The sequence below is a fragment of the Caproiciproducens sp. MSJ-32 genome (assembly GCF_018918055.1).
Classification (GTDB): Bacteria; Bacillota; Clostridia; order Clostridiales; family Clostridiaceae; genus Clostridium.
On the sequence record NZ_JAHLPS010000007.1, the window covers coordinates 1 to 44853 of the forward strand.

The window sequence follows — 44853 nt, forward strand, 5'->3', positions numbered from 1 at the left end:
CCGCCGACTTCCTTCAGATTCCACCTCGCGGTGGACACCCTTGTCTTAGGCTAACGGTTGGCACTATCAACCCCCGTATCGGACTTTCACCGACAAGATTACGCCCATGCCGGGCGCACATAAAAAAGCAAAGAGGGTTAATCTAACTCTCTTTGCTTTTATTTATTTACATATTAGATTCTAAAATATCAAGTTTTACTCAGATATATAATGTTATTCAACCTTTTATGTAGCTGATTAAATAATTATAGTTTTTATAATAAAACTGCTGAGGAAGGTAATTTAGACAAATTTAATATTAAATTTTATCTATTTTCCCTTATAAAATCAAGTACCTTCACATACTTATTTTAGGCTATTAACCAAAATTCCTCAGCTCTGGTGTATCAAAAATAATACAACAAAGCTTATTGAATAAATAAGCCTTCAATAACAGCTATAAAATCAAATTGCTTTGATTTTTAAAACGACTTTACTATTTAAATTTTCTCTTTCTAGCAGCTTCTGACTTTTTCTTTCTTCTTACGCTTGGTTTTTCATAGTGTTCTCTTTTTCTAACTTCTGAAAGAACTCCAGCTCTTGCGCATTTTCTCTTAAATCTTCTTAATGCACTTTCAAGTGTTTCGTTTTCTCCAACTTTTATTTCTGACATCTATTATCCCTCCCTCCGCTAGCTCAAATTAATCAATTTAACTCAGCTACGGGCTTAATAACACACGCTATATTATACAATAGGTAACTTCTAAAGTCAACTATTAGAATAAAAATCCATTAACCTGGTGGCCACTTTAACTCTCTTTGACCTAAAACATGAAAATGAAGATGATTTACAGTTTGACCACCGTCTTTTCCGCAGTTATTAACTATTCTATAACCACTTTCACTTATACCTAAATCTTTGGTTATTTTGCTAATAACTTCAAATATATGTGCAATAATTTTAGAATTTTCACTATTAATTTCATTTGCATTTTGAATATGTTTTTTAGGTATCACTAAAAAATGAGTTGGAGCAGCTTTATTTATATCATGAAAAGCTAAAACATCTTCATCTTCATAAATTTTACTGCTAGGTATTTCTCCCTTAATTATTTTACAAAAAATACAATCCATAATCTTCCTCCTTTCTTACAAGATTTAAAACACTTTAATAATTATTAATCGTTAATAACCAAATGTCCTACTGCTGCTTCACCAAGAGATTCTTTTATTTCTACATCTACAATTTTACCAATAATTTCTTCAAGTTGGCAAGGTACATGTACCTTTATGTAATTTCTTGTATATCCTTCATAATAGCCTTCTTTTCCTTTAACAGGCCCTTCTATAAGAACATCCATTTTTTGTCCTATAAAACTTTTTATAAATTCATCTTCATTTTTATTACTTAATTCTATAAGTATTTTGCTTCGTTTATCTTTAGTTATTCCATCAATTTGATTTTCCATCTTTTCAGCTCTTGTACCTTTTCTCGGACTGTATTTAAATACATGAGTTTTTGTAAGTTTAATCTTCTTTAAAAACTCATATGTTTCTTTAAATTCTTCCTCTGTTTCTCCTGGGAAACCTACAATAACATCAGTAGTTATTGATACTCCAGGTAGTGTTTTTCTAAGCATTTCAACAGATGCCTTATACTCTTCAGCAGTATATCTTCTATTCATTCTCTTTAAAGTACTATTACATCCGCTTTGAAGAGATAGATGAAAATGAGGACATAACTTTTTAAATTTCTTAATCTTATCTATTACTTCTTCTGTAAAGAAAGCTGGTTCTATTGAACCTATTCTAATTCTTTCTATTCCTTCTACTTTTTCTACTTCTTCAATAATATCTATTAAATTAATTTTTTCTTCTAAATCTAAACCATAAGATGCTGTATGTATACCAGATAATATTACTTCCTTGAATCCATGTTCAGCTAATTTATTAACTTCTTCTATTATTTGTTTTGGATCCTTTGAACAAACTGATCCTCTAGAATAAGGTATTATGCAATAACTGCAAAATCTATTGCATCCATCTTGTATTTTTAAAAAAGCCCTTGTTTTATCTTGATAATCTTCAATATTAAGAGCCTCAAATTTTTTGTTTTTAAGTACACTTTCTACATGAATTTGTGGTTTTCTCTCATCTCTAGCTTTATTAACATAATAAACCACATCACCTTTATTTCTTGTACCTAATACTACGTCTACTCCTGGTATAGAAGAAACTTCCTTTGGTGCCATTTGTGAATAGCATCCCACAACTGCAATAATAGCATTCTCATTTAATCTTCTTACTTTATTTATTATCTGTCTTGATTTTTTATCCCCCATATTTGTAACTGTACAGGTATTAATTACATATACATCAGCTACTTCACTTGAATCAACAACCTCATAACCTTCTCTAATAAACTTTTCCGCCATAGCTTCTGATTCATATACGTTAACCCTACAACCTAATGTAGAAAATGCAACCTTCATTATTATTTTCCTCCTAAATCTCCTAATTCATAATTAACTAATGAAGCACATACAAAACCTGCTGTCTCTGTTCTTAATATTCTTTTACCTAATGTTACTATATAAGCTCCATTATCTTTTAACTCACTTATTTCTTCTGCTTCAAAACCACCTTCTGGACCGATTATTATTCCAACATTCCTTATATCAATAATTTTATCTCCCAATTCATTATTTAACTTTCTAAATAAAGTCTTTATACCAAAATCCTCTGCATTTTCATAGGGTACTATTATCAAATCCATAGTTTTCAATTTATCTATGGCTTCATTAAAACTAAGGGGAGCTGATACCTTAGGTATTATTGTTCTTTTACTTTGCTTAGCAGCCTCTAAAGCTATTCTATTTAATCTATCTAGCTTTTTAAACTCTCCCTTTAATTTTATATCAACTCTTTCTGTTATTATTGGAATAAACTCCATAATACCTAATTCAGTACCTTTTTGAACTATTAAATCCATTTTTTGGGCCTTTGGCAAACCTTGAAATAAGTAAATTTTAATTCTGCTTTCATTATTAACTTCAAGCTTTTTATCTATAGAAACAATAACTTCCTGCTTAGTTATTGTTTCTATTGTTGATAAAAATTCTTCACCTTCACAATTATTTAAGACTATTTTATCCCCTTCATTAAACCTTAATACCTTATATAGATGTTTTACATCATCACCTAAAATTTTCGCCTTGCTATCTATAAAATTCTCTTTAGGAGTAAAAAATTTATGCATTGCTCATTCTCCTTAAAACTATATTAATTTAGCAACTATACAGTTCCATTCTCCATCTTTATTTATTTCTTCAATATCAAAACCTGCTGATTTGAGCTTTGAAACTACCATATCAACTCTATCATGAATTATTCCTGAAGTAATAAAATATCCCTCTTCTTTTAATACTCTTTTAACATCTTCTGTAAGTACACATATTATTTCTGCTATAATATTGGCTACAACTATATCTGCCTTACCATCTATTACTTCTACTAAATTTCCTTCTAAAATTTCTATATTATCTAAATTATTAAATCTTACATTCTGCTTTGCTGAATCTACTGCAACCGGATCTAAATCAACTCCTACTGCTTTTTTTGCTCCAAGTTTTGCAGCAGCTATAGCTAGTATTCCTGAACCACAACCTACATCAAATACAATACTATCTTCTTTTACATACTTCTCAAGAGCTTGCATACACATCTTTGTAGTTTCATGATCCCCAGTTCCAAAAGCCATTCCAGGATCTAATTCAATAACAAGATCATCACCCTTAGCCTCATAACTTTCCCATATTGGCTTTACAACAAGTCTTTCCCCAACCTTTACTGGTTTATAATACTTCTTCCAGTTGTTAGCCCAATCTTCTTCAAACATTTTTTCACTTTCTACTTTTCCTAAACCAACATCTATTCCCATAGCTTTTAATTCTTCAATTTTTTCCTTAACATAAGCTATTACTTCTTCAATATTATCTTCTTCTGCAAAATATGCTTTAACTACTGCGTGTTCTCCCTTATGTTCTAGAATATTTATATCTGCAAAATCCCAAGTTAACGGTCCTTGCTCTCTTCCAAGGATATCTTGCGGATCTTCAATGGCTACCCCTTTACAATCTAATGAATAGAATATTCCTGAAATAGGTTCTAAAGCCTCACTATTTGTTAATACTCTAACTTCTATCCAAGTTCCTTCCATTTATATCAGTCCTTTCAAAGATTCTTTGACTAATTAATTATTTTACACTTATTTTAACTATATGACAATTAATAATTGAAAATGGATAATTTAGGTTAATAATAAAAAAGTGCGAATAATAAGGATATATAAAAGAATATGTTGATTTTCCATATCCCTTTATCTTATCTAAATTATCTTCGCACTTTTAACTTTCAAAATAAATAAGAATTTTTTCTAATTTTTTAAATATTATTTCGCAAACTTTGCAGCTTCTAAAATTTTATCATAACTTGGTTCATTAGTTATTTCTTCTAGATATTCAACAAAGACTACTTTGCCCTGGGAATCAACCACAAAAGAATTTCTTGCTAACAAGCCTAATTCCTTTACATAAGATCCTGTTGCTTCCCCAAAACTTCTATATTTATAATCTGACAAAGTCATCACATTTTTAATACCTTCATTACCACACCATCTGCTTTGTGCAAAAGGTAAATCCATTGAAATTGTATAGCAGCTTACTCCATTTAACTTCTCAACCTCTTCATTAAACTTTTTAACTTCCATATTGCAGACTGGTGTATCTAATGATGGTACAGTCAAAAAGATTCTTACTCCTTTAGTATCTCCTAAGGTAAAATCCTTTAAATCATTTGTTGTTACAGTAAAATCACTAAAATTATCTCCCAGCTTTAAAGTTTTTCCAACTAAAGTCATTGGTGTTCCATTAAATTTTACACTTGCCATTTTATCTACTCCTTAGCATTAATTTTGTTCTATATTATTATTTCAAATTCTAACACTTATATACCTATTAGCAAGCATTAAATATTTTATCATTTCTAATAAATTCTTAAATAACTATACTAAAAACTAATATAAAATAACAGTTAAGCAGTTTAAAATATTATAACTAACTGCTTAACTGTTATTTTATAATTTATTTCATTCATTTAAATAGATTTTTTAATTTTCTCTTAGTACCAGTTTCTTCTGGGGCTATTTCTCCACAAGCCTCCATAAAGGCCTTTAAAGCTTCCTTTTGTTTTTCAGTTAAATTCTTAGGAATATCTACTATGACTTTTACATATTGATCTCCTCTTCCTGAAGAATTTACCCTTGGAACACCTTTGCCTTTTAATCTAAATAAAGTACCTGATTGAGTTCCTGCTGGAATCTTATATTTAACATCTCCATCTACTGTAGGTACAGTAACTTCAACTCCTAAAGCTGCTTGCCCCATAGAAATATGAGTATCTATATAAATATCGCTGCCCTTTCTTGTAAATTTCTTAGATGGAGCTACTTTTATTCTTATATAAAGATCTCCTGCTGGACCACCATTTTTACCATGCTCTCCTTGTCCTCTAAGAGGCATTACATTTCCTGTATCTACACCTGCTGGTATATTAACAGAAATTTTTCTATTTTTTCTTACGCTTCCTTTACCATGACATGTAGAACAAGGTGTATCTATAACTTGACCTGTACCACCACAGTGACTGCAAGTTGAAGTACTTACAAAACTTCCTATACTTGTTTGTCTTTGTACTCTGATTTGTCCTGTTCCATGGCATGTAGGACATGTTTTTGGTGAAGTACCTGCTTTTGCTCCTGTACCATGACATGCTTCACAGGATTCACTTCTATTAATTGATATTTCTTTTTCGCAGCCAAAAACAGCTTCCTCAAAAGTCAAGTTTAATGTATATTCTAAATCATCACCTCTTTGGGGACCATTTCTCCTTCTAGATGAACCCCCTCCTCCAAAGAAGGTGTCAAAAATATCTCCAAAGCCTCCTAAATCACTAAAGTCAAAACCGCCAAAACCTCCAAAGCCTCCAGCCCCGAAGCCGCTTGCATCAAAATCAGCTGTACCAAATTGATCATATCTTGCTTTCTTTTCAGGATCTGAAAGAACTTGATAAGCTTCATTTATTTCTTTAAACTTTGCTTCCGCTTCTTTGTCACCTGGATTCTTATCCGGATGATATTTTACAGCTAACTTTCTAAAAGCCCTTTTTATCTCATCATCTGAAGCACCTTTTTCTAAGCCTAATATTTGATAATAGTCCTTGTTTGCCATCTATTTCACCACCATTTATCTTTATTCCTTAATTATGTCTCTTGCTGTAACCTAACTTCCCTTTTTGTAGACGGCAGTAACAGCCAAATTAATCTAATTCTGATTTTACTTAAGAAAAGGGAAGACGACAACTGCCTTCCCTCATATTATATATATTAGTACATTAAGTTACAACTATTTATCATCTTTCACTTCAAAATCTGCATCGACTACATTATCATCTGCTGGACCTTGATTTTGTTCTCCTGCAGCACCCATATTGGGATCAGTTCCTTGAGCTCCTGCTTGTTGATAAATCTTTGATGATATAGCATAGAATGCTTGATTTAAATCTTCCATAGCTTTCTTAATAGCTTCTATATCTTCTCCATCTTTAACTTTATTTAATTCATCTAATTTACTTTCTATTGAAGCTCTATCTTCAGCAGAAACTTTATCGCCAAGTTCATCTAAAGTTTTCTTAGTTTGATAAGCTACTTGATCTGCATTATTCTTAACTTCTATTTTTTCTTTTCTCTTCTTATCTTCTTCAGCAAATCTTTCTGCTTCTTTTACAGCTCTTTCTATTTCTTCTTCGCTTAAGTTAGTTGAAGCTGTAATTGTAATATTAGCTTCTTTACCTGTACCCTTATCTAAAGCAGATACTTTAACTATACCATTAGCATCAATATCAAAAGTTACTTCAATTTGAGGAATTCCTCTTGGAGCTGGTGCAATTCCTGATAGGGTAAATCTACCTAGAGTCTTGTTATCAGCTGCCATCTTTCTTTCACCTTGAACTACGTGAATTTCAACTGATGTTTGACCATCTGCAGCAGTTGAGAATATTTGACTCTTCTTAGTTGGAATTGTAGTATTTCTTTCAATTAATGGAGTAGCAATTCCTCCTAAAGTTTCAATTCCTAGTGTTAATGGAGTAACATCTAGTAATAATACATCTTTTACTTCTCCAGTTAAAACACCTGCTTGAATAGCTGCACCTACTGCTACGCACTCATCTGGGTTAACTCCTTTTGATGGTTCTTTACCAGTAAAATTCTTAACAGCCTCTTGAACTGCTGGAATTCTTGTAGAACCACCAACTAAAATAACCTTATCTATTTCTCCAATTGAAAGTCCAGCGTCAGTTAATGCTTTCTTCATTGGTTCTATTGATCTTTGAACTAAATCGTGAGTAAGTTCATTAAACTTAGATCTAGTTAAGTTCATATCTATATGTTTTGGACCAGTTGCATCTGCTGTTATAAACGGTAAGTTAATATTAGTTTGCATTGATGATGATAACTCAATTTTAGCCTTTTCAGCAGCTTCCTTTAATCTTTGTACTGCCATCTTATCATTTCTTAAATCAATTCCATGTTCAGCCTTAAAAGTATCTGCAATATAGTCCATAATCTTTTGGTCAAAATCATCTCCACCTAGATGAGTATCTCCATTTGTTGCTAATACTTCAAATACTCCATCACCTAGCTCTAGGATAGATACGTCAAATGTACCTCCACCTAAGTCATAAACTAATATTTTTTGGTTAGTATCCATTTTATCTAATCCATAAGCTAAAGATGCAGCTGTTGGTTCATTTATTATTCTTAAAACTTCAAGTCCTGCTATTCTACCTGCATCTTTTGTTGCTTGTCTTTGAGAGTCATTAAAATATGCAGGAACGGTAATTACAGCTTGAGTAACTTTTTCTCCTAAATAAGCTTCTGCATCTGCTTTAATTTTTTGAAGTATCATTGCAGAAATTTCTTGTGGAGAATATTCTTTTCCATCTATATTAACTTTATGGTTAGTTCCCATATGTCTTTTAATTGATATTATTGTTCTATCTGGATTAGTAATCGCTTGTCTTTTTGCTACTTGACCAACTAACCTTTCTCCATTTGCTTGGAAAGATACAACTGAAGGAGTTGTTCTAGAACCTTCTGAGTTTGTTATTACAACAGGTTCTCCACCTTCCATAACAGCAACACATGAATTTGTTGTTCCTAAATCTATTCCTATAATTTTTCCCATAATTTTTCCTCCTAAAATTTAAGATTTATGTTTAGAAATATTTTTAAATTAATTAGCTACCTTTACTATGGTATATCTAATTATTTTATCGCCTCTTTTGTATCCTTTTTGGAATACTTCTGCAATTTCATTTTCACCAAAGTTTTCATCTTCTATATGCATAACTGCTTGATGGAAATTTGGATCAAACTTTCCATTTGCATCAATTTCTTCTACACCTAATTTTTCAAAAGCATTATTAAATTGTTTAATTGTCATTTCAATGCCTTTTTTAAAATCTTCTAAATTTCCTTCAACAGCCATTGCTCTTTCTAAATTATCTAAAACAGGAAGCATTTCTTTTAATACATCACTACATGCATCATTATAAATACCTTCCTTTTCTTTAGCTGTTCTTTTTCTATAATTGTCATATTCAGCTGAAACCCTGAGCAACCTATCTTTTAATGCTTCTAATTCATTAGTTAATCTTTTGTTTTCATCTTTTAATTTTCTCATAGTATCTAATTCATTATCCTTTTCTTCATTATTTTCTATTTCTTCTTTTTTCTCAGGAGTTTCATTTATTTCTGTTTCTCCATTAGAATTTATTTCTTCTTTAGAATTTATTTCTTCTTTTTCAACTTCTTCAACTAAATCTTCTAATGGCTTATTATTATCTTCCAAAACAACACCTCATCTCTTTTATTCTAATAATTGATTTTTTAAGCTTTCATTTAGTTCATTCATAAACTTATTCATTATTGCAACAACTCTTGAATAATTTATTCTCTTAGGCCCAATTAAAGCAATTGTACCAATAGGCCTTCCATTAAAATAATATTGTGCCGATATAACCGAGCAATCTTTTGCTTCTGGAAAATTATTTTCTTCTCCAATTTTAATGGTTATACCATTTGAAGGTTCAATTAAATCCACTAAATTTTCTTTATCATTAATTAAAGATATTATTTCTTTAGCTTTATCTATATTGTTATATTCAGGATAATTGAATATATTTGTTGCACCTTCTACAATAATTTCTTCTTTTTCTGATTCTTTTAAAGCCTCATATAAAGCTGGTAGAATTGCATTAAATAATTCATCATATCCAGATAGTTCATTTTTTATTTTATTAATTACTTCTAAATTAATTTGTTCAATAGATAAATTTTTTAATCTTAAATTTAATACTTCATTTATCATTTGAATAGTTTCTTTTCCTGGCATCTGGCTTAATCTAATAATTTGATTTTTTATAATGCCATTATCTGCCACTATTACAGAAATTAAATTATGATTGTCAATTGGAAACAACTGAATTGACTTTATATAACTGCTCTTTACTGAGGGAGTCTTAACAACTGTAGTTAAGTTAGTCAATTCTGATAACAAAGAGCAGGCTTCCTTTACTACCTTATCTACTTCATGCATTGCAGATTTGAGAATATATTCCTTTATTCTAAGTTCTTCTTCTCTAGTTAAGCTTCCAGTTTCCATTAATTTATCTACATATAGTCTGTATCCTTTATTGGAAGGTATTCTGCCTGAAGAAGTATGTGGTTGTTCCAACAAGCCCATCTCTTCCAAGTCAGCCATTTCATTTCTAATTGTCGCAGAACCAACACCTAAATTATATTTTTTAGCTATTGTTCTCGATCCTACTGGCTCCCCAGTTAGTATATAGTCATTTATGATAGCCTGAAGTATTTTAATTTTTCTTTCATCAATAATAGTCATTCTACCACCTCAATCTGTTAGCACTCATTACCCCCGAGTGCTAATGACTACAATACAAATATAGTATTTCTTATATATTTTGTCAATTATATTAAAGTTTAGATTTTATATAATTTTTCTCAAAAACTAAATTTATATTTATTTTTCTCTTTATTACTACAATTATCTCATTATATCTCTTCATTTCAAAATAAAATCACTCATTACATAATTAGATAATTCTATTCCCTTTTCTGTAAGTTTTAAATTATTCTCTTTAATTTCTAATAATCCTTTTTCTATATTTTTTTTAATTATCTCCTTATAAACTTCCATAATATTTATATTAAATCTTCTATTAAACTCTTCCATATTAATTCCTTCTATTAATCTAAGCCCCATAAACATAAACTCTTCCATATTATCTTCTTTTGAATTATTATAGATTTCCTCTGCTACATTTTCTTCATTATTTATTTTTTCTATATATTTTTTTACATTTTCAATATTTTTTATTCTTTTACTATCTATAAATGAAGCTGAGGAAGAGCCTAATCCTATGTATTCCTCACTTTTCCAATAAACTTTATTATGATAGCATTCAAATCCTTCTTTTGCATAATTCGATATTTCATACTGTTTATAACCATAAGAATTTAAAATTTCTTTTGTTAATTTATACATCTCTCTTTCTTCTTCTTCAGAGGGAAGTATTAATTTATTTTTTTTATATAATTCATAAAAGGCTGTTCCTTCTTCAACTATTAAACTATAAGCTGATATATGTTCTGGACCTAAAGATGCAATTTTTTCTAGAGACTCCTTACACTCTCCTAAAGTCTGTGAAGGCAAACCAAACATAAGGTCAACATTTATATTATTAAAGCCAAGAGTTCTTGCTAATTTAAAATTTTCTTCAAATATTTTAAATGTATGAATTCTCCCAATATCTTTTAATAATGAATTTTGAACGGCCTGTAACCCCATACTTATTCTATTTATTCCACCCTTTTTCATTATAATAAGTTTTTTATTATCTAAGGTTCCAGGATTAACTTCCATTGTAAATTCAACATTCTTATCTAAATTAAGCTTATTAATAGTTTTTAATAATTTCTCTATTTGCTTACAATCTAAATAAGAAGGAGTTCCACCTCCTATAAATATACTTTTTATATTGTATGTAATTTTTTTACTTTCAATTTCCTTACACAAAGCATCTATATAATCATCTTTTAAATAATCAATGTTTGCATAAGAAGGAAAATCACAATAAAAACACTTTTGTTTACAAAAAGGAATATGTATATATAACGATATATCTTTCATAATTACTATCTCTCTTTCATTATTTTTTATACATTATTTTTTATATTTTCATTTAAAATATTATAACAATTGTCATTTCAAATATAAAGCCGCATATATTCAGTTAGGAGTTTGGAATTTGGAGTTGGGAGTTTTACAAATATAGAAGTAACAAATAATAAGAAAATTGACAAAGCTGCTACAAGTTTTGCAGCAGCTTTGTCAATTATTTTCTATTAATTCTAAAAATATTTATAAAAATATAAAATTTAATCACTCTTCTTAAAAGATTCTTAATTTTAAATGAATTATTTACAGCTCAACCACATCTACATTAATAATATTATGAAGTAATATATCTCTTTGAACCCTATCTATTTTTACCTTAATAGTTTCATTTTCAAAATTTATATCAAATTTAGAGCCTAGACCATACCTTGAAACGTATGTTTCTAACTTATGCATTACCATAGAAATAGGTATAATATCTCCATTTTTTCTTCTAATTGTACCAGTAACTTGTCCTAGTCTTCTTAAAGTCCTTCCTTTTTTTCTTATGTCTCTAAGTTTTGCTTCTAACATAATACCACCCTTTCAATAATCTTTGTTAGTTTATATATATTTTAGGGGGCAGCTTTTAATTACAATTATTTTTTATGTAAATCACATTTTAAGTTTTAACAAGATACTCTTAGAAGAATAAAATAATCATATATCAATAATTCTAGGAGAAACAAATTGAGAACTTTTAAAATTCTAACCTTTGATGGTGGAGGAATAAGAGGAGCTTTAAGCATAGAAATTTTACATAGAATAATGCTTAGATATCCTAATTTATTAGAAAATGTTGATTTACTTTCAGGAACTTCCACCGGATCAATAATAGCTTCCCTTTTAGCAAAAGGAATTTCAGTTGATGAAATAAGAAATTTATATGATGTTCCAACAACTAAAAAAATCTTTTCTCATGGAAGGATTAATTTGTTTAAAGCAAAATATAAAAATGATAATTTTAATCAAATATTATCTAATTATTTTCCAGATAACATTAAATTATCTGATTTGAAGAAAAAAATATTAATTCCTGCTTTTAATATTAACAGTACTGATGATTTTACCTGGGAACCAATATTTTTTAATAATTTCACTAAAGACGGTACTGAAAATATTTCTGTAAAAGACGCTGTATTATCGAGTTCAGCAGCCCCAACCTATTTTCCAAGCTATAATCAATATATTGATGGAGGAGTTATAGCTAATTCACCTACTACAGCCTCTTTGCTATTTGTTTATAAAACTTATAAAAAAATTTTTAACATTAATAATATTAAAATTTTATCTATAGGTACAGGTAATATCCCTGAAAGAATAAATGGTAAGAATAAAAACTGGGGCCTTTTTCAATGGGCTTTTAATCCCTTTAAAAAGATGAAATCGCCAATTTTATCTTTACTTATGGATGGAATGGAGGATCTAAACAATATGTATTGTAAAGAATTATTAAATTATAATTATTTTAGAATAAATCCTAAAATTCCAAAATTTATCGACTTAGATGAATATAAATATACACCTTATTTGAAAGCAATTGCCCATTCTTATGATTTATCAAAAGCCTTTGATTATATAGAAAAATTTTATTTAAAATAAAATCTTTAACATTTTTATATATATTTAATATAATATATTATTACCACCTTACTCTTTCAATATCTAACAAAGGGCTAAGATTATATAATCTTAGCCCTTTGTTAGTTTATTTATCTACTTTTAGAATAGACATAAATGCTTCTTGTGGAACTTCAACAGACCCAACCTGTCTCATTCTCTTCTTTCCTTCTTTTTGCTTTTCTAATAATTTTTTCTTTCTTGTGATATCTCCACCATAACACTTAGCAAGAACATCTTTTCTCATTGCCTTAATAGTTTCTCTTGCAATTATTTTTGATCCAATTGCTGCTTGTATCGGAACTTCAAACAATTGTCTTGGAATTATCTCTTTTAATTTTTCTGCAATAGCTCTACCCTTTCCATATGCCTTTTCCTTTGGAACAATCATAGATAAGGCATCTACTATATCTCCATTTAAAAGAATATCAAGTTTTACTAATTCTGTTCTTGTATATCCCTTTAATTCATAATCTAAGGAAGCATATCCTCTTGTTCTTGATTTTAAAGTATCAAAAAAGTCATATACTATTTCATTTAAAGGAATATCATAATTTATTGAAACTCTCGTTTCTTCTAAATATTGCATGTCAATAAAGGTTCCTCTTCTTTCTTGACACAATTCCATTACTGCTCCAACATAATCTGATGGCGTAATAATGCTTGCTCTTACAACAGGTTCCTCCATATATTCAATTTCTGTAGCTTCTGGAAGATTTGTTGGATTTGTAAGATCAATAATTTCCCCATTAGTTTTCTTTACTTTATAAATAACTGATGGAGCTGTGGTTATAATATCTAAATTAAATTCTCTTTCAATTCTCTCTTGAATTATTTCCATATGTAATAAACCTAGGAAACCACATCTAAATCCAAAACCTAAAGCAACAGATGTTTCAGGTTCAAAACTTAAGGCTGCATCATTTATTTGCAATTTCTCAAGGGCATCCTTTAGCTCTTGATATTTTGCTCCATCAACTGGATAAATTCCTGAATAAACCATAGGTATAGCAGGCTTATATCCAGGTAGGGGTTCCTTTATAGGATTATCCGCATATGTAATTGTATCTCCAACTCTTGCATCTCTAACATTTTTTATTGAAGCTGCAATATACCCAACATCACCAGCTCTTAATTCACTTATTGGCAATGCTTTAGGAGTAAATACTCCAACCTCTGTTACTTCATAAACTTTGTTAGTAGCCATTAATTTTATCTTTGTTCCAGCTTTAACTACTCCATCAAAGATTCTTACATGAGAAACTACACCTTTATAGCTATCATAATAAGAATCAAATATTAAAGCCTTTAATGGAGCATTTTCATCTCCATTTGGAGCTGGAATTTTTTCTACTATTGCTTCTAATACAGCATCAATATTTAAGCCTGTTTTTGCGGAAATCATTGGAGCATCAGAAGCCTCTATTCCAATAATATCTTCTATTTCAGTTTTTACTTCTTCTGGTCTGGCTGACTGCAAATCTATTTTATTAATTACAGGAACTATTTCTAAATCATTATTCAAAGCTAAATAACAATTTGCTAAAGTTTGGGCTTGAACCCCTTGAGTTGCATCAACAATTAATAGAGCACCTTCACATGCCGCCAAACTTCTTGAAACTTCATATGTAAAGTCTACATGTCCAGGAGTATCTATTAAATTTAGAATATACTCCTCTCCATTTTCTTTTCTATAAATAAGTCTAGCTTCTGTAGACTTAATTGTTATACCTCTTTCTCTTTCAATTTCCATATTATCTAAAGTTTGCTCTTCCATTTCCCTCTGGGTAAGAGTTCCAGTTGCTTCTAATAACCTGTCTGCTAGGGTTGATTTGCCATGATCTATATGGGCAACTATTGAAAAATTTCTAATATATTTTTGTCTGTCACTACTCATATTTAAACTATTAGCTTTTAAACTAGCTAAATAGCCACTTCACCCCCATTATATTAAATCAAGCTAAATTATAACATAACATACCAGATTACTGTCAATATAAATATTATATATAAGATTTTAATATAAATTATCTATTCCATTTCTTTTATAAAATCATCAATAATTCTATCTAACTCATCTTCTTTATTAGATTTATTATTTTCCTTAGGCTTATTTTTATCATTAATTTTAAATCTATCAATTATATTATCAGCAAAGGCTGAAATTTTATGATAAACAGTATAAGCTCCTTCTTGCAACTTAATCAAAAACACATTATCATTATTAACATAAATTTCCTTATCTAATATTTTTACAGTAAATTTAGCATCTTCTTCAGTTGGGGTATAAATTTTTATCTCTGCTCCATCTTTAATAAATTCATTAAAATCATCTCCGAATTCATTACTAATAATCTTATAATTATTTTCTCCTTCTCCTGTTGGTGATAAGGCCTTAGTATTAACGATATTTATTCTTATAAAACCAAATAATACAATAATAAGAAATAAAACTATACCACTTAAGATTTTCTTATTAAACAAAAGGGCACCCCCTAGCTTTTATTATTACTATCTAAAGGATGCTCATTTTTTTAATTTTTATACAATTATTGACCATTAAGATATTCTGCAACTATCCTAGCAATATATTTCGCTGATAATTTAGCCTCTTGAGCCTCATTTACATTTGCCCCAACTTCTATTAAGATAAAATTATCGCTTAAACTATAATTTATAGCAGTAGCTCCTACTGGATAAATAAAATTATTTCTCATTAATCCTGGAAATAATGAATTTGATATATTTAATAATTTATTTGCTAATTCTAAGTTTGCATCATATCTTTCACTATTTTCTGCTAAAACAAACATTAGTTTAGCTAAATTTTGATTATTTAGATTTATTGTTACAGCATTTTTATTTGTAACACTATCCCTATGCAAATCTATTATAAGTTTAAAATCTCCATATTCTTGTAAATAACTAGTTAAAGTTTCATTTGATCTTTTATAACTATCATTATAAGAAATACTATGATTAGTTTTATCATGAATTACTGATATTCCATATCCCTCTTCTAATTCCTTAGCTAGCACTTCTCCAACACCAACAACATTAAAATTGCTATCTGTTGTTAATTCTCCTACTTCTGCATAATTTTCAATTGCATGAGTATGAAAAATCAACACTTCTGGTTTTGAATTATCTAAGGGCTTTTTTAAACTTTCATCATAGGCAGGACTAACTTTATTTAATTCAGCCAATTCTTCTTCACTTATAGTTGCAATACTTTCTTTCTTTAAGGAAAAAGGTTTTATATTAGCTATAGGTGAATTAGTAAAAACTTTTTGTAAACCATTATAAAATATACCTAACTCTTCTCCTATTATTTTATAAGCACTTAAGCCTTTTAAACCTAAACTTTCTAATACAGCATTTTTTAAAGAAATATCATCATTAAAATTATTTTCATCAAAGATTTGTGTTTTTACTACAGGCATACTATAGTTTAGTAAATTGATATGAGCAAATCGGCTTAATTGATCATATTTATTTACAAGTCCTATAAATCTTATTAAGAATATTAATATTCCTAATATAAGAATTATATATCCAATGTCAAAGCTGCTTTTTATATTTAGTTTTTTCCTTTTCTGCTTTTTAAACATTCTTTCTCTTATTGAATACAAATGTAACTCCCCCTTCTCTTTATAATATATATATTAGGAGAGTTACATAATTATTAATAATTTAATATTTTTATTTACCCCATAAATGCATTTATTTCTTCCATATCTAAATTAGGTTGTATAGCCATATTAATTCCATTGGCTATAACTTTTGATAAAGAATCCATTATTACATCTACATCTTTTGGAGTGACCATTAAATCTCCAATAGATGGATCTAATATTTCTCTTATTAAATTATTTTTTTCATTTCTATCTAATGACTTTAACATTTTATAAAAATCTGTTCCTGCTTCTGATTTTTTTATAAGTTCATCTAAAAGCAAATCAAGAGTATCATTAGCAATAGTGGCCGCATGAACAACAGTAGGAACACCGATACTAATTACTTTAACTCCTATAGAATCTTCGTTTATTTTCATTCTATGATTACCAACGCCTGCTCCAGGTGCTATTCCTGTATCGCTTATTTGTATTGTTCTATTTACACGTTCTAATTTTCTTGAGCCTAAAGCATCTATACAAATAACTATTTCAGGTTTTAATTTCTCAACAAGAGATTTTATTATTTCTCCAGTTTCTATTCCTGTAACTCCCAAAACTCCAGGGGCAATACAGGAAACTGGTCTAACTGATTCATCAATTGCATCAGGCATTAGTTCCTTAATATGCCTTGTAACCATAATTTTCTCAGTAACCTTAGGTCCAAGGGAATCTGGAGTTACCCTTCTGTTTCCTAAGCCAACTACTAAAGCAAGTTTATTATAAGGTACATCAATCAGCCCGCTTAATGCTTTATTAATTGCTTGGGAAACCTGATCCATAATTTCTGTATCATAATATGTCATTTCCGGGAAATCTATTGTAATATAATTTCCCTTAGATTTTCCTAATTCCTTACCAGCCTCATCACTTTCAATTGTTACAGTAGTTATTTTTACATCTCCATCCTGCTCTTCTTTTACAATAACACCATCTAATTCCCTTTTATTTTCTTGCGTATACATATCACGAGCTTCTATTGCTAAATCAGTTCTTATGCTAATCATTGAAATACCTCCCAAATCATTATCATTTTTTATTTTTCCACAATATAATAATTTAATACTTGAACTTATAAAGTTTCAATGATATAATCTAGTATGTTAAAAAAGAACTCGTACGCAGATTTCCCCAAAGCTGCAATGAGACCCTATAAAAGCATTAAGGGGGTGAAGTAGAATGGCAAATATTAAATCAGCAAAAAAGAGAATTAAAGTTACTGCAAAGAAAACTGCTCAAAACAGAATGATTAAATCATCTGTTAAAACAGTTATCAAAAAATTTGAAGCTGCAGTTGCTTCAAACAATCTAGAAGAAGCTAAGGCTCTTTTCCCACAAGTTGCTAAGTCTTTAGACATGGCTGCTCAAAAAGGAGTACTACATAAGAATATGGTAGCTAGAAAGAAATCTAGATTAGCTGCAAGATTAAACGCTATGGCGTAATTAAATAAGAAGCCGATCCCAACTGGATCGGCTATTATTTTACCATAAAAATATTAAATAACATTAATTCTAATTCCATAGTTTTATCGTTACTACTGGATTTTAATAAAATTTCAGTTCTTAGACAAATATCTAAAATTTCTTTTAATTGGTTAAGTGTAAATTTACTACTTTGATTAATTAATTTTTCACAAATAAAGGTAGGCAATTTATATTTACTTGTAATATTAGCAATACTGTAACCTTTATTTTTTAAAAGCTTTATTTCATATAATCTTTTAAAGTGATTTTCAATATTAGTTATTATAAGCATATGCTGATCACTTTTAAATAAAAGTTCATCTAACAAGTCTATTGCTCTTTCTGCTTTTCTCATTGAAATCAAATCTATTAAATCAAAAATATCATCTTCGCTGGATTTCAATACTAACTTATCAATATCTTTTTTAGTTATTTCCCTGCCCTCAGTATAAGCTATTATTTTATCTGCTTCTCTATTTATTATATCAAAGTTATTTGTTACCTTTTCAGCAAAATATCTCGCTTCAACCTTTTTTATATCTTTGCCTCTTTTTTTAAATACTTCTTCTACCTTCTTATAATATCTATCTTTTTTTAATCTATCAAAATGCACTACTTTAGAAACTTTATCTAAAGAAATTAATTTTTTATTCTTTTTAGGCGTATCTCTTTTATCATTAAATAAATAATACATAACCACTATAGTATAGGGCGGAATATCCTTTAAGTATTCTGTTATTTCCTTATATAATTTACTTAAGGAACTATCAGTTTTATCCTTTAAAAATTCTGCCCGATATATAACAACTGCTTTTTTTTCTCCCATAAAAGGCATTGTTTCGCAGGCATTTAAAATTTCATCAAAATTTGTATTAAGACCATCTAATCTAATACAATTTAGGTCTTTCATTGATTTATCTACAACTGAGTTAACTACTAAATCTACACCTTCTTTAATTAATTCTTCATCTAACCCACAGAAAATATATGAATTACTTATTTTACCTTTTTTTATTTCTTCTTCTAACGTATCAAAATCTATCAAAGCAATCTACCCTTCCTTAATAAAATGGAATAATTTTATCTTTAATTAAAACTATTTTGCTGAAGCTTCCATTCTTAAAATCTATTATATCATATGTCCCTATAATTTCATCTTTTGATACTTTTAATAAATATTTTTTATTATAGCCTTCTAAGAGTAGATTATTATTATATCTTTTAAGTTTAAATTTGTTTCCTATATTCACACTATTAAAATCATTATATTCTTCCTTTGCCATAGTTATTTTCTCAAACTTTTCTTTCTCAATATTATTTTTAGTATAAAATAACTTTTTAGAAGTCTTATAACTTATAGAAATAACACCTTCTTGATAATATTCTATTTTAGGATAAGGAGTATAAAGGAGATTAAAAATATAAACTAATCCTAATAATAATGGAAAAATTATAATTCTTTTTAAATGTTTCTTATAAAAATAAACAGTTATCATAATTATGCAATAAAACTTTGCAATATTTTCATTCAAATAAATTATATTAGGACTTAACCCCTTTAATATTCCTGTTAAAACATCAATAATTCTAGTTATATAAAAAGAAAGAAATATTAAATAGTTAAACAAAGGTTTTATTTTAATAAATAAAAGCAGTAAGTTTCCAATAACAACTATAATATTCATTAGAGGAAGAACTATTAAATTCCCAAATAAAAATCCTATAGAAAACTCCTTAAAGGAATAAACTAATATCGGAAAAGTAAATATTTGTGAAGAAATACAAATTGATATGCCTTCCCTTATATATTTAGGCATCCTATAAAGTTTTTTATTTATTTTCTTATTAAATAATATTATTCCTAAGGTTGCTAAAAAACTTAATTGAAACCCTATATTAAATATACTATAGGGCTTGAATAATATAATTATTATTCCCCCTAAAGATAGACCAGCTAAAGGATTATAGTTCCTTTTAAAACTCATTGCAAAGCTTGTTGTTAGCATCATTATATAAGATCTAACAGTAGCTAAAGCTGCTCCAGTAAAAATAACATAGAAAACTGATAAAATTGCAGCAGCTTTTTCTCCAAAAAATCTCTTTATAATTGAATATACTATTGCCATATGTAGCCCTGAAACTGATAGGGCATGTAATATCCCAAGTTTTTTCATATCCATTTCATCACTATTATCTAAGTACTCTGTATATCCAAAAGATATTGAAGTAATTATAGCTGCCCTTCTATAACCCAATTTTGATCTTAAATTATAAAATATTTTTTCTCTTAAATTATAAACTTTACTAATCAAATCACTTTTTAAATGCTTATAACTCTCTACTTTATAACTTCCTAATACTCCCCTTTCTCTATTAATATCCTTTTTAAAAGTTCCCTTAACCTTTATTCTATCACCAGACGAAATTTCTTTTATATTTCCAGATAAATATACAGTTCTTCCTTTTATTTTTCCAATTGCTCCATAAAGCTTTGTACTCTCTATCCTTATTTCCTGATCCTTACTAAAATTGATATTATAATAATTATAACTATTTATTATTGGTACAAAGAAAAAAATCATAACTAATAATGAAAATTTTATCCCATTAAAAAGTACTAATAAAATAAAAAAGCAGCTAGCAATAATTGTTGCTAGCCATTTGCTTTCATTAAACAAAACATAAATATAAGTTCCACATATAAAAGATAAAAAAATATATAATAATACATTTATTCTATAATTATAATTCAAATGGCATCACCCATTATAATTATTACCATTTTCTTATAATTATTTCAGAAACTAATAAGATAAATAATAGAACTGACACTATTATTAAATCTATTAATGCATAACTATAATTTTTTATAAAAATTAATATTCCGGCAGTTATTATAAATAGCATTATAAAAATCATTAAAAGTTTTAATCCCTTATAATCTCCTCTTTTTATAAAAGTACAATTTATTATTGTATCAATAAATAACATTAAAGAAATTAAACAATATGCAAGAATATCTACGTTTTTTATTTTTACATAGATCAAAATTAAAGGTAATACTGCAAATAAAACTCCTCTTAATATTATTTTATTATCGTTTGTATTATATTTTCCGTATATCATATTAATTAATATTATAGGGGTTAATAAGAATACATTAAAAAAAGATATAAAATAGTACTCAATCATATAATTATTATTTAAAAGCTGATTGAAGCTAAAAAATAATATCTCTGATAATAAAGTAATTACATATATTGCAATCCCTCTATCCATTCCTTCAAAAACATACTTGCTTTCTCTTAAAATATTCAAAAATGCTTGAATCGAACTGTTATGTGTATATATATCTCCAAGATTTTTTAATATCTCTGATACCTTGCCTTTAAATATTCCTATTTTTGATAAATTAATCAAGGAAACGTCTGGTAAGGTTTCACCTTCAATTGCAAAACTATATCCATCCTCATTATATAAAGATACAAGATTATACTGCTGTTCTTGAGTTAACTGGCAATATATTCTTGTCTTGGAAACTCTTTTTAAAAATTCTTCTTGTTTTAAAAATTCAAGTTCCTGTCCTGAAGTTACTTGTTCTTCAGAAGATATTAAGTTTATTTTTTTCCCTAATACCTGGGCTGCCATTTTATTATCATCTGTAAATATAATTGGTAATACTCCTTTTTGTCTAAGTTCATTAATTTCATCAGGGATAGTATCTATTATAGGATTTTCCATAGCAATAATTCCTGCAAATACAAGATTACTCTCAATATTTTCAGATTCTGAAGGTTCATAATTAAATGATCTATATGCAAAAGCTTCAGTAATAAGTCCTTCTTTTGAAAAATTTAGGGCAACTAGCTTTATTTTAATTATATCTTCTGAAGTTAATTCTTTTTCTACACCATTTAATAAAATGCTTGTACAAGCATTTAATACATCATCAAGTTCACCTCTAACATTTGCCCTGTAGCCATTTCTATTTTTATTTATAGTTGTAGTCATTTTTTTATTTATATCTCTTGCTATTTCAAAAATCCTTTTATTTTTAGCTTCTAAATTATTTTTGTATATAGATCTCGTAACTCCATACCTTAAATAAGCTACTTCAAATATATCTCCTTTTGACCAATTATTATCAATATTATATTTAGCATTATTACAAAGAATTGATATATCTAATATTCTTCTAATATTTATATCGCTAATATCAGCATCCTTTGCTAAATAAATTTGATCATTAGTATAAATCTTATCAACATATAGTTCATTTTTAGTTATAGTACCAATTTTTTTTAAGAATAATATTTTTATTTCTTTTAATAAAACTAATGAAGAAAAATTCATTAACTCTATTCCATAGTCAGTAATTAGTTTATTTTTTATATACTTTTCATAATATATTATAACTAAGGGTATTAATATAGATATCATGGCAAAAAGTGAGTTTGCCATTAAGGGTAATTTGCTAGATAATGATCCAGGAAAAATTGCAACTAAGATTATTTGTAATATTATTAGACATATTTGAACTTTGAATAAAGAATTATAAGTTTTATCTATAATAATATCCTTTTTTCTTTTAAATTTTTTTAATCTGCTTAATACTTTTCCTAATTGAGTATTATTACCAGTTTCTATTACAATTCCACTACCTGATCCTTCTTTTATTACTGAACCTCTAAAAATTATATTATTTATTTCTCCAATAGAATTAGGTTTTTCATCCATTTTAATTGAATATTTATTTTTTAATAAATTGTCACCAGTTATATTTCTCTCATCAACTTTTAAATCTTTACTCTCTATAATTCTAACATCTGCACCAATAAAAGAATTTTTCCTAAAATAAACAATATCACCTTTCACTAAATTTTCTGCTTCTATTAGCCTTTCTACACCATTTCTAAGTACTAAAACTTGGGAAGTATTTAAGCGTTGCAAAAGTTCCATTTCCTTTTTATTCAAAAATTCATTATATAATTTTAATCCTAAATAAAATAATAAAATTATTAATGAAATAATTCCTAATAAATAAAACTTATTTAATAAAAATAAAATTATACATAAAATATGAATATATATATTTTTTTCTTTAAATAAATCAAAGAAAATTTGTAAGTTAGTCTTAGTATAAGGTAAACTAATAAAATTATCTCCAAATTGACTTTTTCTTAAATTAACTTGCTCTTCATTTAATCCGCTATAAATATTACTTTCTAATTTTTCAACTACTTTAGACCAGCTTTCACTATAATATTCTTTCATTCTGCCCCTCCCCCGTAAAATAATTATACATTTTAATTTTACAATTATTATAATTAAATTTCTACAAAAAAGCTGAAACATTGAAAATTAAAAAGATTAATTTATATTTTCAATGTTTCAGTTATTAATTTTATATTTAATATTTTATCAAGATTTTGTCTTTGGATTAAAAAATACTGCAACCAGATAACCAAAAAATACTGATGCAGTTATGCCTGATGCTGTTCCCTCTATTCCACCTGTTAATATTCCTGCTATTCCTTTTTCATCTACTGCTTTCATAACCCCCTTAGCTAGGGAATTTCCAAAGCTAGGTAACGGAACTGAAGCCCCAGCACCACCTATTTCTATTAATTTATCATATATTCCAAATGCACCTAATACAACTCCTATTAATAAAAAGGTAACTAATATATTAGCTGGAGTAAGTTTTGTAGTATCTAAGATAATCTGCCCTATAACACATATTAACCCACCGACTATAAAGGCACTTAAATACTCCATTATTTTTCACCTCCATTACTATTAAATTCAATTGCAACAGCATGAGCAATTCCAGGAATACTTTCTCCTTGTTGGGTAGAAGTTGGACTCATTAGTGCTCCTGTTGAAATTAGAAGTATCTTTTTAATTTCCTTATTCATTAATTTTCCATAAAAATATGAACAAGCTACGCTGGCTGAACATCCGCATCCACTACCGCCTGAATTTGTTCCTTGTTTTTCATCATCAAATATTAAATCTCCACAATCATAATAAATATCTCTAATATTATAACCTTGCTTTTCTAATAGTTGTAAAGTTATTTCTTTCCCTACTTTTCCTAAATCTCCTGTTACAATGGCATCATAATATTTTTCTCCTCTTTCTGTATCTTCTAAATGCTTTACTATTGTATCAACTGCAGCTGGCGCCATTGCAGCTCCCATATTATTTGAATCTTTAATTCCATAATCTTTTACTAAACCTGTAGTTACATATGTTACCTCCGGAAAATTTCCTTCTTTCCCCAAAATCATTGCTCCTGCTCCAGTTACAGTCCATTGCGATGTAGGACGCCTTACAGAACCATATTCTAATGGGAATCTAAATTGTCTTTCTGAAGAACTAAAATGGGATACGGTTGCTGCTATAGTATAATCTGCAAAGCCTCCATCTATCATCATGGCTGCTAGACTTAATGATTCTGTCATAGTAGAGCACGCCCCAAACAATCCAAAAAATGGTATATTAATATTTCTTGCTGCAAAGCAAGTAGAAGTTAATTGATTTAATAAATCTCCTGCAAAAATATAATTTATGTCTTCTTGTTTCAAATTTGCACTTTCTATTGCCTTAATTACTGTTTGATAAAACAATTCACTTTCAGCCTTCTCATAGCTCTCTTTGCCTAAAGTATCATCTTTTACAACCTCGTGGAAATATTGACCTAAAGGTCCTTCCCCTTCCTTAGGCCCTACCATTGAATATGTAGTAATAATTTTAGGAGGATTTTGCATTCTAACAGTTTGCACGCCTAATCTTTTTGTATTACTATTCATTTCTAATCCCCTTTCCTAAAATCTCTGAGATAAATAATATATTATTCCTACTACTACTGAACTTCCTATTCCATAAACTAATACCGGTCCTGCTATAATGAACATCTTAGCTGCAACACCAAATATAAAACCTTCCTTTTTGAATTCCATAGCAGGTGAGACAACTGAATTTGAAAATCCTGTAATTGGTACTAAAGTACCTGCTCCAGCAAAGGATGCAATTTTATCATAAACTCCAATTCCGGTTAAAACAGCTCCTAAAAAAACCATTATTGCTGGCACTAACATCTTTGTCGTTTCTTCATCAAAACCTCCATAATTAATAAGAAGCATATGTATTATCTGTCCTATCAGACATATTAAACCTCCTACCCAAAAAGCATTAATACAATTTTTAATTATTTTGGGCTTTGGTTCTGTTTCTTTTGTAATAGTCTGAAAGTCCTTAATGATTTCATTTTCACTCATATTTTTCTTTTTAGACATTTTTATACTTCCTTTCTAAATATTATGTGTAATTTTATTATTCCAAATCTTTCACTTTATAATACTGATATTTTTTGGCAAATAAATAGTCAATTGAATTTTAGTATAATTCAATTGACTTTCATTTCATTTCCCTATTCATTTTTTTCATAATTTTCTCCTTGCTTCTTTTGTATTTTTAAGTTTATTCTTCTAATTTTTGTTTCATTATTCCAAGGACTTTCTTTTCTATCCTTGAAACCTGTACCTGACTTATTCCTAACATCTTGGCTACTTGAACCTGAGTTTTATCTTTAAAATATCTAAGCATTATTATTTGTCTTGACTTCTCATCTAAACTTCTCAATGCTTCTTTAAGGGCAATTTTATTAATCATTTCACTATCATCTTCAGCTTTTTCACTTAATTTATCAATTAAAAGAACTGGCGCTCCATCGTCTTGATGAATAGTATCATATAAATATTGCATATTGTTTACAGAATCTAATGCAAATAATATTTCGTCTTTATCTATTCCAGAGAATTTTGACAATTCTTCAATTGTAGGCTCCCTATTTAATTTCTTTGTTAATTTTTCTTTATCAAAATGAAGCTTTCTTGCTAAAGTCTTAACATTTCTGCTCACTTTAATTATTCCATCATCTCTGATGAATCTTTTTATTTCACCTACTATCATTGGTACAGCATAAGTTGAAAACTTAACATTGAAACTTCCTTCAAAATTATTTATAGCCTTTACTAGGCCGATAGAACCTATTTGAAAAATATCTTCATAATCATATCCACGATTAAGAAACTTTTTGCTTATTGATGCTACTAAAGGAAGATTCATTTCTATTACTTTATTCATAGCTTCCTGATCGCCAGCTTTTGCTAAGGGTATCAATTTTGAATTATCATCATAATTGTACGCCTCTTTCCTCATAATTCCGTTTTCCATATACTTCACCTAACTTACTGAGTTAAATTTCTTCTTCATAATTACTTTTGTCCCTTTACCTTCTTCGCTTACTACTTCTAAACTATCCATGAATGTTTCCATAACAGTAAAGCCCATGCCAGATCTTTCTAACTCAGGTTTAGAAGTATAAAGTGGTTCCATAGCCTTTTTTACATCTTTTATTCCCACTCCAAAATCTTCTACTATTATGGTAACTTCATTTCCGCTTATAGTAGCCTCTATTCTAATTATGTCCTCTTTTCTATTTTCATAACCATGAATTATAGAATTTGTTACAGCTTCTGATACTGCTGTCTTTACATCTGATAATTCCTCAATTGTAGGGTCTAATTGGGATACAAATGCTGCAATTGCAACCCTTGCAAACCCCTCATTTTGGGATTTACTCATTAATTCTATACAAACTCTATTATCTACCATATTTAAACCCCTCCATTACATACTCTTAATCGCTTCATCTAAGCTTTTATGCATATTAATTATTTTATACATACCTGATAATTCAAAAACTTTGCCAACACTCTTATTTATTTCTGTAACGCATATCTTACCATTTCTATTCTGCATTTTTTTATATCTTCCTATAACTACCCCAATTCCAGAACTATCCATAAAAGTTACTCCCTTAAAATTTAAAATAACTTTCTTTATGTTATCCCTATCTATTCTATCATCTATCTTTACTCGTACCTCTTCAGCACTGTGATGATCAAGTTCCCCCATTAAGGTAACAATCAATTTATCTTCACATTTATCAAACTTAAGATACATATAAGCTGCCCTAAGTTTATACTACCTAGAGCTTACACCTCCCTCATTTTATTACCTTCTTTTTCCATAATTCTAACATATTATTTTATGCTTAGTCAAATAATTTATTCCATTTTTATGTAATTTATGTGATTAATTGTTTAAGTAACTTAAAATACAAACTAAAATTTAATTTGCTATAAAAAAATTGCAAGCTTGTTTAGAGCTTGCAAATAATCTAAATTGCCCATTGTCCTCTCTCAATTACTACTTATAAAGATTGCTCGCGATCTTTCTGTTATATATTTAGCTTGTCTTCTTTTACCCTCTTATATCTGTCAATTTCAAATTTTATCTTTTTATAAAACTCTTCTAAAGTTTCTCCATCATTAAGAATCAGTGTTTCTATAGCATCTTCTAAGGTATTCATTACATAAATATGGAACTCTCCCTTTTCGACTGCATTCTCAATTTCTGGATCTAATATCAAATCATCCTTATTCAAATCTGGTATTAGCACACCTTTGTCCTGTACTGTATCAATATATTTGCACATTCTAAAAAATCCTTCTATTTTTTCATTTACTCCACCAATAGGCTGAACTTCTCCTAACTGATTAACAGAACCTGTAACTGCTATATTCTGTTTTATAGGTCTTTTGCTTAAAGCTGATAATATGCAGATAACTTCTGCAATTGATGCACTATCTCCATCTATTAACCCGTAAGTTTGTTCAAAACTTAAATAAAAATCTACCGGTAATTCCTCATAAGGACTAATTAAATTATTTAATAGGCCCTTTAATATACTAACTGACTTTTCATGAATTTTACCGCTTAATTTATTTTCTTTTTGTATATCTATTATCCTACCATTACCGCTTTGAGCAACACAGGTTATTCTCATTGGTTTTCCAAAAGAGTAATAACCAGTATCTATAACAGCAAGTGCATTAATTACCCCAACTTTTTCTTCCTTTACTGAAATTAATATTTTATTTTCCTTAAACAATTTATCATATTCTTCCTCTATTAACTCCCTTTCATAAACAGTTTCTATTATATCTTTTCTTTCAATCATTGCTGCTTTTCTATTTTTAGCTCTATCATTAGCTAGTAAAATTAATTTCTCTATTTCCCTTTCTTCAATATTTATCTTTCTCCTATTATTGGCTCTTCTAGCTAAATACTTTATAACTTCACTTAATGCCTCTTTTGAAAGAATGTTTAAAGAATTTTCCTTAACTACCTTATTTGCTAAAGTTATTATATATTCCTGTGTTTCTTTATTTAATTCAATTATAGACTTAAATTCAGCTCTCAAAGGAAATAATCTTCTAAAATCTTCATCTAAATTATATAAAATATCATAAGTTTCTTGATCTCCTATCAAAATGACCTTTAGCTTTATAGGAATAGGTTCAGGTTTCAAACTATTAATTGAAATTAGTTCTACATAGGATTTTGAAACATCAAAATTGACTTTACTAGTTAATAATGCTTTTTTAAGCTGAAAGTATGCATTATAATTGTTAACTAAAGAATTCATCCTAATTATTAAACATCCACTATTTGCTCTTAAAATACTTCCTGAATTTATGAGTGAAATATCTGTTGAATATATCCCATTATTATTTTCATACTCAATAAAACCTATAAGATTATTAACACTTGGATCTTCTTCATATATTACAGGTGGATTTAATACTAAACTATTATCAACAAGCAAATGAATATAATTTTTATGAATTATCTTATATAACTCCTCCTCATCTTCATCCACATCAATATTGTAACAATCAATAATTTTCCTTTCTATAACTAAAAAAAGCCTTTCTAAAAACTCATAAGCATTATCATCATCAATAAATTCCAACAATGCTTCATCTTTATATACTTCCATCTGATTTGATATATAATCAGTATATAGTTCCTTTAATTTTTTCATGGATATAGCTTCAATTTCTTTTAATTTTAATAAGATGTGTTCGGCTTTTTTCTTTAATTTATTTGCTTTTACCACTATTTCTTCTTTTCTTGTATTACTTAAATCATCATATTGTTTCTCTGTAATTATTTTGCCATCTACTAGAGGAATAAAGGCAAATCCCCTATTGGTAAATTTCACTTCAAAATTTTCTAATCTTGCACTTTCTATTAATTCGTTAATATAATTACTTCTTTTATTTTGAATTTCATCTATTAAATCTTCTTTTCTATTATCAGATGATGAATTATAGAAATCTTCTACTATTTCTATATAACGATTTTTTATTTCTTCAACAGCTCTTATTAACTTTTTACCATTACCATTCTTAACAAATAGTGCTTCTGGTTTTTTTGAATCCTCATAAATGACATAACAAATATCCTTTGGAGGTTCAAGATATTTGTACTGTTCCTCTATATATTTCTTTAGTTTATTTATCTTCTCTTTTGAGAATGTATCTATTAAATAAAGATTGTAACCTTCCTTATCAATATTAAGAGCTCTGCTTATCTTTGTAAACTCAGCATCAAATAAATTAATATTTTTAGAAGCATCATTTTCAGTATAATCTAAATTAAAATTATATTTCACTTCATTTATCTTCAATTCTTTTTTCATAAATTCCCACTTTATAATTTGCCTTAGCAATTATTAAGAAGCAGTTCCCTCCTTTTTATTGTTTAATATATAAATATTCTGAAGGGGGAATTTAGGGAATATTTTTTCATCAAAAAGAATTATTATTTAATTTTTTACAAAATAAAAAAGTGCAAAGCACCTTATTTATAAAAGAATGTAAAGTAAAGATTTATAGCTTCTTCACTTTACATTTTTCATTAATTCGCTTCACACTTAATTACATTAATTCAATAAACTTATCTACAATTTCTTCTGCTTTTTTTAATTCTTCTTCTGAAGGAACAAAACAGAATGATAGACCTGGATCTACAGTTTTAAATTTTAAGTCTTTTAGCCTTGATGTAAGCATTTTTACGCCTTCCCCTGACCATCCATATGATCCAAAAGCTAATGCTGCTTTTCCTCTATTAGTAACTGGACAGATTAATGATAGCAAATCCCAAGATGGCTTTACTGCATCTTGATTTATTGTTGGTGAACCAATCATAATTCCTTTAGCAGCTTCTATCTTTTTAATACTTTCTCCTAAAGGTACTTCTGTTATTTCTGTTACATCTGCCTTAAATCCTTTTTCTATTAACTTATCTTTTAAAAATTTAGCCATAAATTCTGTGTTTCCATAAGCTGAAATATAGAATATTTCTACTTTTTTATCATCAACTTTTTCTTCAGCAGCCCATTCTTTATATAAGTTAAGAATATCATCAAGATTATTCATATGTACTGGACCATGACTTGGAGCAATTATATCAAAATTTAAACCTGCTATTTTATTTAATGCCATTAATACAAATTTTTTAAATGGTCCCATTATACAATCAAAATAATATTTCATTTCTACAAAATATTCATCATTTAAGCTTCCAGTAATTGATCCTTCAGGACAGTAATGAGAACCAGTAAAATCACAAGTAAATAAAATATTTCTTTCTTCTACATAAGTAAACATTGTATCTGGCCAATGTAAATTTGGTGCTTGTATAAATTTAAGACTTGTTTTTCCTAAACTTATTTCATTTTTTGCCTCTTCACCGTTAAAATCCCCATTTAAAATATTCTTTAAATAATTTAATGCCGCTCTTGTCCCAACAACCTTTGCCTTAGGATATTTTTCAATTAATTTTATTAAGGATCCACTATGATCTAATTCTGTATGTTGAACAATAATGTAATCTACTTCTCTTTCTCCTATAATAGATGTAATATTTTTTAGAAACTCTTCAGAAAAACCAGTTTTTACACTATCTATTACAGCAATTTTTTCATCATCTATTAGATATGAATTATAAGTAGTTCCCTTTTTTGTTTCCATTATTATGTCAAATACTCTTAAGCCAGGATCCTTAACTCCAACCCAATAGACATTCTCTCTAATTCTTTCCACCATATCTCTTCCTCCAATATAGCAATATTTTTTTTGCATACCTACTAATACTTTACCACAAAGCTTTTTTACAGACAATCTTAATTTAAAAATGGATATATTAACTAATATTAATTATTAATTATTAATTATTTAATAAATACATTTTTATTAATTTTTAAATGAATGTACAGGAGCTGGTATTCTTCCCCCTCTTTGAATAAATAATTCAGATGAATTTTCATTAACCTTCATTACCGGAGCTCTTCCAAGCAATCCCCCGAATTCAACCATATCTCCAACTTTACAGCCTGGCGCTGGTATTATTCTTACAGCTGTTGTTTTATTGTTTATCATTCCAATAGCCGCCTCGTCTGCTATCATTGCCGCAATAGTTTCTGCTGATGTATCTCCTGGCACTGCAATCATATCTAATCCAACTGAACAAATAGCAGTCATTGCTTCTAATTTTTCTAAATTTAATGCTCCCTTTAATACTGCATCTATCATACCTGCATCTTCAGATACTGGAATAAAAGCTCCGCTTAATCCTCCAACATGACTGCAAGCCATAATTCCACCTTTTTTAACTGCATCATTTAATAAAGCTAAAGCTGCAGTTGTTCCATGAGTTCCTACTGTTTCTAATCCCATTTCTTCAAGGATATGAGCTACAGAATCCCCAATAGCTGGCGTTGGTGCTAATGATAAATCTACAATCCCAAAAAGAACATTAAGCCTCTTTGATGCCTCCTTAGCAACTAATTGCCCCATTCTAGTAATTTTAAAAGCAGTTTTCTTTATTGTTTCAGCAACTACATCAAAAGGTTCTCCCTTTACCTTTTGTAATGCCCTTTGAACAACTCCAGGTCCACTTACCCCAACATTTATAATCTTATCAGCTTCTCCAACCCCGTGAAAGGCACCTGCCATAAAGGGATTATCTTCTACTGCATTACAAAATACAACTAACTTAGCACAGCCAAAGCCCTTACTTTCCTTTGTTAATTCAGCTGTAGTTTTTATTATTTCTCCCATTTCTTTTACTGCATCCATATTTATCCCTGTTCTTGTAGAACCAATATTTACAGAAGAGCAAACCTTTTTAGTTTTTGAAAGAGCCTCTGGAATTGAATTAATTAATATTTTATCTCCCTTTGTATATCCTTTTTGAACTAAAGCAGAAAATCCACCTATAAAATCTATTCCTAAATGATCTGCTGCCCTATCTAATATTTCAGCAAATTTAACATAATTTTCTTCATTAGTAGCTCCTGCTACAATTGAAATTGGGGTTACTGAAACTCTCTTATTAACTATAGGTATCCCAAATTCATTTTCTATTTCCCTGCCTACTCTTACTAGTTCTTTTGCTGATCTAGTTATTTTATTATATATCTTCTCCCTAGCTTTATCTCCATCTGAATCAATGCAGTCTAATAAAGAAATTCCCATTGTGATAGTTCTTATATCTAAATTCTCTTCTTCTATCATTTTTATTGTTTCTAAAATATTATTAGTATTCATATTAATCCTCCAAACCTTTATTATAAACTATGCATTGAGTTAAATATTTCTTCTCTTTGAATTTTAACATCTACCCCTAATTCTTTTCCCTTTGTAATCAAACCTTCTTTAACTATATCAAAATTACTATCAGAATTTTCAAAATCAAGCATCATTATCATAGTAAAATATTCCTTCATTATAGTTTGATTTACATCTAAAATATTAATATTAAACTTAACTAATTCACTGCTAATTCCAGCAATTATGCCTACCTTATCTCTTCCTATTACTGTTAGTATTGCTTTCATTATTATCTCCTTTCAATTTATAATTTAACAATTTAACCTGCTAAATTTTTACTACTTATTTTATTATTCCTCTATATAATTGTCAAATAAAAGCTTAATTTATTAAAAGAAAAGCCCCTTAAAAATAAAGAAAAATTCGCTTCATAAATTTTATGAAACAAATTTTATATTAATCAAAGAATTCATTTTCCAATTTTTCTAAATCTAATATTTTAATTTCTTTTAAATTAAAATCAATTAACCCACTATTTTTCATATTAATTAATTCTCTTGAAAGAGATGGACGGGTTACTCCCATCTCTTCTGCCAATTCCTTCTTTGATTTTATTTTTAATACTAAAGAATTCTTTGCTTTATAATTGTCTAACAACAGCTTACATATTTTTCTTCTTATTGTATCTAATTCTATCAGCTTTATTTTTTTATTCAGATTTACTAATTTTTGAGACAATAGGCCCAAAAAGTTCTCTGTAAATTTAGTATTTTTCTTCATAATATTTAAAATAGTTTTCTTAGGAAAAAATATTATCTTACAATTTTCAATAGCCATTACAGTAGAAGGATAGATTGCTTCTTTAACAAAAATTACTGCCTCAGCAAAGGCATCACCTTCATTAAGGTTTGCTAAAGTCAATACCTTTCCATTTTCATATACATTTTGTACAACTGCTTTTCCCTCTATTATTATAGATAAACTATTGCACGCTTCACCTTGATTAGCAATAATCTGTCCCTTTTTATAGGATTTTACAAGATATACTTCCTCATCCAAAATTTTTTGTATTTCTTCATCTTTTATATCCTTAAAAAATCTAGCCCTTTGTAATGTTTTTATCATAACTTTTCCTTTCAAAAACTTATTTTAATAGTAAGACTATAAAAATTTTTATAGAATTTATATTACATATTATTTTAATCTTTATTTATATTGTCTTCAAGAGACTTTTATTATTCTTCTTTAAGAAAATATAAAAAGACTACCCATTTGGGCAGTCTTTTCTATATTTTCTATTAACCTAAGAACATCTTTAAGTCATCTTCTACGTTTGTTATTCCGCCGATACCAAAGTTTTCAACAAGTACTTTTGCAACATTTGGTGAAAGGAATGCTGGTAGAGTTGGTCCTAAGTGAATATTCTTAACTCCTAAATATAATAATGATAATAATACTATAACAGCTTTTTGTTCATACCATGCTATATTAAAGGCCAATGGTAATTCATTAATATCTTCTAATCCAAATACTTCTTTAAGTTTTAATGCAATTAATGCTAAAGAGTATGAATCATTACATTGTCCTGCATCTAAAACTCTTGGAATTCCACCAATATCTCCTAACTCTAATTTATTGTACTTGTATTTTGCACAACCTGCAGTTAATATAACTGTATCTTTTGGTAAAGCTTTAGCAAATTCTGTATAGTAATTTCTTGACTTAGCTCTACCATCGCATCCAGCCATTACAAAGAACTTCTTAATAGCTCCTGACTTAACAGCTTCTACTATTTTATCAGCAAGAGCAAATACTTGATTGTGAGCAAATCCACCAATAATTTCTCCTCTTTCTATTTCTGTTGGAGCCTTACATGTTTTAGCAAGTTCAATTATTTCTGAGAAATCTTTCTTTTCTCCATCTACTCCTGGTATATGCTTGCATCCTGGGAAACCAGCAGCACCAGTTGTAAATACTCTATGCTTATAGCTATCCTTTGGTGGTACTATACAGTTTGTTGTCATTAAAATTGGTCCATTGAAGCTTTCAAATTCTTCTTTTTGCTTCCACCATGCATTTCCATAGTTTCCTACAAAATGATCATATTTCTTAAATGCTGGATAATAGTGAGCTGGTAACATTTCTGAGTGAGTATAAACATCTACTCCTGTTCCCTTTGTTTGTTCTAATAATTGCTCTAAATCTTTTAAGTCGTGACCTGAAACTAAGATACCTGGGTTATTTCTAACACCTATATTAACTTTTGTTATTTCTGGATTTCCATAAGTTCCAGTATTAGCTGCATCTAATAGAGCCATTCCCTCTACTCCAACTTTACCAGTTTCTAAAGTTAAAGCAACTAATTCATCTACTGTTAAGCTATCATCTAATAACTTAGCTAATGTTTCTTGCATAAATGCACTTATTTCTTCATTATCATAGCTTAATTCATTAGCATGCTTCATATATGCAGCCAAACCTTTTAATCCATAAGTTATAAGTTCTCTTAGACTTCTTATATCTTCATCTTTAGTTGCTAATACACCAACTTGTGTTGATTTAGCATCATATTCTTCCCTTGTAGAAGCAGTCCATAATGCAGCTTCAGATAAACCTTCTTTATTTGATAATTGATTTAATAATTCTTCTTTTATTTCTAATACTCTTCTTACTCTATCATAGAACACTTCATCATCGAAGTTAGCATTAGTTATAGTTGTAAATAGGTTTATTGTTATATAGTGATTAACTTCAGTTGAAACCTTTTTACCTTCTTTTCTTAATCTAGTTGTTACTTCTGATAATCCCTTTGTTACATATACTAATAAATCTTGCATTCTAGCAAGGTCTGGTGACTTTCCACATACTCCAAACTTTGTACAGCCTGTACATCCTGCTGTTTCTTGACATTGGAAACAAAACATTTTATTTTCCATTAAAATAGCCTCCTTAAATATATTTAAAATAAATAATTTCTTAAATGTTCATTTGACATACTCATTATAACCAGTTTTTTAAGAATAATCGGTAACAGAAGTTACAGAAATAAATATTTTTTATTTTTTTAAATAATTTTCTACCTTATAAAATTTAAAAGAAAATAAGCTGTTTCATAATCTTCTTACAAAACAGCTTATTAAAAAAATTATACTCTCTAATTAAATTGTGCCCTACTTCCCTTATTAGTAGAAGTAATAACTATTTTAGAATCAATTCTATCCTTTAATTCTTGTACGTGAGATATTATTCCTACTACTCTGCCATCATTTTGAAGCTCAACTAAACATTCTATGGCATTATCTAAAGATTCAGAATCTAAAGTTCCAAAACCTTCATCAACAAAAATAGTATCCAACTGTATTCCTCCTGAATAAGCCTGCACAACATCTGCCAAGCCTAAAGCCATTGATAGGGAGGCTTTAAATGCTTCTCCACCTGATAAAGTTTTTACATCCCTAGCTTTCCCTGTATAATTATCAAATACTTCTAAATCTAAACCTTGTCCTTTTCTCTTATCTCCAAGTTCCTCTTTTCTTAAAAGTTCAAATCTGTTACAGCTCATTCTAGAAAGCCTTAAATTAGCTGCTGTGATTATATCCTCAAAATAAGAGGCTAAAACATACCTTTCAAAACTTATTTTTCTATTGTTATCACCATTAATTATCTTTGAAAGCCTTCCTATAGTACTATATTTCTTTTCATCTTTTTCAATCAACTCATTATTTTTTTTAATCTTATCTAACAGCCTTGTATTTTGCTCAATCTTAGAATATAGTTTTTTTTCATTATCCTGTAGCTTTAGCTTTTCATCTTTATAATTTTCAATTTTTAATTCTAATTCCTTAACATCTCTTTTAACAAGACCTTCGCATTCCTTAGTTATCTCAATTAACATTTTCTCTGTATTAGTAAAATTATTATTATAGTTATTAATTTCCTTTTCTAAAGCTTCTATTTCAGATTCTTTAAGCTGGCTATTTTTATAATCACGACCATCTTTAAAACCTAAGGCCAAGGTCTTTTCCTTAAATATTTCAATTGATAGTTCTAATTCTTTTTTTGTTTCTCTTAATCTTATTTCTAAAGATCGCTTATTTCCATTTTCCTTATCTAAATTAGATTTTACTAAATTATATTCTATTTCTGCTTTTTCATAATTTCTTTTTAATTCTTCTAATTTAAAATTAGTTTCTTTTCTTATACTTTCAAGTTCATTAAAAGTTTTAACTTCTCCATTAAATTCTTCTACTATATTTTTTAAGTTGGTCTCTTCTATTTTTAGATTTTCTTTATAAAATAATAATTCTTTATTTTTCTCCTCTAGATTATTTCTTAATTTCTCAATTCTCTCTTCTTTATCTTTCTTTTCCTTAATCTTTTCTTCTTCCGTATCAACAAACTTACTTATTTTTTCTATTTCTTTTTTAATATTTGTCAGTTCTAAATTATTTTCATTAATTAATTCTGATACTCTATTTATTTCAAAATATAAATCTTCAAAATCCTTTTTATTAAATATTTTCACTAATAAAGGAAGAATTATTTCCTCTTTATTTGATTCTAAATTAGCATTTGATTTCGATAAATCCCTATAATATTTTTCCCTATTCTCATACAAGTTGTCTACTTTAGCTTTTGCCTCTTTTACCAATGCCTCATCTATAATTTGACTATTTAATACTGCTGGGCTCGGGTGATGTTTTGAACCGCATACTGGACATGGTTCTCCCTCTTTCAAATTCTTTGCAAGTATTCCTGCTTGATTTCTTCTAAAGGCCTCTTCTAAGCTTTCATAATCATTCTTTGCATTTTTATAAGTCCTATCTGCCTCTTCATAAATATGGGCTAATCTTGAATGTTTATTACTTTCCCTCTTATAATTTTCTAAAGAATCCAATAATTTATTTAGATCTTCTGTTTTCTTATTTAAATTAACAGCCTTTATTTCTAATTCATTCTTTTTACTCTTCAAACTGCTTATATTTTCTAACTCTATTGTTAATTTACTTACTAAATCACTATTATTTCTTATATCCATATTAATACTATTAATATCTTTTTCTAGAGTTATCAGAACAGTCTTTAATTTATTTACTTTCAACTTATTTTCTTCATATTTTAAAGTCTTTTCTTTTAATTTATTTATTTCATTTAATTTAGTTAATAAATTATTTCTTTCTTCTTCTTTACTTTTTTCTTCCTGTAATCTTTTATAGGCTAAGTCATACTCTTTTAGGTACTTTTCTATGTCTTTAATTGACTCTATTAATTTAAAATTAACTTCATCATTTAAAGATTTTTTATATCTATAATCTTTTTCATAAAGTTCTAGTTTTAATGCCTTTTTTGCTTTTTCAAGAATAAGGGCCTTTTCCTTATAATTTTCTTTTAGAGATGCTAATTTTTCAAATTCTAATTTTATTGAATCCTTTTTTTCTAATTTTTTATTATTTTCATTTATTATTACTAATTCTTTAGATAAAATTTCTATTTTCTCTTGAATTTTATCTATTTCAAACTTTAAGGTTAAAAGTTTCTCTTTATCAAATGTTATTTCTTCCTCAAAAGCTTTTATTATTTGCCCTATATTCATGTCCTTTGCAGCTACTAATTCTTTTAAATTTATATTTTCATCATTAATTATAAAAGCTTTAATATTATTTTCCCTATCCCTTTGAATAAGCTCAATATTTCTTTTTAATTCATTTACTTCATTTTTTATATTCTGTTGAATATCTGAAAATATTTTTGTTCCAAATATCTTTCTAAATATCTCTTCTTTCTTATCACTATCAGAATTTAATAATTTCTTAAATTCTCCTTGAGGAATCATAACTAATTGCTTAAATTGTTCAGAATTAATTCCTAAAATCTCTTCAATCCCTCTAGTAACTTCCTTATATCCTGTTATAATTTTGTCTTTATACTTTAACTCTGCAGAAGCCTTGCTTTCCGTAAATCCCTCTCCTCTTTGTTTTTTTCTATAATATTGGGGAGATCTTTTTACATAATAATCTTTATTTCTCATTGAAAACCATAGCTCAACTTCTGTCTTAGTTTCTGGTGAAGCAAAATCACTTCTTAAATTTTTACCATCCCTTTCGCTTCCGCTTGCTTCCCCAAAAAGAGCAAAATTAATAGCATCGAAAATTGTTGTCTTTCCAGCTCCTGTATTTCCCGTTATTACAAATATATTTTTATCTTTCAGATTTTCTTCAAAATTTAATTCTTGTCTTTCCGCATAAGGTCCAAAAGCTGATATTACTAACTTTTTAATCTTCATATTAATCTTCTTCCTCCTTAGCCTTATCCATTACATTTGTAATAATCTCTAGTTCTTCACTGCTGCATTCTTCACCAACTATATCTCTATAAAAATCCTTAAACAAAGTTATAGTGGATTTTTCCTTTATATCAGCTATTTTCCTTTCTGACCCCTGCTTATTAAGTTTCTCTTCCCTTATTAACTCCATTACATTTGGATAAACAGTTCTAAGCTTTGCCATTGGATCTAAAATTTCACCTTTATCCTTTAATATTATCTTTATATAATCTTCCTTGCTTAAATTATCATTTATAGAATTATTTATTATATCATCAAGATAACCTTCTATTATTCTAAAATCTCTTTTAGGTATCAATTTATAAAAACTTACATCAATATTTCCCTCTGAATCTAAATTAACTATATTTATTCCCTTTTTTTGATTTACTTCTGAAAAAGAATATTTCATTAAAGAGCCTGAATATCTTATATTTTCGTTTCCTACTTTTTGTGGACCGTGCAAATGACCAAGAGCTGTATAATTAAACTTTTCAAAGAGCTTTACATCAATAAAATCAGTTCCCCCTATAGAAATAGGCTTTTCTGAATCCGATTCAATTAACTCCTCAAAATTACCATCTCTTATTTTGGTTACATATCCATGGGCAATAGCAACATTTCTCTCTTTTTCTTCTATATCTTTATTTATTTCATCTATAATTTTTTTCATTGCATCATTTGGTGTTCTTATATTTTCATCTTCATATAAGTCCCTTACAATAGGAAGATCTGCAAAAGGAATTGGATAAAAATTCACCTTTCCAAATTCATCTTCTAAAACAATTTTTTCGATATTTCTTTTTAAATTTCCTATAATATATAATCCGCTTCGTCTTAATAGTGAACTTCCAAAATCTAACCTTTCATTACTATCATGATTACCTGCTATAGCTATTACAGGTGTTTTTAGATCTATCACTATTTTTTCAAAAGTTTTATTTAGTAACTCAACCGCTTGTACAGGTGGTATTGATCTATCATATAAATCGCCTGCTATTACTAATACATCTGGCTTTTCTTCATCTATTGCTTTAAATAATTCTTCTAAAATATATTCTTGATCTTCTGTCATATAAAAGCCATTTACAAGCTTTCCTATATGCCAGTCCCCCATATGAAATATTTTCATTTAATCCCCCCATTTTTTCAGATTTCAATTTTTAGTTTAAGAAGATTTTCAGATTACTGAAAATCTACATTCTATTTATTTTATATTATACATTATTTTAATATCTATTTATTGAATATTATCTAAAAACAATAACTCAAAAATTTAAAATAAAAAAGACTGCTATATCTATTAACAGTCCTTTCCTATTACTATTTATTCTTATGCTGCTCTTTTTTCATTCAAAAGAGAAATAGTATCTTTTCCTTGAGCCTTATTTAATGACTTTGCTACTAAATATGCTAGAAAAGCATCAATAAAATGATGAACCATTGTTCCTACTATAGTAATTAAAACAATCGTATAAGAATCAATTCCAAAAGGTATTATAGCTAGTCCTTCTAAAACACCATGAATAGGTGCAGTTACAGCTATAGCTCCTTTATAATTTTCATTCTTTCTAAATATTTTTCCTCCAATATAGCCAACAATAATGTGAGTCGCTGCTCTAAGGGCAACTACAGGTGCTGATGTTATAAAAAATCCTATTGTTGAACCTAGACCAACTATTGCAGCTACTTTGGGCGAAATTAACATTGCAATAAATAAAGGAACATGAGATGCTAAAGTAGCTGTAAAAGGTCCAACTATTATTTTTAAAAATCCAAAAGAAATAGGAATAATAAGTGATAATGCCACCAATAGTGCAGCTAGTACCATTTGTTTAATTTTAGTGCTATGCATTTTACCCCTCCTAAAGTGTATATACATTAGTATAATATTATATTTACACCTTGTAAATACTTTTAATAAAATAATTATTTTTATTATTATTCATAGATATTTCCTAAATTAATATAATTTATAATGAGTTAATATTTAAGCGAGGTAATTTATGTTTGAAAATAATACAATAATTCCTTTAACTCTTTCATTATTAGCAGGACTATCAACAATCTTAGGCGCTTTTGTAGTCTTCTTTGCTAATTTTAATAAGAATAAATTAATTACATTTTCCCTAGCTTTCTCAGCCGGAGTAATGATGACAGTTTCCTTTATCGACCTATTTATGTCTTCTATGGATAATCTCTGCAAAAATTATGGAAACCTTATTGGAATATTCTATTCTATAACTTTTTTAATTTCTGGCGCTTTAATTACAGCATTAATAGATAAACTTCTTGATAAAAATAGTATAGTAAAAAATCAAAGAAATTCTTCAAAAAATTTATTTAGAGTTGGTTTAATCTCAATGCTTGGACTTATGATTCATAACTTCCCTGAAGGAGTAGCAACCTTTATTTCCGGTTATGAAAATCTTTCTTTAGGAATATCTGTAGCATTAGCAATTTCCCTACATAATATTCCTGAAGGTATTTCTATATCTTTACCAATTTATTATTCAACTAAGAGCAAGTATAAAGCCTTTAAATACTGTTTTTTATCTGGAATTGCTGAACCCCTTGGAGCTCTTGCAGCCTTCTTATTTTTAAAACCTTACATAAATGAAACTATTTTATCATTAACCTTCTTATTGGTAGCAGGAATAATGTTATACATTTCTTTTATGGAACTTATTCCTACTGCAAAATCCTATGGATACAATAAACTTTACGCAATTTCCTTATTTCTTGGAATATGTATTATACCAATAAGTCATGTTTTTGTGGCCTAGTCTCCAAAAAGAATTATCAATAAACAATTTAGCTAATTTTTTAATTCAAAATAAAAACGCCTAAAAAATAGGCGTTTTTATATTTTCTTTTCATTTATTATTAACTATCAGACATACTATCTTTAGTCTTTATATTTTAAAGTTAAACTTATTATTTTCTTAACTAATAAAGCTGCAATTGGATATGGTATGTTATATAATTTTAATATTTTTATTACAGCTTCATCTGTCTCTTCGATTTTCTTAAATATTTTTTCTACATCAGATTTCTTTCCCCTTATATCTTTAAAATCTTCAATAAATAAATCAAATTCCCTTAATACCTTCATATGTCTTGGTTCATTTTGAGGAATTTGACAACTAAGATAAGATTCGTCTGCATAAATTTCTATTGGATATTCAGTATCCACTTCTGGAATATAATCAATATCAGCATAAAAATTTTCATCTTCTTTGACATTATTTATTGGGGTTGCAAAATCATATAAAAAATTATTTGTAATTCCATTTAAACCTGTATCAGTTAAATTTTGTATCGTTTGCCCCATTGCATTGCTACATAATAAATTTGAACTTGTATCCATAGGTATAAATTTTAGGTCATCATTTTCAGCTGTATGTTTAACTTCTGAATTCTCCATTTATTTCCTCCAAAAAAATAATCTAATATATGTATATGTCCCATATTATATATGTTTCCTTAAATATTGGAACTTTCTAAAATAGGTTAATAGCACCAACCTATTGTCAAATGAATAAAATATAGAATATACGGGAGGTAATGCTATGTATGATTCTAATGATAATCCTTTAAGAAGTTTATTTATTGGACTAGATAAGAAAGTTCCAATTTTAAATAATAAAGAAATAATTCCTATTAATTTTGATAATGCTGCCACAACTCCAGTTTTTAAAAGTGTCCTTAAAGAAATAACTGAAGCTTGTGAATTATATGGAGCCATTGGAAGGGGTACTGGCCAAAAATCAGAATATTGCACAAATAGATATCATAAATGTAGGGATTATATTTTAGATTTTTTTAATGCTCCGAAAGATAAGTATACAGTTATTTTTGTAGGAAACACTACTGAGGGCCTAAATAGACTTTCAAATATTTTAATTGAAAATAAAAGTGATATCATTATAACAACAAGAATGGAACATCATTCAAATGATCTTCCTTGGAGAGGAAAATGTATTGTCAAATATGTGGAAGTAGATAATAATGGCAGACTAAAACTCGATGAACTAGAATACTTATTAGAAAAATATAAAGGCCAAGTAAAAATTGTTACTTTAACTGCTGCTTCGAATGTTACTGGCTATATTAATAACTTATCTTTTATCGCTAAACTAGTTCACAGTTACAATGCAAAATTAATTGTAGATGGAGCCCAAATTGTTGCTCATAAAAAATTAAATATATATCCTGGAAATAAGCAGGAGGCAATAGATTTTCTAGTATTTTCTGCTCATAAAATTTATGCTCCTTTTGGTAGTGGTGCAATTATAGGCCTTAGAGAAAGCTTTGAAAGATTAAATAATGACTATAAAGGCGGAGGAACAGTAGAAGGAGTTTTTGATGATTTTGAAATTTATCTACCTCCTCCTGAAAAAAATGAAGCTGGCAGTCCAAACTTTTTTGGTGCAATAGCTTTAGTTCAAGCAATGAAGGAGATAGAAAAAATAGGATTTAAGACTATAGAAGAAAATGAAAAAAAGTTATTAAAAATGACTGTAGATGGATTAAAATCCATAAAAAAAGTAATAACTTATGGTGATAATGATAATATATCTGATAGACTTGGCATTGTAATATTTAATATAGAAGGCCTTTATGATATAGATACTGCTAAATATTTATCAACTTTACGAGCTATAGCTGTTAGGCAAGGGGCCTTTTGCGCTCACCCTTATGTAAATAGATTATTACATTACCATAATGAAAAAAATAATAATTTATATAGGAATAACTATTGTAAATTAACAGGAATGGTAAGAGCAAGCTTTGGATTATATAATTCCATAAATGAAGTTGAAACATTCTTAAACACTGTTGAACTAATTACTAAAATTATATAAAAATAAAGGGCTTTTAATAGAGCCCTTTATTTTTTATTCTTTCATTTTTTTGCAATTAAAAATTTAGTTGGTATTCCTTGCTCTGTAAACATTCTTTCATGCTCAGTTTCAACATTTCCCACAAAGTCACTGTTATGTAAATCATAAGTTATATATTCTATGCTAAATTTTGCTTCTTTAAAATACTCTAAAGATTCTTCAAACAACTCATCATCATCTGTTTTGAAATAAATTTCTCCACCATCAATTAAAAACTCTCTATAATTATTTAATTGTCTTGTATGAGTTAATCTTCTTTTCTTATGTCTCTCTTTTGGCCATGGATTACAAAAATTAATATATATTCTATGTACTATATCTTCCCTGCTAAAAACATCTGAAATTAAAGCTATTTCTTGGGCCATAAGCTTCAAATTATCAACTTCTCTGCCTTTTTCTTCATATGCCCTTTCAATATTTCTTTTAGCCAAGACTAAAACTTCATCTTTTATATCTATTGCTATATAGTTTATATTTGGATTTTCTGCACCATGAACAGCAATAAAAGTTCCTTTTCCACAGCCTAATTCTAAATAAATTGGATTTTCTTTATTTTTAAATTGTACTGCCCATTTACCTTTATAATCCTTTGGATTTTTTATAAAGAAATCACATTTTTCAAGTTCAGGCCTAGCCCATGGTTTCTTTCTTATTCTCATATTATTCACTCCATCCATTAAGATTCATAACAATTATACCTTAACAATAACTAGTTCTCAATGGATAGTTTATTATTGAAAATAAAAAAGAAGCTATAACACCTCTTACTTGTGTTATGCTTCTTTCCTAGTTTAGGATTTTCAACCCAACTGAAATTATCCTTAACTATAATTTTTACTTTTGGATAATAATTACTATAGCTTATTTATCTCCAAAGTATCTATTTAATAATCCTAAGAATGCCTTTCCATGTCTAGCTTCATCTTTGCACATTTCATGTACTGTATCATGGATTGCATCTAAGTTTAATTGCTTAGCTAATGTTGCTAAATCTTT

40 protein-coding genes and 1 pseudogene are annotated in these 44853 nt (G+C 28.1%); 4 read left to right on the top strand and 37 right to left on the bottom strand.

What is annotated here, in order from left to right; translation table 11 throughout:
• Window positions 1-475: 475 nt before the first annotated feature.
• The 12 genes from rpsU to KQI16_RS00505 all read right to left on the bottom strand — a co-directional run bounded on the left by rpsU (window position 476) and on the right by KQI16_RS00505 (window position 11870).
• Entirely contained in the window at window positions 476-652 is a 177-nt protein-coding gene (rpsU, locus tag KQI16_RS00450; protein WP_074364434.1) for a 30S ribosomal protein S21, read from the bottom strand.
• Between the two features lie 119 nt (window positions 653-771).
• Window positions 772-1116 (bottom strand): histidine triad nucleotide-binding protein, encoded by a 345-nt coding sequence (locus KQI16_RS00455; protein WP_216431507.1) that lies wholly within the window; start codon window positions 1114-1116, stop codon window positions 772-774.
• Between the two features lie 41 nt (window positions 1117-1157).
• On the bottom strand, window positions 1158-2471 hold the full coding sequence (gene mtaB, locus KQI16_RS00460) for a tRNA (N(6)-L-threonylcarbamoyladenosine(37)-C(2))-methylthiotransferase MtaB (protein WP_216431469.1): 1314 nt from the start codon (window positions 2469-2471) through the stop codon (window positions 1158-1160).
• Window positions 2472-2473: 2 nt separating this feature from the next.
• Complete coding sequence (locus KQI16_RS00465) at window positions 2474-3238, bottom strand: RsmE family RNA methyltransferase (protein WP_216431470.1); 765 nt, start codon at window positions 3236-3238, stop codon at window positions 2474-2476.
• Window positions 3239-3256: 18 nt separating this feature from the next.
• Window positions 3257-4198, bottom strand: a complete 942-nt coding sequence (prmA, locus tag KQI16_RS00470; protein ID WP_216431471.1) for a 50S ribosomal protein L11 methyltransferase — start codon at window positions 4196-4198, stop codon at window positions 3257-3259.
• Between the two features lie 231 nt (window positions 4199-4429).
• Window positions 4430-4927, bottom strand: a complete 498-nt coding sequence (gene tpx, locus KQI16_RS00475; protein ID WP_216431472.1) for a thiol peroxidase — start codon at window positions 4925-4927, stop codon at window positions 4430-4432.
• 202 nt (window positions 4928-5129) lie between these two features.
• Window positions 5130-6266 carry a molecular chaperone DnaJ gene (dnaJ, locus tag KQI16_RS00480; RefSeq protein WP_216431473.1) on the bottom strand — a complete coding sequence of 379 codons (1137 nt, stop codon included), beginning with the start codon at window positions 6264-6266 and terminating at the stop codon, window positions 5130-5132.
• Between the two features lie 174 nt (window positions 6267-6440).
• Entirely contained in the window at window positions 6441-8282 is a 1842-nt protein-coding gene (gene dnaK, locus KQI16_RS00485) for a molecular chaperone DnaK (RefSeq protein WP_216431474.1), read from the bottom strand.
• 48 nt (window positions 8283-8330) lie between these two features.
• The gene (grpE, locus tag KQI16_RS00490) at window positions 8331-8948 is read right to left on the bottom strand and encodes a nucleotide exchange factor GrpE (protein WP_216431475.1); all 618 of its coding nucleotides are present in this window, start codon (window positions 8946-8948) and stop codon (window positions 8331-8333) included.
• 18 nt (window positions 8949-8966) lie between these two features.
• Window positions 8967-10001 (bottom strand): heat-inducible transcriptional repressor HrcA, encoded by a 1035-nt coding sequence (hrcA, locus tag KQI16_RS00495; RefSeq protein WP_216431476.1) that lies wholly within the window; start codon window positions 9999-10001, stop codon window positions 8967-8969.
• A gap of 180 nt (window positions 10002-10181) precedes the next feature.
• Window positions 10182-11309, bottom strand: coding sequence for a radical SAM family heme chaperone HemW (gene hemW, locus KQI16_RS00500; protein ID WP_216431477.1), 1128 nt, complete (start codon window positions 11307-11309; stop codon window positions 10182-10184).
• A 291-nt stretch (window positions 11310-11600) separates the two neighbouring features.
• A complete protein-coding gene (locus tag KQI16_RS00505; protein WP_216431478.1) occupies window positions 11601-11870 on the bottom strand; it encodes a hypothetical protein in 270 nt (89 codons plus the stop codon).
• Between the two features lie 156 nt (window positions 11871-12026).
• Between KQI16_RS00505 and KQI16_RS00510 the strand changes: the two genes are divergently transcribed.
• Complete coding sequence (locus tag KQI16_RS00510; RefSeq protein ID WP_216431479.1) at window positions 12027-12938, top strand: patatin-like phospholipase family protein; 912 nt, start codon at window positions 12027-12029, stop codon at window positions 12936-12938.
• A gap of 106 nt (window positions 12939-13044) precedes the next feature.
• On the opposite strand, the gene lepA is transcribed toward KQI16_RS00510, so the two are convergent.
• The 4 genes from lepA to gpr form a co-directional block, all read right to left on the bottom strand.
• Complete coding sequence (gene lepA, locus KQI16_RS00515) at window positions 13045-14853, bottom strand: translation elongation factor 4 (protein ID WP_216431480.1); 1809 nt, start codon at window positions 14851-14853, stop codon at window positions 13045-13047.
• 134 nt (window positions 14854-14987) lie between these two features.
• Window positions 14988-15440: a hypothetical protein gene (locus tag KQI16_RS00520; protein WP_216431481.1), complete on the bottom strand. Its 453-nt coding sequence runs from the start codon at window positions 15438-15440 to the stop codon at window positions 14988-14990.
• A gap of 65 nt (window positions 15441-15505) precedes the next feature.
• The gene (locus KQI16_RS00525) at window positions 15506-16588 is read right to left on the bottom strand and encodes a stage II sporulation protein P (protein ID WP_216431482.1); all 1083 of its coding nucleotides are present in this window, start codon (window positions 16586-16588) and stop codon (window positions 15506-15508) included.
• Window positions 16589-16662: 74 nt separating this feature from the next.
• Window positions 16663-17637, bottom strand: a complete 975-nt coding sequence (gpr, locus tag KQI16_RS00530; RefSeq protein WP_216431483.1) for a GPR endopeptidase — start codon at window positions 17635-17637, stop codon at window positions 16663-16665.
• Between the two features lie 172 nt (window positions 17638-17809).
• Here gpr and rpsT point away from each other — a divergent pair, with 172 nt between their 5' ends.
• The gene (gene rpsT / locus KQI16_RS00535) at window positions 17810-18073 is read left to right on the top strand and encodes a 30S ribosomal protein S20 (protein WP_216431484.1); all 264 of its coding nucleotides are present in this window, start codon (window positions 17810-17812) and stop codon (window positions 18071-18073) included.
• A gap of 34 nt (window positions 18074-18107) precedes the next feature.
• Here rpsT and holA read toward each other — a convergent pair whose 3' ends face one another.
• The 18 genes from holA to KQI16_RS00625 form a co-directional block, all read right to left on the bottom strand.
• On the bottom strand, window positions 18108-19139 hold the full coding sequence (holA, locus tag KQI16_RS00540; protein ID WP_216431485.1) for a DNA polymerase III subunit delta: 1032 nt from the start codon (window positions 19137-19139) through the stop codon (window positions 18108-18110).
• A 16-nt stretch (window positions 19140-19155) separates the two neighbouring features.
• On the bottom strand, window positions 19156-20847 hold the full coding sequence (locus KQI16_RS00545; RefSeq protein ID WP_216431486.1) for a ComEC/Rec2 family competence protein: 1692 nt from the start codon (window positions 20845-20847) through the stop codon (window positions 19156-19158).
• A gap of 22 nt (window positions 20848-20869) precedes the next feature.
• On the bottom strand, window positions 20870-23368 hold the full coding sequence (locus KQI16_RS00550; RefSeq protein WP_216431487.1) for a P-type ATPase: 2499 nt from the start codon (window positions 23366-23368) through the stop codon (window positions 20870-20872).
• Between the two features lie 147 nt (window positions 23369-23515).
• On the bottom strand, window positions 23516-23872 hold the full coding sequence (spoVAE, locus tag KQI16_RS00555) for a stage V sporulation protein AE (RefSeq protein ID WP_216431488.1): 357 nt from the start codon (window positions 23870-23872) through the stop codon (window positions 23516-23518).
• On the bottom strand, window positions 23872-24909 hold the full coding sequence (gene spoVAD / locus KQI16_RS00560; protein WP_216431489.1) for a stage V sporulation protein AD: 1038 nt from the start codon (window positions 24907-24909) through the stop codon (window positions 23872-23874). Before spoVAD ends, spoVAE begins: the two co-directional genes overlap by 1 nt.
• Before the next feature lie 15 nt (window positions 24910-24924).
• Window positions 24925-25395, bottom strand: a complete 471-nt coding sequence (spoVAC, locus tag KQI16_RS00565) for a stage V sporulation protein AC (protein ID WP_216431490.1) — start codon at window positions 25393-25395, stop codon at window positions 24925-24927.
• Between the two features lie 184 nt (window positions 25396-25579).
• The gene (sigF, locus tag KQI16_RS00570) at window positions 25580-26335 is read right to left on the bottom strand and encodes an RNA polymerase sporulation sigma factor SigF (protein ID WP_216431491.1); all 756 of its coding nucleotides are present in this window, start codon (window positions 26333-26335) and stop codon (window positions 25580-25582) included.
• Between the two features lie 9 nt (window positions 26336-26344).
• On the bottom strand, window positions 26345-26776 hold the full coding sequence (gene spoIIAB, locus KQI16_RS00575; RefSeq protein WP_216431492.1) for an anti-sigma F factor: 432 nt from the start codon (window positions 26774-26776) through the stop codon (window positions 26345-26347).
• A gap of 15 nt (window positions 26777-26791) precedes the next feature.
• Window positions 26792-27127, bottom strand: coding sequence for an anti-sigma F factor antagonist (gene spoIIAA / locus KQI16_RS00580; protein WP_216431493.1), 336 nt, complete (start codon window positions 27125-27127; stop codon window positions 26792-26794).
• A 277-nt stretch (window positions 27128-27404) separates the two neighbouring features.
• On the bottom strand, window positions 27405-29714 hold the full coding sequence (locus KQI16_RS00585) for an AAA family ATPase (protein ID WP_216431494.1): 2310 nt from the start codon (window positions 29712-29714) through the stop codon (window positions 27405-27407).
• Window positions 29715-29952: 238 nt separating this feature from the next.
• Window positions 29953-31122, bottom strand: coding sequence for an FprA family A-type flavoprotein (locus KQI16_RS00590; protein ID WP_216431495.1), 1170 nt, complete (start codon window positions 31120-31122; stop codon window positions 29953-29955).
• Window positions 31123-31269: 147 nt separating this feature from the next.
• The gene (locus KQI16_RS00595; RefSeq protein ID WP_216431496.1) at window positions 31270-32625 is read right to left on the bottom strand and encodes a PFL family protein; all 1356 of its coding nucleotides are present in this window, start codon (window positions 32623-32625) and stop codon (window positions 31270-31272) included.
• Between the two features lie 20 nt (window positions 32626-32645).
• Window positions 32646-32915, bottom strand: a complete 270-nt coding sequence (locus KQI16_RS00600; protein ID WP_216431497.1) for an ACT domain-containing protein — start codon at window positions 32913-32915, stop codon at window positions 32646-32648.
• A gap of 169 nt (window positions 32916-33084) precedes the next feature.
• Window positions 33085-33753 (bottom strand): Crp/Fnr family transcriptional regulator, encoded by a 669-nt coding sequence (locus KQI16_RS00605; protein ID WP_216431498.1) that lies wholly within the window; start codon window positions 33751-33753, stop codon window positions 33085-33087.
• A 173-nt stretch (window positions 33754-33926) separates the two neighbouring features.
• A complete protein-coding gene (gene hcp / locus KQI16_RS00610; protein WP_216431499.1) occupies window positions 33927-35564 on the bottom strand; it encodes a hydroxylamine reductase in 1638 nt (545 codons plus the stop codon).
• 218 nt (window positions 35565-35782) lie between these two features.
• Window positions 35783-38911, bottom strand: a complete 3129-nt coding sequence (locus tag KQI16_RS00615; protein WP_216431500.1) for an SbcC/MukB-like Walker B domain-containing protein — start codon at window positions 38909-38911, stop codon at window positions 35783-35785.
• Window position 38912: 1 nt separating this feature from the next.
• Entirely contained in the window at window positions 38913-40082 is a 1170-nt protein-coding gene (locus KQI16_RS00620; protein WP_216431501.1) for an exonuclease SbcCD subunit D, read from the bottom strand.
• Window positions 40083-40283: 201 nt separating this feature from the next.
• Window positions 40284-40805 carry an ECF transporter S component gene (locus KQI16_RS00625; protein WP_216431502.1) on the bottom strand — a complete coding sequence of 174 codons (522 nt, stop codon included), beginning with the start codon at window positions 40803-40805 and terminating at the stop codon, window positions 40284-40286.
• Between the two features lie 151 nt (window positions 40806-40956).
• Between KQI16_RS00625 and zupT the strand changes: the two genes are divergently transcribed.
• Complete coding sequence (gene zupT / locus KQI16_RS00630) at window positions 40957-41736, top strand: zinc transporter ZupT (protein WP_216431503.1); 780 nt, start codon at window positions 40957-40959, stop codon at window positions 41734-41736.
• 122 nt (window positions 41737-41858) lie between these two features.
• Here zupT and KQI16_RS00635 read toward each other — a convergent pair whose 3' ends face one another.
• Window positions 41859-42377: a hypothetical protein gene (locus KQI16_RS00635; protein ID WP_216431504.1), complete on the bottom strand. Its 519-nt coding sequence runs from the start codon at window positions 42375-42377 to the stop codon at window positions 41859-41861.
• 145 nt (window positions 42378-42522) lie between these two features.
• On the opposite strand from KQI16_RS00635, the gene KQI16_RS00640 reads away from it, so the two are divergent.
• A complete protein-coding gene (locus KQI16_RS00640; RefSeq protein WP_216431505.1) occupies window positions 42523-43818 on the top strand; it encodes an aminotransferase class V-fold PLP-dependent enzyme in 1296 nt (431 codons plus the stop codon).
• 41 nt (window positions 43819-43859) lie between these two features.
• Here the strand turns inward: KQI16_RS00640 and trmB are convergent, their stop codons facing one another.
• Entirely contained in the window at window positions 43860-44516 is a 657-nt protein-coding gene (gene trmB / locus KQI16_RS00645; RefSeq protein WP_216431506.1) for a tRNA (guanosine(46)-N7)-methyltransferase TrmB, read from the bottom strand.
• A gap of 202 nt (window positions 44517-44718) precedes the next feature.
• A pseudogene (locus KQI16_RS00650) lies at window positions 44719-44853 on the bottom strand (NADH peroxidase); the annotation flags it as partial.

Coding starts and splice junctions, on each gene's coding strand:
- hrcA (WP_216431476.1), bottom strand. CDS start 10,001: ATGACTATTATTGATGAAAGAAAAATTAAAATACTTCAGGCTATCATA.
- zupT (WP_216431503.1), top strand. CDS start 40,957: ATGTTTGAAAATAATACAATAATTCCTTTAACTCTTTCATTATTAGCA.
- KQI16_RS00615 (WP_216431500.1), bottom strand. CDS start 38,911: ATGAAGATTAAAAAGTTAGTAATATCAGCTTTTGGACCTTATGCGGAA.
- mtaB (WP_216431469.1), bottom strand. CDS start 2,471: ATGAAGGTTGCATTTTCTACATTAGGTTGTAGGGTTAACGTATATGAA.
- KQI16_RS00550 (WP_216431487.1), bottom strand. CDS start 23,368: ATGAAAGAATATTATAGTGAAAGCTGGTCTAAAGTAGTTGAAAAATTA.
- KQI16_RS00505 (WP_216431478.1), bottom strand. CDS start 11,870: ATGTTAGAAGCAAAACTTAGAGACATAAGAAAAAAAGGAAGGACTTTA.
- sigF (WP_216431491.1), bottom strand. CDS start 26,335: ATGGAAAACGGAATTATGAGGAAAGAGGCGTACAATTATGATGATAAT.
- dnaK (WP_216431474.1), bottom strand. CDS start 8,282: ATGGGAAAAATTATAGGAATAGATTTAGGAACAACAAATTCATGTGTT.
- tpx (WP_216431472.1), bottom strand. CDS start 4,927: ATGGCAAGTGTAAAATTTAATGGAACACCAATGACTTTAGTTGGAAAA.
- dnaJ (WP_216431473.1), bottom strand. CDS start 6,266: ATGGCAAACAAGGACTATTATCAAATATTAGGCTTAGAAAAAGGTGCT.
- KQI16_RS00620 (WP_216431501.1), bottom strand. CDS start 40,082: ATGAAAATATTTCATATGGGGGACTGGCATATAGGAAAGCTTGTAAAT.
- spoIIAA (WP_216431493.1), bottom strand. CDS start 27,127: ATGTATCTTAAGTTTGATAAATGTGAAGATAAATTGATTGTTACCTTA.
- trmB (WP_216431506.1), bottom strand. CDS start 44,516: ATGAGAATAAGAAAGAAACCATGGGCTAGGCCTGAACTTGAAAAATGT.
- rpsT (WP_216431484.1), top strand. CDS start 17,810: ATGGCAAATATTAAATCAGCAAAAAAGAGAATTAAAGTTACTGCAAAG.
- spoVAD (WP_216431489.1), bottom strand. CDS start 24,909: ATGAATAGTAATACAAAAAGATTAGGCGTGCAAACTGTTAGAATGCAA.
- hemW (WP_216431477.1), bottom strand. CDS start 11,309: ATGAAAGATATATCGTTATATATACATATTCCTTTTTGTAAACAAAAG.
- KQI16_RS00640 (WP_216431505.1), top strand. CDS start 42,523: ATGTATGATTCTAATGATAATCCTTTAAGAAGTTTATTTATTGGACTA.
- KQI16_RS00465 (WP_216431470.1), bottom strand. CDS start 3,238: ATGCATAAATTTTTTACTCCTAAAGAGAATTTTATAGATAGCAAGGCG.
- KQI16_RS00585 (WP_216431494.1), bottom strand. CDS start 29,714: ATGAAAAAAGAATTGAAGATAAATGAAGTGAAATATAATTTTAATTTA.
- prmA (WP_216431471.1), bottom strand. CDS start 4,198: ATGGAAGGAACTTGGATAGAAGTTAGAGTATTAACAAATAGTGAGGCT.
- rpsU (WP_074364434.1), bottom strand. CDS start 652: ATGTCAGAAATAAAAGTTGGAGAAAACGAAACACTTGAAAGTGCATTA.
- KQI16_RS00605 (WP_216431498.1), bottom strand. CDS start 33,753: ATGATAAAAACATTACAAAGGGCTAGATTTTTTAAGGATATAAAAGAT.
- KQI16_RS00595 (WP_216431496.1), bottom strand. CDS start 32,625: ATGAATACTAATAATATTTTAGAAACAATAAAAATGATAGAAGAAGAG.
- KQI16_RS00600 (WP_216431497.1), bottom strand. CDS start 32,915: ATGAAAGCAATACTAACAGTAATAGGAAGAGATAAGGTAGGCATAATT.
- hcp (WP_216431499.1), bottom strand. CDS start 35,564: ATGGAAAATAAAATGTTTTGTTTCCAATGTCAAGAAACAGCAGGATGT.
- gpr (WP_216431483.1), bottom strand. CDS start 17,637: ATGATTAGCATAAGAACTGATTTAGCAATAGAAGCTCGTGATATGTAT.
- KQI16_RS00590 (WP_216431495.1), bottom strand. CDS start 31,122: ATGGTGGAAAGAATTAGAGAGAATGTCTATTGGGTTGGAGTTAAGGAT.
- KQI16_RS00635 (WP_216431504.1), bottom strand. CDS start 42,377: ATGGAGAATTCAGAAGTTAAACATACAGCTGAAAATGATGACCTAAAA.
- spoIIAB (WP_216431492.1), bottom strand. CDS start 26,776: ATGGTAGATAATAGAGTTTGTATAGAATTAATGAGTAAATCCCAAAAT.
- spoVAE (WP_216431488.1), bottom strand. CDS start 23,872: ATGGAGTATTTAAGTGCCTTTATAGTCGGTGGGTTAATATGTGTTATA.
- spoVAC (WP_216431490.1), bottom strand. CDS start 25,395: ATGTCTAAAAAGAAAAATATGAGTGAAAATGAAATCATTAAGGACTTT.
- KQI16_RS00625 (WP_216431502.1), bottom strand. CDS start 40,805: ATGCATAGCACTAAAATTAAACAAATGGTACTAGCTGCACTATTGGTG.
- lepA (WP_216431480.1), bottom strand. CDS start 14,853: ATGAGTAGTGACAGACAAAAATATATTAGAAATTTTTCAATAGTTGCC.